Origin of the sequence: Cohnella terricola, assembly GCF_007786475.1 — a bacterium.
GTDB classification, from domain to species: Bacteria; Bacillota; Bacilli; order Paenibacillales; family Paenibacillaceae; genus Cohnella; species Cohnella terricola.
This window is the reverse complement of record NZ_VNJJ01000009.1, coordinates 127050-182985: the sequence shown is the minus strand read 5'-3', so window position 1 is coordinate 182985 and position 55936 is coordinate 127050. Positions and strand designations below refer to the sequence as shown.

54 protein-coding genes, 1 pseudogene and 2 riboswitches are annotated in these 55936 nt (G+C 50.1%); of the genes and pseudogenes, 10 read left to right on the top strand and 45 right to left on the bottom strand.

Features of this window, described 5'->3' with window-relative positions; all coding sequences use genetic code 11:
- Positions 1 to 193 (top strand): hypothetical protein (locus FPZ45_RS25555; protein ID WP_222430786.1); only part of this gene is annotated, 193 nt, incomplete at its 5' end.
- A gap of 310 nt (positions 194 to 503) precedes the next feature.
- On the opposite strand, the gene FPZ45_RS16835 is transcribed toward FPZ45_RS25555, so the two are convergent.
- The 21 genes and pseudogenes from FPZ45_RS16835 to metA form a co-directional block, all read right to left on the bottom strand.
- Complete coding sequence (locus tag FPZ45_RS16835; RefSeq protein WP_144704324.1) at positions 504 to 1004, bottom strand: DUF2062 domain-containing protein; 501 nt, start codon at positions 1002 to 1004, stop codon at positions 504 to 506.
- A gap of 44 nt (positions 1005 to 1048) precedes the next feature.
- Complete coding sequence (locus FPZ45_RS16830; protein ID WP_144704321.1) at positions 1049 to 2008, bottom strand: 4-hydroxy-3-methylbut-2-enyl diphosphate reductase; 960 nt, start codon at positions 2006 to 2008, stop codon at positions 1049 to 1051.
- 160 nt (positions 2009 to 2168) lie between these two features.
- Positions 2169 to 3689, bottom strand: coding sequence for a sensor histidine kinase (locus FPZ45_RS16825; RefSeq protein ID WP_144704318.1), 1521 nt, complete (start codon positions 3687 to 3689; stop codon positions 2169 to 2171).
- 3 nt (positions 3690 to 3692) lie between these two features.
- Positions 3693 to 4379 (bottom strand): response regulator transcription factor, encoded by a 687-nt coding sequence (locus FPZ45_RS16820; RefSeq protein WP_186438434.1) that lies wholly within the window; start codon positions 4377 to 4379, stop codon positions 3693 to 3695.
- A gap of 74 nt (positions 4380 to 4453) precedes the next feature.
- Positions 4454 to 5965, bottom strand: a complete 1512-nt coding sequence (locus FPZ45_RS16815) for a S1C family serine protease (RefSeq protein WP_144704315.1) — start codon at positions 5963 to 5965, stop codon at positions 4454 to 4456.
- A 165-nt stretch (positions 5966 to 6130) separates the two neighbouring features.
- Positions 6131 to 6547 (bottom strand): YugN family protein, encoded by a 417-nt coding sequence (locus FPZ45_RS16810; RefSeq protein ID WP_144704312.1) that lies wholly within the window; start codon positions 6545 to 6547, stop codon positions 6131 to 6133.
- A gap of 48 nt (positions 6548 to 6595) precedes the next feature.
- On the bottom strand, positions 6596 to 7261 hold the full coding sequence (locus FPZ45_RS16805; RefSeq protein WP_144704309.1) for a response regulator: 666 nt from the start codon (positions 7259 to 7261) through the stop codon (positions 6596 to 6598).
- The gene (locus tag FPZ45_RS16800) at positions 7258 to 8331 is read right to left on the bottom strand and encodes a sensor histidine kinase (protein WP_144704306.1); all 1074 of its coding nucleotides are present in this window, start codon (positions 8329 to 8331) and stop codon (positions 7258 to 7260) included. The genes FPZ45_RS16805 and FPZ45_RS16800 overlap by 4 nt, the downstream gene beginning before the upstream one ends.
- Before the next feature lie 3 nt (positions 8332 to 8334).
- Entirely contained in the window at positions 8335 to 9345 is a 1011-nt protein-coding gene (gene liaF, locus FPZ45_RS16795) for a cell wall-active antibiotics response protein LiaF (RefSeq protein ID WP_186438433.1), read from the bottom strand.
- 189 nt (positions 9346 to 9534) lie between these two features.
- On the bottom strand, positions 9535 to 10824 hold the full coding sequence (locus FPZ45_RS16790; protein WP_144704301.1) for a nucleobase:cation symporter-2 family protein: 1290 nt from the start codon (positions 10822 to 10824) through the stop codon (positions 9535 to 9537).
- A 50-nt stretch (positions 10825 to 10874) separates the two neighbouring features.
- Positions 10875 to 11447 carry a xanthine phosphoribosyltransferase gene (locus FPZ45_RS16785; protein WP_144704298.1) on the bottom strand — a complete coding sequence of 191 codons (573 nt, stop codon included), beginning with the start codon at positions 11445 to 11447 and terminating at the stop codon, positions 10875 to 10877.
- Positions 11448 to 11614: 167 nt separating this feature from the next.
- A riboswitch (purine riboswitch) is annotated at positions 11615 to 11718 on the bottom strand.
- Positions 11719 to 11801: 83 nt separating this feature from the next.
- The gene (locus FPZ45_RS16780) at positions 11802 to 13205 is read right to left on the bottom strand and encodes a methyl-accepting chemotaxis protein (RefSeq protein ID WP_144704295.1); all 1404 of its coding nucleotides are present in this window, start codon (positions 13203 to 13205) and stop codon (positions 11802 to 11804) included.
- Between the two features lie 157 nt (positions 13206 to 13362).
- On the bottom strand, positions 13363 to 13494 hold the full coding sequence (locus tag FPZ45_RS25895; RefSeq protein ID WP_281284910.1) for a hypothetical protein: 132 nt from the start codon (positions 13492 to 13494) through the stop codon (positions 13363 to 13365).
- A gap of 46 nt (positions 13495 to 13540) precedes the next feature.
- Positions 13541 to 14062, bottom strand: a complete 522-nt coding sequence (locus FPZ45_RS16775; protein WP_144704292.1) for an RNA polymerase sigma factor — start codon at positions 14060 to 14062, stop codon at positions 13541 to 13543.
- Between the two features lie 233 nt (positions 14063 to 14295).
- Positions 14296 to 14602 (bottom strand): annotated as a pseudogene (locus FPZ45_RS16770) (transposase); the annotation flags it as partial.
- Positions 14603 to 14932: 330 nt separating this feature from the next.
- Positions 14933 to 16873, bottom strand: a complete 1941-nt coding sequence (thrS, locus tag FPZ45_RS16765) for a threonine--tRNA ligase (RefSeq protein ID WP_144704289.1) — start codon at positions 16871 to 16873, stop codon at positions 14933 to 14935.
- Between the two features lie 384 nt (positions 16874 to 17257).
- The gene (gene ytxC / locus FPZ45_RS16760; RefSeq protein ID WP_144704286.1) at positions 17258 to 18133 is read right to left on the bottom strand and encodes a putative sporulation protein YtxC; all 876 of its coding nucleotides are present in this window, start codon (positions 18131 to 18133) and stop codon (positions 17258 to 17260) included.
- 176 nt (positions 18134 to 18309) lie between these two features.
- On the bottom strand, positions 18310 to 19446 hold the full coding sequence (mqnC, locus tag FPZ45_RS16755) for a cyclic dehypoxanthinyl futalosine synthase (RefSeq protein WP_144704283.1): 1137 nt from the start codon (positions 19444 to 19446) through the stop codon (positions 18310 to 18312).
- A 142-nt stretch (positions 19447 to 19588) separates the two neighbouring features.
- Positions 19589 to 20758 (bottom strand): MalY/PatB family protein, encoded by a 1170-nt coding sequence (locus FPZ45_RS16750; protein ID WP_144704280.1) that lies wholly within the window; start codon positions 20756 to 20758, stop codon positions 19589 to 19591.
- A gap of 20 nt (positions 20759 to 20778) precedes the next feature.
- Entirely contained in the window at positions 20779 to 21936 is a 1158-nt protein-coding gene (locus FPZ45_RS16745) for a PLP-dependent transferase (RefSeq protein WP_144704277.1), read from the bottom strand.
- A gap of 17 nt (positions 21937 to 21953) precedes the next feature.
- Complete coding sequence (gene metA, locus FPZ45_RS16740; protein ID WP_144704274.1) at positions 21954 to 22886, bottom strand: homoserine O-acetyltransferase MetA; 933 nt, start codon at positions 22884 to 22886, stop codon at positions 21954 to 21956.
- 102 nt (positions 22887 to 22988) lie between these two features.
- A riboswitch (SAM riboswitch) is annotated at positions 22989 to 23101 on the bottom strand.
- Positions 23102 to 23457: 356 nt separating this feature from the next.
- Here metA and corA point away from each other — a divergent pair.
- Positions 23458 to 24393, top strand: coding sequence for a magnesium/cobalt transporter CorA (gene corA, locus FPZ45_RS16735; protein WP_144704271.1), 936 nt, complete (start codon positions 23458 to 23460; stop codon positions 24391 to 24393).
- 61 nt (positions 24394 to 24454) lie between these two features.
- Here corA and FPZ45_RS16730 read toward each other — a convergent pair whose 3' ends face one another.
- Entirely contained in the window at positions 24455 to 25453 is a 999-nt protein-coding gene (locus FPZ45_RS16730) for an HRDC domain-containing protein (protein WP_186438432.1), read from the bottom strand.
- A gap of 222 nt (positions 25454 to 25675) precedes the next feature.
- On the opposite strand from FPZ45_RS16730, the gene FPZ45_RS16725 reads away from it, so the two are divergent.
- Entirely contained in the window at positions 25676 to 25972 is a 297-nt protein-coding gene (locus FPZ45_RS16725; protein WP_144704265.1) for a DUF3055 domain-containing protein, read from the top strand.
- Positions 25973 to 26028: 56 nt separating this feature from the next.
- A complete protein-coding gene (locus FPZ45_RS16720; RefSeq protein WP_144704262.1) occupies positions 26029 to 26304 on the top strand; it encodes a hypothetical protein in 276 nt (91 codons plus the stop codon).
- A gap of 2 nt (positions 26305 to 26306) precedes the next feature.
- Here the strand turns inward: FPZ45_RS16720 and uxaC are convergent, their stop codons facing one another.
- The 3 genes from uxaC to pdxR all read right to left on the bottom strand — a co-directional run bounded on the left by uxaC (position 26307) and on the right by pdxR (position 29984).
- Positions 26307 to 27713: a glucuronate isomerase gene (gene uxaC, locus FPZ45_RS16715; RefSeq protein WP_144704259.1), complete on the bottom strand. Its 1407-nt coding sequence runs from the start codon at positions 27711 to 27713 to the stop codon at positions 26307 to 26309.
- A 137-nt stretch (positions 27714 to 27850) separates the two neighbouring features.
- Complete coding sequence (locus tag FPZ45_RS16710) at positions 27851 to 28468, bottom strand: thioredoxin family protein (RefSeq protein WP_144704256.1); 618 nt, start codon at positions 28466 to 28468, stop codon at positions 27851 to 27853.
- Positions 28469 to 28565: 97 nt separating this feature from the next.
- Positions 28566 to 29984, bottom strand: coding sequence for a MocR-like pyridoxine biosynthesis transcription factor PdxR (gene pdxR, locus FPZ45_RS16705; protein ID WP_144704253.1), 1419 nt, complete (start codon positions 29982 to 29984; stop codon positions 28566 to 28568).
- 118 nt (positions 29985 to 30102) lie between these two features.
- Between pdxR and FPZ45_RS16700 the strand changes: the two genes are divergently transcribed.
- Positions 30103 to 31026 (top strand): DMT family transporter, encoded by a 924-nt coding sequence (locus tag FPZ45_RS16700; protein WP_144704250.1) that lies wholly within the window; start codon positions 30103 to 30105, stop codon positions 31024 to 31026.
- A gap of 198 nt (positions 31027 to 31224) precedes the next feature.
- Positions 31225 to 32388 carry an IS256 family transposase gene (locus tag FPZ45_RS16695; protein ID WP_144704351.1) on the top strand — a complete coding sequence of 388 codons (1164 nt, stop codon included), beginning with the start codon at positions 31225 to 31227 and terminating at the stop codon, positions 32386 to 32388.
- Positions 32389 to 32688: 300 nt separating this feature from the next.
- Here the strand turns inward: FPZ45_RS16695 and FPZ45_RS16690 are convergent, their stop codons facing one another.
- Together FPZ45_RS16690 and FPZ45_RS16685 are read right to left on the bottom strand one after the other, a co-directional pair.
- Positions 32689 to 34647, bottom strand: a complete 1959-nt coding sequence (locus FPZ45_RS16690) for a UvrD-helicase domain-containing protein (protein ID WP_144704247.1) — start codon at positions 34645 to 34647, stop codon at positions 32689 to 32691.
- Positions 34632 to 36734, bottom strand: a complete 2103-nt coding sequence (locus tag FPZ45_RS16685; protein ID WP_144704244.1) for an AAA family ATPase — start codon at positions 36732 to 36734, stop codon at positions 34632 to 34634. The genes FPZ45_RS16690 and FPZ45_RS16685 overlap by 16 nt, the downstream gene beginning before the upstream one ends.
- A 131-nt stretch (positions 36735 to 36865) precedes the next feature.
- Here FPZ45_RS16685 and FPZ45_RS16680 point away from each other — a divergent pair, with 131 nt between their 5' ends.
- Positions 36866 to 37183 (top strand): DMT family transporter, encoded by a 318-nt coding sequence (locus FPZ45_RS16680; protein ID WP_342780067.1) that lies wholly within the window; start codon positions 36866 to 36868, stop codon positions 37181 to 37183.
- A 54-nt stretch (positions 37184 to 37237) separates the two neighbouring features.
- Here the strand turns inward: FPZ45_RS16680 and FPZ45_RS16675 are convergent, their stop codons facing one another.
- The 4 genes from FPZ45_RS16675 to FPZ45_RS16660 form a co-directional block, all read right to left on the bottom strand.
- Entirely contained in the window at positions 37238 to 38125 is an 888-nt protein-coding gene (locus FPZ45_RS16675; protein ID WP_246120479.1) for a 5'-3' exonuclease, read from the bottom strand.
- A gap of 90 nt (positions 38126 to 38215) precedes the next feature.
- Entirely contained in the window at positions 38216 to 38869 is a 654-nt protein-coding gene (locus FPZ45_RS16670) for a hypothetical protein (protein ID WP_144704238.1), read from the bottom strand.
- 185 nt (positions 38870 to 39054) lie between these two features.
- The gene (locus FPZ45_RS16665; RefSeq protein WP_144704235.1) at positions 39055 to 39723 is read right to left on the bottom strand and encodes a hypothetical protein; all 669 of its coding nucleotides are present in this window, start codon (positions 39721 to 39723) and stop codon (positions 39055 to 39057) included.
- A 245-nt stretch (positions 39724 to 39968) separates the two neighbouring features.
- The gene (locus FPZ45_RS16660) at positions 39969 to 41114 is read right to left on the bottom strand and encodes a glycerate kinase (protein ID WP_144704233.1); all 1146 of its coding nucleotides are present in this window, start codon (positions 41112 to 41114) and stop codon (positions 39969 to 39971) included.
- A gap of 148 nt (positions 41115 to 41262) precedes the next feature.
- Here FPZ45_RS16660 and FPZ45_RS16655 point away from each other — a divergent pair, with 148 nt between their 5' ends.
- The gene (locus tag FPZ45_RS16655) at positions 41263 to 42360 is read left to right on the top strand and encodes a CdaR family transcriptional regulator (protein ID WP_144704230.1); all 1098 of its coding nucleotides are present in this window, start codon (positions 41263 to 41265) and stop codon (positions 42358 to 42360) included.
- 1 nt (position 42361) lies between these two features.
- Here the strand turns inward: FPZ45_RS16655 and FPZ45_RS16650 are convergent, their stop codons facing one another.
- The 13 genes from FPZ45_RS16650 to FPZ45_RS16590 form a co-directional block, all read right to left on the bottom strand.
- Positions 42362 to 43552 (bottom strand): aminotransferase class I/II-fold pyridoxal phosphate-dependent enzyme, encoded by a 1191-nt coding sequence (locus tag FPZ45_RS16650; protein ID WP_246120478.1) that lies wholly within the window; start codon positions 43550 to 43552, stop codon positions 42362 to 42364.
- Positions 43549 to 44907: an RluA family pseudouridine synthase gene (locus tag FPZ45_RS16645; RefSeq protein WP_186438430.1), complete on the bottom strand. Its 1359-nt coding sequence runs from the start codon at positions 44905 to 44907 to the stop codon at positions 43549 to 43551. The genes FPZ45_RS16650 and FPZ45_RS16645 overlap by 4 nt, the downstream gene beginning before the upstream one ends.
- 8 nt (positions 44908 to 44915) lie before the next feature.
- Positions 44916 to 45491, bottom strand: a complete 576-nt coding sequence (locus FPZ45_RS16640; RefSeq protein ID WP_144704227.1) for a cob(I)yrinic acid a,c-diamide adenosyltransferase — start codon at positions 45489 to 45491, stop codon at positions 44916 to 44918.
- Positions 45488 to 46069 carry a bifunctional adenosylcobinamide kinase/adenosylcobinamide-phosphate guanylyltransferase gene (locus FPZ45_RS16635; RefSeq protein ID WP_144704224.1) on the bottom strand — a complete coding sequence of 194 codons (582 nt, stop codon included), beginning with the start codon at positions 46067 to 46069 and terminating at the stop codon, positions 45488 to 45490. The genes FPZ45_RS16640 and FPZ45_RS16635 overlap by 4 nt, the downstream gene beginning before the upstream one ends.
- 93 nt (positions 46070 to 46162) lie before the next feature.
- Positions 46163 to 46405, bottom strand: a complete 243-nt coding sequence (locus tag FPZ45_RS16630; protein ID WP_246120477.1) for an aspartyl-phosphate phosphatase Spo0E family protein — start codon at positions 46403 to 46405, stop codon at positions 46163 to 46165.
- 107 nt (positions 46406 to 46512) lie between these two features.
- Positions 46513 to 47742 carry an aminotransferase class I/II-fold pyridoxal phosphate-dependent enzyme gene (locus FPZ45_RS16625; RefSeq protein WP_186438429.1) on the bottom strand — a complete coding sequence of 410 codons (1230 nt, stop codon included), beginning with the start codon at positions 47740 to 47742 and terminating at the stop codon, positions 46513 to 46515.
- A gap of 31 nt (positions 47743 to 47773) precedes the next feature.
- The gene (locus tag FPZ45_RS16620; protein WP_144704336.1) at positions 47774 to 48265 is read right to left on the bottom strand and encodes an Lrp/AsnC family transcriptional regulator; all 492 of its coding nucleotides are present in this window, start codon (positions 48263 to 48265) and stop codon (positions 47774 to 47776) included.
- Positions 48266 to 48405: 140 nt separating this feature from the next.
- Positions 48406 to 48771 carry a spore coat protein gene (locus tag FPZ45_RS16615; protein WP_144704221.1) on the bottom strand — a complete coding sequence of 122 codons (366 nt, stop codon included), beginning with the start codon at positions 48769 to 48771 and terminating at the stop codon, positions 48406 to 48408.
- 16 nt (positions 48772 to 48787) lie between these two features.
- Positions 48788 to 49000 carry a hypothetical protein gene (locus tag FPZ45_RS16610; protein WP_425457011.1) on the bottom strand — a complete coding sequence of 71 codons (213 nt, stop codon included), beginning with the start codon at positions 48998 to 49000 and terminating at the stop codon, positions 48788 to 48790.
- A 132-nt stretch (positions 49001 to 49132) separates the two neighbouring features.
- The gene (gene cysK, locus FPZ45_RS16605; RefSeq protein ID WP_144704215.1) at positions 49133 to 50050 is read right to left on the bottom strand and encodes a cysteine synthase A; all 918 of its coding nucleotides are present in this window, start codon (positions 50048 to 50050) and stop codon (positions 49133 to 49135) included.
- Positions 50047 to 50598 (bottom strand): hypothetical protein, encoded by a 552-nt coding sequence (locus FPZ45_RS16600; protein WP_144704212.1) that lies wholly within the window; start codon positions 50596 to 50598, stop codon positions 50047 to 50049. The genes cysK and FPZ45_RS16600 overlap by 4 nt, the downstream gene beginning before the upstream one ends.
- Positions 50599 to 50709: 111 nt before the next feature.
- Positions 50710 to 51105, bottom strand: a complete 396-nt coding sequence (locus FPZ45_RS16595; protein WP_425457010.1) for a DUF350 domain-containing protein — start codon at positions 51103 to 51105, stop codon at positions 50710 to 50712.
- A 40-nt stretch (positions 51106 to 51145) separates the two neighbouring features.
- The gene (locus tag FPZ45_RS16590; protein WP_144704206.1) at positions 51146 to 53506 is read right to left on the bottom strand and encodes an endonuclease MutS2; all 2361 of its coding nucleotides are present in this window, start codon (positions 53504 to 53506) and stop codon (positions 51146 to 51148) included.
- A 115-nt stretch (positions 53507 to 53621) separates the two neighbouring features.
- On the opposite strand from FPZ45_RS16590, the gene FPZ45_RS16585 reads away from it, so the two are divergent.
- Together FPZ45_RS16585 and FPZ45_RS16580 are read left to right on the top strand one after the other, a co-directional pair.
- Positions 53622 to 53978 carry a phage holin family protein gene (locus FPZ45_RS16585; protein ID WP_144704203.1) on the top strand — a complete coding sequence of 119 codons (357 nt, stop codon included), beginning with the start codon at positions 53622 to 53624 and terminating at the stop codon, positions 53976 to 53978.
- Between the two features lie 210 nt (positions 53979 to 54188).
- A complete protein-coding gene (locus FPZ45_RS16580) occupies positions 54189 to 54563 on the top strand; it encodes a cytochrome C oxidase subunit II (RefSeq protein WP_144704200.1) in 375 nt (124 codons plus the stop codon).
- Positions 54564 to 55086: 523 nt separating this feature from the next.
- Here FPZ45_RS16580 and FPZ45_RS16575 read toward each other — a convergent pair.
- Positions 55087 to 55936, bottom strand: an 850-nt coding sequence (locus tag FPZ45_RS16575) for a coiled-coil domain-containing protein (RefSeq protein WP_186438428.1), incomplete at its 5' end; no start/stop codon positions are given.

Below are 55936 nucleotides of genomic sequence, written 5' to 3'. Positions count from 1 at the left end.
CGACGGAGAACGCATTCCACCAATCAATATGTCCCGCCATTTCAAGTTAAATCTCTTGAATGACGTTAGGATAATGGGTTTTCGAGGGTCTTTCTTTATGTCCACTTTTTCGATGCAAGGTCAGATGTTTTTCATCGTACTTGCACCCCACCAGCTCCCCACAAGGCAGAAGTACGATGTTTTTCACCACTAATCAACCAGTAGGCGAACAAAAAGTAGCGGCGCACTCCTCTTAGCGATGTTTTTCATCGTACTTACACCCCACCAGCTCCCCACAAGGCAGAAGTAGGATGTTTTTCACCACTAATCAACCATTAGGCGAACAAAAAGTAGCTGCTCACTCCTCTTAGCGATGTTTTTCATCGTACTTGCACCCCACCAGCTCCCCACAAGGCAGAAGTACGATGTTTTTCACCACTAATCAACCCGATGGCTCAAAAAGACCATGAAGACAAGTCTCTTCATGGTCCTAGCCTAATATGAGATTCAATTGCTAGAAGGAGCTACTCGATCGAAGATGTGACTTCCATCTTGACGCGATTGAGCCTCCTCTTCTCTTTGCGTTTCGACTTATACATGTCTAGACTAATTTTAATCGGAAAATAACATAGAAGTCCGAGAACGGCTCCGTCAACCATCCCCCCGACGATTAATTTCAAGTTCGTCAGCAGCAGATGATTAACCCATTCCGGCACGACTGGCAGATTTATGCTGAGATGCTTGGGAAGAATCCAGCCGCCCACCTTGGAGTTCGGGTACATCATCGGAATATAGATGATCTTGCCGACGACGAACCCGATCAGAGCGGCCGGCATGTTCCCCCTCAGCAAGTAGCATAAAGGAAAGATCAGAACGAAGGCGAATCCCAGAGTGGGAAGCGTGAACATCTCCACGGCAATCCCGATCGCAAATCCCATCGCAACGATGGACGCCCCGCCCTTCGCACGAAGCAGCAACATATATTTATATTTCAACCAACGACGTAATTGTTTAAGTCGATGCATAAGATGCTCCTTCCATAGGGTGAAGCTCATGAGCCATTCCGCTCTTAGTTGCTTGCTCCCGCCGATTTCATCTTGACGTTAGGAAGTAATTTATTCGGATTAACCGTTCTTGTAATCGGCCATGTCGAAGGATCATTCGAATCGAATTGTTCCAAATACGAGATGACTTCTTTCGTTAAGGCCGTCGGCGTGGATGCCCCTGACGTCACGGCAACCCGCTCGAGACCTTGCAGCCATTCCTGGCGAATCTCGGAGACGTCCGCAACGCGGTATGCGGGTACGTTCGCGATTTCCTGGGACACTTGTGCCAAACGATTGGAATTGTTACTGCGGGGATCTCCGACAACAATGCAAAGCTGGGCCTCTCCGGCCTGATTAGCCACCGCTTCTTGGCGAACCTGGGTAGCCAGGCAAATCTCGTTATGAATTTCCGCGGTCGGGAATCTGGCTAATAACAAAGACATCAGATGTTTAATGTCCCATTGGGACATTGTCGTTTGGTTCGTAATAATAATACGTTCGGTCGCAAGACTCAACTTCTCGATATCCTCTTCCCGTTCGATCAAGTGCACGTGGCCGGGAGCGATTCCGATCGCGCCTTCGGGCTCGGGATGCTTTTTCTTTCCGATATATACGACCTCGTAACCTTCGTCGACTTTCTCGCGAATGAGATCGTGGGTTTTGGTGACATCCGGACATGTCGCGTCGACGACGGTTAACCCTTTCTCCCTGGCTCTTGCGCGAACTTCCGGAGAAACCCCGTGAGCCGTGAAAATGACGGTACCTCGCTCGATCTGCTCTAAAATATCCAATCGGTTGGGGCCATCAAGCGTAATAATGCCTTCTTCTTTGAAAGCCTCAGTAACATGGCTGTTATGAACGATCATTCCCAATATATGAATCGGCCTGGGTAACTCCAGATTGCGCGCCGTCTGAATGGCCAATACCATCGCATCCACCACGCCGTAGCAGTATCCTCTTGGCGATATTTTAACGACTTCCATTCCCCACGCCTGCTTTCTCGCCCATTGTCTTTTTGTACGGAGTTCGATGGGCGCACCGACTCTATTTCTATTATAACTTATTAATGAAACCGGGGAAAGGAGCGTCAAACATAGGAAAACGGCAAAGCCTCGCGCGCTGATCACGCTCCGGCCTTGCCGTTTATGACGGAAGCTGCCACTCCTGCTTTTCCTGCTTTAGAATCGGAAGCCACAGCGTGAACACCGTGCCTTCTCCCAACTTCGAGCGTACTTCGAACCGGGCGTGGTGCATGTCGGCGATCCATTTGGCGATCGAAAGTCCCAGCCCGGTTCCCGACGTTTCGCCGCGGGATACGTCCACGCGATAGAATCGTTCGAAGATATGAGGCACTTCTTCGGCACCGATTCCGATTCCGGTGTCGGCAACCGCCAGCCCGACGTATCCGTCGGATAACGCGGCATACAGTCGAACGATACCCGTTGGCGTATACTTAAACCCATTCTCGATCAAGATAAAGAGCAATTGAAGCAAATAATCGCGATTTCCTTTTGCTTCGACTCCGTCAAGCGCGTCCAGAGGCCCTACCGCCCATTCCGCTTTCCGGGGCAGGAAGGAGGCTCGACGAGCGGCTTCTTCGGCGAGCGGTCGCAGCGCGACGTTTTCCATTTCCATCGCATAACCCGCATCCGCTCTCGCAAGCGACAACAGATCGTTAACGAGTCCGCTCATCCGGCGCGCTTCGTCCGCGATATCCCGAATCGATTCAAGGGACATTTCCCGCCTGTCCCCATCGGTTAGCACCAAACCGGCCTTATCTTGCTCGACACTCCCGCCGCTGGGCAACTGCGCCGCCCCTTCGCTCAGCCAAATTTTCTCAAGTAAATCCACATTGCCCCTTATCGTAGTCAGCGGCGTACGCAACTCATGGGACGCGTCGGAAACGAACCTTTTTTGCGCCGCGTTGGAATCTTCCAGATTCTTATAGGCCCGCTCGACTCCGGAGATCATCGCGTTCAGCGTATCCGTTAACCTGCCAATTTCATCATTGGGCTTTTCTCTAGGAATTCTCAGGCTTAGCTCCGATCCACTCTGAATACGTTCCGCCGCTTCCGTGACGCGATTAATCGGCATTAACGCCTTGCGCGACAGGAACATGCCGAGGAAGAAAGCCGCAATCAGCCCCGCCGCTCCCGAGAACCAAAGAATTGTGCGCAATTGCGAGAGCAGATGAGTCTCCCGCCCCGTCCAGGCCCCGATCTGCAGCAAACCGACGACACTGCCTTTATACGATAGCGGCCTCTCGAGAATAAGAAACGGAAAGCCGTTTACTTCCTGCGAAACATAACGATTTTTGCCGAGAGTTAATTCATTTTGTTTCGGATAATGGAATTCAAGCTCTCCTCGATCGGGTTTCTGGGTCATATTCAAGGTTCTTTCGTCTATCACGCCCGATACCGTCTGCGTGTAATTCACGATCTGGATATAAATCGAATTCAAATCGATCGAAGTCCGCACCGTACCGGTGAGCCTGATCGTCGGCGTAAAGTTTACCTGAGTGTCCCGATCGATCCGCCTAAGCTGATCTTTCAAGTCCGACATCGTATTGTTCTGCACGACGCCGTATATGATGATGCCGAAAGCGATCAACGCCACCGCCAGCAATCCTGAATACCATAACGTTAGCCGAAGCCGGATAGACATGCTTTAGCTTTCTCCTTTCAGGACGTAACCGGCGCCTCTCACAGTCTGGATCAATCTCTTCTCTCCGTTATCTTCAAGCTTCTGACGAAGCATCGCAACGTAGACCTCGAGGACGTTGGATTCCCCACTGTAATCGTACCCCCAGATTCTTTCCATGATGAGATCCCTGGAAAGCACCCGTTTCGGGTTCTGCATGAACAGATGGAGCAGATCGAATTCTTTTGCCGTCAGATCAATTCGCCGGTCGCCGCGTATGATCTCGCGTCCGTCGACGTCCATAAGCAAGTCCTCGAAACGATATTGCCCCCCTTCTTCGGACTTGTCCGGCCGTCTGCGCAGCAACGCTCTTACCCGCGCCATCAGTTCCTCAAGCGCGAACGGCTTGACCAAATAATCGTCGGCGCCCAGATCGAGCCCTCTGACCCTGTCCATCACGTCGTCTTTAGCCGTGAGCAGAAGAATCGGCGAAGAAATGCCGGCCTCGCGCAACCTTCTGCACACTTCCCAGCCGTCCATTTTCGGCATCATCACGTCCAGAATGATCAGATCCGCTTGCCGCTGGCTGAGCACCCGCAAGCCATCCGCCCCATCTGAAGCCGTCGTAATCTCATAACCTTCGAAAGCCAGGCTGCGGCGAAGCAAAGCCGTGATTTTCTCGTCGTCGTCAATAACTGCGATATGGGGTCTCAAAGGGAACGTCCTCCTCATGCAACGAGAGCGGGACACCATCTAAGGCCTCCCGCTCCATGTTTATATCCAAAGATTTACTGCTGAATATTAAATTCGTTCTTATCGCCGATTTCAACCGTGACCTCGATCTGTTTCTCTCCGCGGAGAACGTCCAGCTTCACCTTGTCGCCGACGTTTTTCTTCTGAATCGCGGCGATCAGATCTTTCATTGTCTTATAGTCTTTGCCTTCCATGCCCGTAATGACGTCGTATTGCCGCAAATCCGCTTTGTAAGCCGGGGAGCCGAACAGAACCTCGCGAACGAACGAGCCTTTTACGTTTTTGTCGAGACCTAACCGTTGTGCAATGTCGTCCGTTACGTCCATCAGCGTCGCGCCGATGAACGGAGCCGGCCTCTGAGGAATTTTCGTGTTATTCTTCAAGTTCTCGAGAACGTCCGTGATCGTGCTTGTCGGAATCGCGAACCCGATTCCTTGCGCTTGCGTGCTGACGGCGGTATTAATGCCAATGACTTCGCCGTTCAGATTCAAGAGCGGACCGCCGGAGTTGCCGGGATTAATCGAAGCGTCCGTCTGCAGCAGATGCTGATATTTCCGCGTGCTGTTGCCGTCCGGTATGGTGATCTCGCGCTCGTTGGAGCTGAGGACGCCGACCGTGATCGTATGCTCGAATCCGACCGGGTTGCCGATGGCGACAACCCAATCACCCATGTTCATGCTGCTAGAGTCGCCGAGCTTCAGCGTCGGGAAGTCGTTGCCTTCGATTTTCAATACTGCCAGATCCAGTTCGGAGCTCGAACCGAGCAGCTTAGCGGTATAAGGTTGATCGTGTCCTTCCACCGTAACTTTAATTTCCGAAGCGCCCCCAATGACATGCTGGTTCGTTAGGATATATCCCGTCGAATCGAAAATAAATCCCGAACCCATGCCACTCTCTTGCAGATCTCCCTGACCGTTCTTGCTTCCGTTGTCGCCGTTCCTGCCATAATTGTCGCCGAAGAACTGACGGAAGAAGTCGTCTTCCCAGGTACCGCCGTTCTGCTGTACGACGGCATAAGTCTCGATCTTGACGACCGCAGGAGAAGCTTGCTCGAATATTTTGGCGATGTTGTTCGGCCGTACGACGTCCGCGCTGTTGTTAACGGGATTGTTGACGGGCTTGGCCGAAACGTCCTGCGTTTTGGGCGTTCCGCCGAATATATCGGATGAGAACCAATTTTGCCTATCGGCCGTGAACATTAAACCGCCGACGACGAGAACCCCGACCATAAACGAGGCGAAGATCGCCATAAACGACGTCCGGCGCGGCGGTTTGCCGCCCCAATCGTTTCGCACCGTGCCGCCGGATACCGTAAACGGCCGATATTCCTTCGCCACCGGGGTCACGTCTACGATATTCGTCGGCTGCTCCCCCGACCGATCTCCCTCGCCGTATGGATTAGATCCGTTGTTGGAGCTCGCACCGCCAAACGGCCCGAATGTATAAGGCTCGGAATCCTTGCGCACTTCGGCGTAAGGATCGCTCTCCTTCTTCTCTCCATATGTGAAACCCTGCGACTGTTCCGGTTTTTTGTTTTCGTCTTCCATTGAAATAACCTCCTCGCGCAGCTGGGAAGCTGTCGCCGTTCTGAACTTCATATCCGTATATTAATCCCGTTTCCTTAAAACTATCTTAAACTTAAATGAGAACGAAGTAAAAGCCTACGCCCAAAATGCCAAAATAAAAACGGCACCTGCGTGCCGCTTTGCTCCTTACGGGTTCGAATAGATCGTCTCGATCTCGTTCAGCTTTCTCTTTGCTCGTTCGATCCAGGCGGACTCGATTCCGTCATCCGGATCGACCGGATCGGAAAATTGATTCAACAGTCCACCCAGCGTACTCGCCTGCGCTTCCTCATCCAACCCTTCTTGATATAGATGTTTTAATACGTAGGGCTCACCGAACTTGATTTCGGTATCCATTGGTTCAGCTTCGCCGTCCAGTTTCCCAGCCGTCACTACGAACGGCAAGCGAAGCCACACTTTATGATCGTCATCCAACGCGCAATCGAAGGAACCTCGGTCGTATTCCCAATTGCCGCCTAGCACAAACCCCCGATTGGAGAGCAATTCGCGGGATACTCCGTAATCGTGTATTTGCGAGGTCAGGGAAGAAGAAAGAACGCGCATGCCAGGGAACCCCCTTTTTATTTCATAGCGTTTCCCTCGCTGCCCAAATTATCCTTCTTTGACCCAACCTTTGCGATGCGCGTAAATGGCCAATTGCGTACGGTCTTCAAGCTCGCACTTCATCAACAGGTTGCTGACGTGCGTTTTGACCGTTTTAATGCTAATGTGCAGTTCGTCGCTGATGTCCTTATTGTTTTTCCCTTCGGCAATGAGAAGCAGCACCTCGCGCTCCCGCTCAGTCAATCCTTCCACTTCTTGGCTTACCGACCGTTTGCGAAGCCCTCTTGTCAGCGCTTGGGAGACGTCTCCGCTCATGACCGGCATATTTCTGACCGCGCCTTGCATCGCATAGATAAGTTCGTCTGCCGACACGGTTTTCAGGACGTAACTGACCGCGCCCGCTTCGATCGCTTCCACGACTTTCTCATCCTCAAGGAAGCTTGTCAGAATAATTATCCTCAGCTCGGGGTAGTGGCTTAGAAGCTCGCGCGTCGTCTCGACCCCGTTCATCTCGGGCATCATCAGATCCATCAGGACGATCTGAGGCATCTTCCCGTCGTATCCTCCGCGAGCGAGTGTCTCAATCGCGTCTTTGCCCCCTCCGGCTTCGCCGATGACTTCGAACCTCGAATCGAGCATGAGGTACGTGCGCAAACCCATACGAACCATTTCGTGGTCGTCCACGATCAGCACTTTCCATGCGGTATCCGTCATTCCTTATCCGCTCCCACATTCTTTTTTACCTTCTGCGCCAACGTTGGCTCGGAATCGGCCGCAAACTTGGGGAACCATACCCGAACCCTTGTCCCCGAACCCGGTTTCGTCACGATCTCCGCTTCCCCGCCCAGCTTCTGGGCTCTTTCCTTCATCGTCGACAGCCCGTAACCGCCGGGCCGAACTTGTCCGCTTCTGAACCCCGTTCCGTTATCTTCAATAGATAAGGAAATTTGGCGATCGGTCTCTCCGAGGAACAGACGCACGCTTTGCGCATCTGCATGCTTAACGACGTTAGCCATCGCTTCTTGAATAATGAGGAATAGCTGATGCTCTTTCGCCTCCGATATCCGATCGCCAATCTGGATGTCGAGCGTTCCTTGCAGCCCGTTCTGGCGGCAATAATCCGGAAACCATCGTCCGAGCGCTTCCTCGAGCGTCTTGCCCTGCAGCTCCATCGGCCTCAATTGAGCGATCAAACCGCGCATCTGCTTCTGAGCTGTCGACGACATGGCGATCAATTGTTCCATGACTTTCTGCGCATGTTCCGAATCTTTCTCCAGCAACTTGGGGAGCGAAGACGCCGACATGTGCAATGCGAACAATTGTTGGCTGACCGTATCGTGAAGGTCTCTAGCGAGCCGTTTTCTCTCTTCCAGCACAGCGGCCTCTTGCGAGGACATTTCTTCGAGCACTTCTTTCTCTCCAAGCTGTTGAAGCAGTTTGAGGCGATCCTCTAGCTTCGCCATCATGACGTTCATTTCGTGATAGACGCCGGAGAACGCGTCTCCCTCCACTTCGGACAGCCGGTATTCCCAATTTCCCGCGGATGCTTGTTTCATCGCGAGCTCCAGCTGATCGATCTTGCGCTGCGTCCGTTGTCCGGACGAATAGGTAACGGCCATCTGGACGACCGTAAGGATGCCCATCCAAGATAGCCATGTTTCGATATTCGGCGCATTATCGGTAAAAGACGCCAAGCCGTAATAGAGGATGAGCATCGCCACCATCGTGGCCAAGCCCGAATAGATCGCGGATGCCCATTTGCTCGTACGAACCCGCTGAACCATCGCCTAACCTACTTTCGTCACGCGGACGTCGCCGATGAAGCTGCTCACGATCAGAACGACGCGTTTGTCGGCGTCGCCGAAGAACGGCGTTTCCACGGTCATTTGGTTAAACAATCCCCCGCGTTTCTGATCCAGCACTTTCACGTCCCCGATCAGAGAACTCGACACGACCTGAAGACCAACGCTCAGATCGTTGGGAACGAACACTTTCACGTCTCCGATGAAAGACGAGACGTATACACGCGTTTCGCCGACGGAGATTTGCGCTTTCGTCAAGTCAAGCGTCGTGTCGCCGATGAAGTGGGAGATACTCATCGGGCGCAATTCCCAATAATCATTGCCGAGATGGACGTCGCCGATAAATCGGCTATGATTATTTTTCCAGCTCTGGCTCCAATCCTGCGATTTCCACCATTCTCGGTGCTGATGACTCGTCTTCCAACCGCCGTATTCATCCCCCCTGGGCGGGGGAGTCGTTTCATTCCGATAAGAATCGCGATAAGGATCGGTCGGCCCTGGCGGCGTCTTTTTGCCCAAATCGATCGGATTCCGCCTCTCGAATTCATCTAACTCGGGTGGCGCAGGAGGAGGTCCCGGCGGCTCCGGCGGAGCGCTCGGATGCACGGAATTCCACTCTTCATCCGGCTGATGATGGTGACGCCTTCTTCTCCTGGAGGGGCGGTTCCCCTTGAAAATGAGATTGATGCCGAACAGAATAATCGCAACGGGCACTATAAATCGGACAAAGTCGGAAATCTCCCAATGCAAGAGGCCTAAGTTTCTCCCTAGAAAGTAACAACCGACGAGCACTGTCACCGAATTCCAGCAAAATCCGCCTCCATGCTGCAGCACCAAGCCCTGCAAGCCGAAAACGATCAAAAATACCGGCCAATACGTCCTGATCAGATCGCCGATATCCATCGTGATCAACCCGATTTGATTCAATAAAAACACGACTCCGATGAGCGTGATAAACAGTCCCCACAACAAGCGGTGAACGGTCGATGAATGCATAGCCCTGTCCTCCATCACATACATACTAACTTCTTCGACTTCTTCTGTTCCCAGTATAACGAATCGCCCCCATGTACAACAGCGGCGTGGGTTGTAAAATGATATCGGTCTGCAGACCGATGCGAAAGCGCAAAAAAAATCCCGCGCTTAGGCGGGATTCATGGATGAAAGGCCGATTTTCGATGCGGATTAAGAATCCGACTTCTCAAGAGGAACCGGCTCGCTCTTCTCGGACAGGAGCAAATTCAGCGCAATCGCGGTCAAAGATCCGGTCACGATGCCATTCTGAAGCAGCATTTTGGCGAAATCCGGCAGCAGGTCGAACATCTGCGGAACCGTTGCCGAGCCCAATCCGACTGCGATGCTGCTGGCGACGATAATTAGGTTCCTCTCTTTGCGCAAGTCCACTTCCGAGAGGATCGAGATCCCCGATGCCGCAACCGAGCCGAACATGACGATCATCGCCCCGCCGAGCACGGCGCTCGGAATGACCGTCGTTAATGCCGCAAGCTTAGGCAGCAGTCCCAGAACGACCATTATGCCGCCGGCCGCGAATATCACGTTCCTCGTCTTCACCCGAGTCAGCGAGATCAGTCCGACATTTTGGGAGAATGCCGTATATGGAAAAGCGTTAAAAATGCCTCCGAGCATAATCGCGAGCCCTTCGGACCGAAGCCCGTTCACGATTCGCTTCGGTTCGACTTTCTCGTCGATCGCTTTCCCGACCGCCAAATAAACGCCCGTAGACTCGACCATACTGACGATATTGACGAGGATCATCGTAACTACGGCGGTGATGCTAATCTGTGGTGTTCCAAAATAGAACGGCTGAGCGATGCTGACCAAAGACGCTTCCTCGACGGTCGAGAAATCCACGACGCCGAGCGCGTAACCTGCGATCGTGCCAACCGCTAGCCCGATCAGTACGGAGATCGCGCGGACAAATCCGGTGGCGAGTCGATTAACCGCCAAAATGACGACAAGCGTGCCGAATGCGAGCAACAGATTGCGCGGCTCGCCGAAATCTGGCTGCCCTTGCCCTCCGGCCACGTTATTCATCGCGACAGGGATCAAGGACAAGCCGATGATCGTGACGACGGAGCCCGTAACGATCTTCGGAAAAAACTTCAGCAGCTTTCCATACAACGGAGCGACCGCTAGAACAAAAATACCCGAAATAATAATCGCGCCGTACACGGTCGCCAGATTGGAAGCCATGCCGATCGCGATAATCGGGCCTACCGCCGTAAACGTGCATCCGAGAACGACCGGCAGCTTGCTACCGAAATATTTGGTGCCCATCGTTTGCAGCAGCGTTGCGATACCGCACGTAAACAAATCCGCCGCAATCAAGTAAGCCATCTGCGCTTCGGTCAGCTTCAGAGCCGCTCCGACGATAAGCGGAACGATGACGGCCCCGGCATACATGGCAAGTACATGTTGAAACCCTAGCGCGACTACCTTTTTCTTATTTAACATATTAATCTGATTTCCCCTCGAACGATCGAATGAATGCCTATGTCTCGTAATTAGTCTTCAAAATGAATCTCGCCGGGCGACATTGCACGAATTCTCGCCAAAGAATGAATGCGGACTCCCAATTGTTCCAGCAGTCCTCGGCCTTCTTGAAACGTCTTCTCGATCACACAACCGACGCCGACAAGCTCCGCGCCCGCTTCCTTGACGATTTGGACAAGCCCGACCAATGCGGCGCCCGTTGCTAGGAAATCGTCTACGATCAGCACTTTATCGCCAGGGCCGATATATTTACGGGAGACGCTGACTTGATAGGTTTCCTGCCGCGTAAAGGAATGCACTGGCGCGGAGTACACTTCCTCGGCCAGCGTGACGGCTTTCTTTTTCTTCGCATAGACGAAAGGAACACCGAGCGCGATCCCCGTGGCCATGGCGAATTGAATGCCGCTGGCTTCGATCGTCAACACTTTCGTAATCGGTTCGCCCGCGAATTTTCTACCGAATTCCCGACCGATCTCTAGCGCAAGCTCCGTGTCCACCTGATGGTTCAGAAACGAATCAACCTTTAACACCGTATCGGACAGGATCAATCCCTCTTGCCTTATGCGTTCTTCAAGCAATTTCATCTCTAACAACCGCTCCTTCCCAAAATAAAAAAAGGACAAACTTCCTGAGATGAGTTTCTCAAGATAAGCTTGTCCTTAAGGCTAATATCTCCCATATCGCGTTCACGTCGACCATTGCGTTCTCAAGCAACACCTTCCTTAATAGAAGGCGCAGCTACAACATACAACAGTACGTCGCTCACACTCATAGTCGGACAATTGCAATGGTTATCCGGTAGAAACTTTTGGGCCGTATTCCCAAGATTATATGAGTACGATTTTCCGAGCTTTATTCAAAGCATACCAGAGTATGTTACACGCCTTTACCATTCGTTTCAAGAAGAAAAATTTTACAGCAGGCAAGAACGATCAGTCTCAGGAAACCGCGATGTCGATGCCGATTACTCCGCGAGGCGTATCATCATCCCCTTGCAAAGGCATCGATACCGTCACGCACGGCTTTTTTGTAATCGCGGAAATATAAGGTTCCGACACGAACGTTTCTCCGACCATCGCCTTCCTCCACCACTCCCGCCCCCTTGCGTTCAGCAATCCTGCCGTCGGCTCGGAGTAGACGAAGGAACCGTCGATTCGATTGGACCATACAGCCTCCATCCCGTCCGTGCGGCGAAGCCATTCGCCAAGCGTTTGTCGATGGTACATTTCTTCCATGTGGGCAAGCGCGGGATGTTCGGACAGAAACGTTCTCATCCATTCGGTCCAACGCAGCGTATCCACGTCTACGCCTTCAAGGCTGCGTCCTCCGGCGCTCTGGATCGCTGCGGCCAATTCGTTGGCCGATTCCTTCAGTTGCTCGGAAACCCGTCCCAGGTTGCCGATTTCAACCCGCTGCCGATCATTGCTCGCCAACGTCTCGTCAACGGCCGCCAACGTTACGCCGACGGAGCTCACGGCATCCTCTAACATCGCATTCATGGCCGTCGTTCTTTCCGCCTGCTCGGCGGCGAAAGCCGAAGTTTTACCGACATGATCATCTACGCCAAGAAAAGAATTAAAAATAACGTCCATCCGCTCTCGCGTTTTGTTCATTTCTTCTAGCCCAAGCTTTACGGACTGTTTTTCCTTTTCGACGGAACCGACTACCTGGCGTATACCTGACTCGATATCCTGCACGATGCCCGTCGAACGCTTAATCGCCTGACCGCTCTGCTCCGCCAGCTTTTTGATTTCTTGGGCAACGATCGAGAAGCCTCTCCCATGCTCCCCCGCATGCGCGGCTTCGATCGCGGCATTAAGAGCGAGCAACGAGGTTTGGGCGACGATTTCCTGAATCCATTCGTTAATTTCGCCGATTTTGGAAGCTTGGGCGATCAGATCGTGCACCCGTTCTTCCATCGTGCCATGATTCACGATCAAATCGTTCATCACTACGTCCGTATGGTTCAAGGAACGGCATACTTCGATCACGATTTCCTTCGTCTTTCCGCTCTGCTCGCTCAGTTCCTCCGTGACTCCCTGAATATGCCGAGAAGCCGCAGACACTTCCCGAAGCGAGACGAGCGCTTCTTCCAGCCGGCGCATCGCCGTCCTGCCGTTTTGCCTGAGCGTCCCTTCCCGCTCCGCCGAACGGTCCGCAATCGCTTCAAGCTGTCCCATGCTCGAATCCACTTCCGATACCGCGGCTTGAAGCCGATCCGTTACGACGACGGCCTCTTCCATCATTTGACCGATCGCTTGCATGTCTGAAGGAACAGCACTCATTGATGTGTCATATTTTCTTCCATAAAATTCTCCTAATGACCATTTCCATTGTGCCATATCCGTCTCCCCTTCTCTTTCTTTTTATATTATGTAACATTTTATAACATTATAGTTTGAAATTCGACAAAAATAAAGGGACCCCTAAGGGTCCCTTCTAAATTAAATGTCATATTTGCCATATCTGTTCCGAATACCTGACACGAATCTGACGAAATTAACGCTTGCTCGGAGTCGATTTCCCATGCGTGGATTTGCCTGCCGCTCCATTCCCGGCATTCGTTTCCGTAGCAAACTCCTCTTGATAAGCGTTTGCATTGCCAGGCTTTTGTTTCTTATTTTTGGCCACTGTCTCCCTCACCTCCATCCCATAGCATGGACGGAGAGTATGGGGATTATGTATGGCGGTCGCCTTCTTTGACTTGTGTCTTCAGTCTCGCTTTTCCACGATGGATTCTGGCTTTGACGGTGCCAACGGGCAAATGCAACGCCGTAGCGATCTCGGCATCTTTTAATCCATAATAAAACTTGTATAGCAGCAGCGTTCTTGTAACAGGATCCAACTGTCCGAGTAAATCCGACAGTTCCATCATCGATTCCGGTTCGAAGACGACTGACGCGTCGGGGATCTCATTCTCCAGATCGTCGTAATATTTCTCATGACGTCTGGATCGATTCGCGTTCGATGCTAGATTGGAGGCAATCGCTTTAGCCCAAGGAATCAGCTTGTCCTTGTTTCTTAGCGTGGAGCTTTTCTCCAGTATGCGCACCCAAGCTTCTTGCACGACGTCCCCGGCATCGTTCTTATGCCACAGCTTGTGGCGAACGACTTTAAGCATCTGGGAATAAAGCTCGTCCAGCAGTTCGTCTTCTGACCTGAACGCTTCCGGAAAATTTGAATCGCGGAGGAAGTTCATGGATTCAGCCACTCCTAAAAAGATGCTTAATTGAAGTATTTTCATTCTATCATAAACACGATAAAAAGAGAATAATTACCATATAGTAGGAATATATCGACATATCGTTTTTACACTTTCAAAAAAAGGGGCTGTCCCAAAAGTGATCGGAAATCACTTTTAGAAACAGCACAACCTAAGAAATCTATGTGAAAAGTAAAATTGAGGATGGAGCAGGGTCTATATCTGCTTTCTTTCATCCGCTCTGAACGAAACCGGTTAATGGTGCGGAAATCTGGCCGTTGTCTACCAGCGATCCACATAAACATGACGTTCTCGCGGACGGCTTTGGCGATTTGGCGAGAAGGCGTAGACGAGAACTTTGGTGAGCATCTTTGGGTGATAGCTATCTCGGCCACCGCCAGGGTAAGCAGAGGCAAAGATGCTGTCGCTCAGACGGTTCACAGCGGCATTAACGACACGAACGAGGTGGTTTTGAGGAATGTCATCCTCGAGGTCCATTGGCAGGCAAAGTTGGTCCATGGTATATTGAATGTACAAAGAAATCGTTCCTTTCGTAAATGGTTGGGTGGTACCTCCATTTTACCAGAGAGCGATTTCTTTTTGAGTATTTGATGCATTTATTAACAGTAATCGATGAGAAAAGAGGGGCATGTATCTCCTGTAGGAGCGGAGCGTTGGCCTTTGCCGTCGTGAATTTTCCTCGTTACGAGGTTACCAATTCAAAAATTCACGACGGCAACAGACACCGGAAGGAGATACATGCCCCGCTAAAACTACAATCGATAACGAAATGAAAGAAGGGTATCCCTCAGTCATTTAAAATGACTTGTGGGACACCCCCCACCTTTGCATTGCTGTAATCACCGGTTAGTCGACGCGTTTTGACGCGATCTCTCCGGTAATGCGAGCAACGAATTCCTCTACCGATTCAGAGCCCAAATCCCCTTCGCCCCGGCGGCGAACCGATACGGTGCCGTTCGTCGATTCGTTCTCTCCGATGACGAGCATGTACGGTATTTTCTCGAGCTGCGCCTCGCGAATTTTGTAACCGAGTTTCTCGTTTCGCAGATCAGCTTCGACTCGAACGCCAGCTTGCAGAAGTTTCTCTTCCACTTGTTTGACGTAAGGCTCGTAGACCGGGTTAACCGGAATCAGCTTCGCTTGAACCGGGCACAGCCATACGGGCAGCGCGCCGGCGAAGTTCTCAAGCAAGAACGCGGTCATGCGCTCCATCGTGCTGATGATGCCCCGGTGAATAACGACGGGGCGATGTTTTTTGCCGTCGTCCCCGACGTATTCCAGTTGGAAACGTTCGGGAAGAAGAACGTCGAGCTGCGCGGTGGATAGCGTCTCTTCCTTGCCGAGCGCGGTTTTGATCTGAACGTCAAGCTTCGGACCGTAGAACGCGGCTTCGCCTTCCGCTTCGAAGAACGGCAAGCCGAGCTCTTCCACGACTTCGCGCAGCATGCGTTGCGAAGTCTCCCACATTTCGTCGTCCGGCCAATATTTCTCGGTATCCTTAGGATCCCGGTACGATAAGCGGAAACGGTATTCTTTAATGCCGAAATCCTCGTACACTTGGCGAATTAGATTGACGACGCGAGTGAATTCCTCCTTGATCTGATCCGGTCGACAGAAAATATGGGCGTCGTTCAGCGTCATCGCGCGAACCCGATGAAGGCCGGTCAATGCTCCGGACATTTCGTAACGGTGCATCGTGCCGAGTTCGGCGATCCGTATCGGGAGATCGCGATAGCTGCGCATGTCGCTCTTATAAATCATCATATGGTGCGGGCAGTTCATCGGACGGAGTACGAGCTCTTCGTTGTCGAGCTCCATCTTAGGGAACATATCCTCTTGATAGTGCTCCCAGTGTCCGGAAATTTTGTACAAATCAACGTTCGCGAGAACAGGCGTATATACGTGAGTATAGCCCAGTCTTTCTTCGAGGTCGACGATGTATCGCTCCAGCGTCCGGCGAACTTTGGCTCCATGCGGAAGCCAGAGCGGGAGTCCCTGACCGACTTCGCGGGAGAAGGTGAACATTTTCAATTCGCGGCCAAGCTTGCGGTGATCCCGTTTTTTCGCCTCTTCCAAGAAATGAAGGTGCTCATCCAATTCGGATTTCTTCGCGAAAGCCGTGCCATAAATCCGTTGCAGCATTTTATTTTTACTGTCTCCGCGCCAATAGGCGCCGGCTACGCTAAGCAGCTTAAACGACTTGATACGCCCCGTCGAAGGAAGATGGGGACCGCGGCAAAGATCGAAAAACTCGCCTTGATCGTAGATCGTAATCGCCACGCCTTCCGGCAGATCGCGAATAAGTTCAAGCTTCAGCGGATCTTCAATCTCCCCGAAAATCTGCAGCGCTTCTTCGCGGCTGACTTCTCTTCTGACGATCGGCAAGTTTTCTTTGACGATCTTCTCCATTTCCTTCTCGATCAGCGCCAGATCTTCGGGCGTAATGGATTGTTCCATATCGATATCGTAATAGAAGCCGTCTTCGATGACCGGCCCGATACCCAACTTCACCTTGTCCGCTCCATAGACGCGCTTGATCGCCTGTGCCATCAAATGCGCCGTGCTGTGCCGCATCACCTCGAGCCCTTCCGCATTGTCGAGTGTTACGATCTCCAAAGCGGCGTCCTTCTCGATCGGTGTGTTCAGATCCACCTGTTTGCCGTCTACTTTACCGATGACCGCGACTTTCCGAAGTCCCGGGCTGATCGACTGGGCGATCTCTTCGATCGTTACGCCCGCATCGTACGAGCGAACCGCTCCGTCCGGAAGTTTGATTTGAATCGACATTTCCATAGCCTCCTTAACTATTTTGGGAAACAAAAAAACACCTCATCCCAAAAGGGACGGGTGCTCTGTGCGGCCCGTGGTTCCACCCTCCATTAATCGGCGATACGTTATCATCCGATCCTCTGGCATGAATATAACGGTCATGACCCGGCCGGGAATACTAACGCCGCCGGTATAACCGACCGCGAATTCATCCCTGCAGCTCGAAAGGGGTAAACGCCAGGAGGTTGCGGAAGGAACTTGCAGCCGAGGTTCCTCTCTCTGTGCCGTCCAGCTCTAGCGCCGTTTGTCTTTCTCATCGCTTCTGAATGTGGTGTGATATCGATCATTATAACGACAGGGGGGCCGATCAGTCAAGGGCGAAGCGACAGCTCGCCGGCACCGTCAATGGGCCGGCAAGCCTGGGTTAAGCTCTGCCCGCTCCCCGAAAATCCCGATGATCGTTCGGATGACCTGAGAATCGGGTTCGGAGGTATGAATATACAATTGACGCGGCGAAGCGGCAAGCAAGCGGCTGACGACAAGGCTCTCCTCCTGCTCATCCGGCATCCCGTCGGTACCGGCTTTGGTCTGATCGGCGTCATGATCGAGCGGTCGCATTTCTTCATCGAGCAACCGGAACGCGTGGCCTCCGGAGTGAAGCACATGGACGGTAGACGTTCTGATTTCCTGCCACTCGACCATCGATTTAAGCAGCGCCATAAAATCTTGATATTGCTTTTCCATCAGCCGTTCCTCGATCGCCGTCTCCGCTGCCTCCTGTACTTCCGCCCGGTAATCTCTAAGCCGGAATTGCACAAAACCGTCCAAGTGAAGCTGTTTATGCTCTTCTAAGTATTGTGAAAAACGGGCTGCCAGCTTCAGCAATCTACGTTCCCTGCCCCGCCCCATCCATCCTTCGCCCATATCCGGCTCTCCGTCTAACAGCGCAACGGCCTCCGCGATCAGGATGTCCGTCTCCATCTCGTCTTGAAGGCCGAAACGATATTGAAACAGCTTCCGCAGCAACGTAGGCTCCTGCTCCGATAACGTATATTCCGCAAGTATTCGCCCTACTCGATCGCAGTAGCTCTTTTTGCCTTCCGAACCCGGCCCTAAAGGAAATTGACAGCGAATGACGCCGTCTTCCTGGCTGAGCTCCAATTGCACGCTGTCCACCGGATTCTCCGTGCCGACCATTGCCCGATTCAACATACCGGCCAATCGTTCCAAGGAAGAGTGATCGTTACCGTAGGATACGACGAACTCCATCTTTTTCATTTCCCCGCCTCCACCCTACATGCTTGTTACTTACTATATGGTGGCCCAAAAAGGGATATACGATGGGCATTCGCTTATGGTACATTTTTGATGTTCCGTTCGTCCGAAAACGGCAAAAGGCCAGCCAAAGGCGAGGAAATCGCCTATAGCCGGCCTTTTTATCATGTTGCCGCAACTTAATTTTGCATAATGTAATCCTTCGAGACGCTTTCGTTCTCTTCGTACACTTTAAGAATATCGTATTTCGTATTGCGCTGGGCAGGAATTTTGCCTGCCTCACGAATGAGCTTCAAGATAAGTTCGATATTGACCTTGTGGGTCGTTCCCGCGGCCGATACGACGTTCTCCTCGATCATCGTGCTCCCGAAATCGTTACAGCCGTATTGCAGGGACAGCTTGCCGACTTCCGGTCCCATCGTTACCCAAGAGGATTGGAAATTATCGATGTTGTCGAGGGCGATCCGGCTAATTGCAAGCGTCTTTAAGTAATCCTCTGGCGTGGATTTCTCGCGTTTCAGGTTTGTATTGTCTGGCTGGAACGTCCATGGAATGAACGCCAAAAATCCGGGAGACGGATAATTGTTGTTCAAGCATTCATCTTGAGCTTCTCTGACGCGAAGCAGGTGCAGAGCCCGCTCCTCGTACGTTTCTCCGAAGCCGATAACCATCGTAGCCGTCGTGTTCATGCCGATCTTGTGCGCGGTTGTCATGACGTCCATCCAGTCGCGCCAAGAGCCTTTCATACGGCTGATTTTTTTACGGGTACGGTCGTCCAAAATTTCCGCGCCGCCGCCGGGCAGGGAATCGAGGCCCGCTTCATGCAATTGGCGAATGACGTCCTCAAGCGGAATGTCCCCGGCCACGACCTGCATTTTGCGAATTTCAGCCGGCGAGAACGAATGCATTGTAATTTCGGGAAAACGCTGCTTGATGGCGCGCAGCAAATCCAGGTAGTAGCTGAAAGGCAAGTCCGGATTCGTGCCGCCCTGCATCAAAATCTCGGTTCCGCCAACGTCGATCGTCTCCTGTATTTTCTGGAAGATCAATTCGTCGGGCAGAACGTAGCCTTCATTGGAACCGGGAGCCCGATAAAACGCGCAAAATCTGCAGTATACGTCGCATACGTTCGTATAGTTGATGTTGCGTCCAACGACAAAAGTCGTAATCGGCTCCGGATGCTTGTTCAGCATGATCCGGTTCGCCGTATGTCCCATTTTCTCTATTTCATCGCTTTCGTATAGAGCGACGATATCCTCTATTTGCAGCCGTTTGCCTTGCAAAGCCCCATCCAATATTCGGTCCACTTTACTCATCCACGGACCCTCCTTCTTGCTGGACTTTAGTCCTCATTACTCGCTTCATCCATCGTAACACAAAAATACCGCGATCGTCACCTAAGAGGCGACAAGACCGCGGCGGTGATGATTCGGTTTCCCATAAAACAGCATCGTTACATTACGCGCGAACGGCTTTCGCGAATTTATCCAATGCTTCCAGCAGCAGCGAACGCGGACAGGCGATGTTGACCCGTAAGTAACCGGCGCCCTGCTTGCCGAAGACGGAGCCTTCGCTAAAGGCTACGCCCGCCTTGTTGAACATCAATTGCTTCAACTCCTGAGGCTGATTCGAGATGGCCGAGCAATCCATCCATACCAAGTAAGTGCCTTCAGGTTTAATGATTTTAACTTCCGGAAGCCGCTCTCTCATGAACTCGAGCAGCGCCTGCAAATTGCCTTCCAGATAGACGAGCAATTGATCCAGCCACTCGTCACCAAACGTGTAGCTGACTTCTGTCGCCGTTAATCCGAAATAGGTCTCCATGTGAATGGATAACGTTTTGAGCAACTCGTTATATTTGCGGCGAATGTCCGCGTTAGGAATAATAACGGCCGCAGATTGCAGGCCTGCCAGGTTAAACGTTTTGCTCGGCGCGATGCAAGTGACGGAATTTTGTGCCCAAGTATCCGACAAGGATGCATAAGGAGTATGCTTATGTCCCGAAAATACAAGATCGTGGTGGATTTCGTCAGCCACGACGAGAACGCCGTATTTCGCGCAGATTTCTCCGACTTTTTCCAGCTCTTCTCGGGTCCAGACGCGTCCTCCCGGATTGTGCGGCGAGCAGAGAAGCAGCATTTTCGCGCCGTCCCGCGCCTGTCTCTCCAACAATTCGTAGTCCATCGTGTAGCGGCCGTCTTGCAAGATTAAGGGATTGTCCACGATCGTTCTTCCGTTCATCTTAATGACGTCGTAGAACGGATAATATACGGGCGATTGAAGAATAATTCCGTCTCCGGGTTCCGTAAATGCTTGTACCATCACGCTGAGCGCCGGAACGACTCCGGGACTGGAAGAGATCCATTCCTGCTGAATCGTCCAGCCGTGACGCCGGGACAACCATCCGACAATTGCATCGTAATAGGATTGCGGTCGCGCCGTATAACCGTATATGCCTTTCTCGGCCCTGCGGGTAACGGCTTCCACGACTTCCCGGGGCGCTTCAAAGTCCATATCCGCGACCCATAACGGTAATATATCCTTGCTACCGAAAAGCTTCTCCGATTGATCCCATTTATAAGAAGCCGTTCCGGTCCTATCGATTCTTCGGTCGAAATCGTATTTCATTTCAATGCTCCTCCGATTCATTATCCGCCGATTTCCCGCTCCGCCGCTTCGATCGCTTGTTTGAGGTCGCTCAGAAGATCGTCGGCGTGCTCAAGCCCAACGGAAAACCGCAGCAGCCTGTCGTCTACGCCAACTGCCCGACGAATTTCTTCCGGAATATCTGCATGGGTCTGAATAGCCGGATAAGTCATCAGCGATTCCACGCCTCCCAAGCTTTCCGCGAACGCGATCAGTTGAATGTGGCGCAAGATCGGTTCGATCGTGCGGGCGTCCTTCATTCTGAATGAGAATATTCCCGTGTTGCCCGACGACTGCGCGTTCTGAATAGCATGCCCCGGATGATCGGGAAGAGCCGGATAATAAACCTCTTCTACGGAAGGATGCTCTTTTAACCATTTCGCAAGTTTCGTAGCGTTCGCTTGGTGGCGTTCCATGCGGAGCGCCAGCGTCTTCATGCCCCGCATCAGCAGCCAGGAGTCCTGCGGACCGAGCACGGCGCCGATCGAGTTATGCAGAAACGCGACGTCAGCCGAAAGCTTCTCGCCTTTGGTCACGATCAATCCGGCAAGAACATCGTTATGCCCGCCCAAGTATTTGGTTGCGCTATGAACGACGATATCTGCTCCCAGTTCTATCGGACGTTGAAAGAAAGGCGTCAGGAGCGTGTTGTCCACGATCGTGAGCAGCCCTTTTTGCTTCGCCCAAGCCGCCACTTTGGCGATGTCGGTCACCATCATTAGAGGGTTCGTCGGCGTCTCGATCAGGATCGCTTTCGTATTCGGCTTCCGGTGCGACTCCAGGGCATCCAGATCGTTCGTATCGAGATAGGTTGCCGTCACGCCGAAGCGCGACATCACTTGCTCCAGCAAGCGGTAAGTACCGCCGTAAAGATCGAGCGAGACAAGCAAATGGTCATCTTGGCTGAACAAGGAGAAAACGATTTGCAGGGCGGCCATGCCGGTACTTGTCGCGAAACCGGCATCGCCGCTCTCCAGATCCGCCGCAGCGGCTTCAAGTACAGCCCGCGTCGGGTTCTTGGAACGGGAGTAGTCGAACCCCGTGCTTTGTCCTAAACGTGGATGGCGGAATGCGGTCGAGTGATAGATGGGAAAACTGACCGCTCCGGTTTGCGGATCATTCTGCGACCCGATCTGGGCCAGACGACTCTCGATCTTCATGTCGGTGAATTGCCTCCCTAACGCAACGTGTTTTGATTTGCCTTGCCAAGCTCGTAAGGTGTAGCTTGGTAGACATAATAGTTCAGCCAATTGGAGAATAACAGATTCGCGTGCGCGCGCCATGTCGATACCGGGAACTTCTCGGGATCGTCGTTCGGGAAATAATTTATCGGAACGTTAATGCGCAGTCCTTTCGCCTTATCGCGATCATATTCCCACTTCAAAGATTGTGAATCGTATTCGGAATGTCCTGTCACGAATATCTGTTTGCCGTCGGCAGTCGCCGCGATGTAGACGCCCGCATCCTCGGACTCCGATAAAATTTCTAAGCCAGGATGATTCGCGACGTCTTCCCGGCGCACTTCCGTATGCCGAGATTGCGGCACGTAAAACATTTCGTCGAACCCTCTGAGAAGCGGAACGTTAGGTTTGGATACGCCGTGAGAGAACACGCCGAACATTTTGTCATCCAGCGGGTATTTCGGCACTCCGAAATGGTGATACAAGCCCGCTTGCGCTCCCCAACATATATGGAAGGTCGACGTCACGTTGTTGACCGTCCAATCCATGATCTCCTTCAATTCGTCCCAATAATTCACTTCCTCGAATGGAAGATGCTCGACTGGGGCTCCGGTAATAATCATCCCGTCGTATTGCTCGTCTTTGATATCGTCGAACGTTTTATAGAAGCTAGCCAAATGTTCAGCGGAAGTGTTCTTGGACAGGTGCGTTTTCGGATGCAACAGTACCGCTTCCAGTTGCAGCGGCGTATTGCCGATAAGACGAAGCAACTGGGTTTCGGTCGTTTCCTTCGTCGGCATCAGATTCAGGATCGCTATGCGCAATGGGCGAATATCCTGATGGTATGCAACGCTTTCGTCCATTACGAAAATATTTTCTCCCGCAAGAACTTCTTTCGCCGGCAAGTTGTCTGGCACTTTGATCGGCATCGTACTCTCCCCCTCTATCGCATAAAATCGTATTTCGGCGACCTAAATAAAAACGACCCCAAATGAGATTAGGGTCGTGTATCCGATACGTTACGCGCGCCCCTCTCATCTGTCAGAAACAAAACGTTTCCGCAAGAATTAGCACCGTGCGTCTAAGCGATACGCCGGTTGCCGGGCTTCATAGGGCTAGTCCCTCCGCCTGCTCTTGATAAGATGGCCATTTCTATTCGATTGTCGGGAAAACTATCCTTAATGTACCCGAAAATCAAGGGGCAGTCAAGGTACCGATCCTTGTTCGTTTCTGCTTAATTTCTCCTTGAAAGGTCTGGGGGATGGGGATTATACTTAACACGTCAACAGCAATTATCGGCAATTCGGATTGGACAAAAAAGGGGGGAAGCCGGACATGGAAGGCGATAAACCGAAGCCCGTCGGAAATCGCATATGGAACGCAGGAGCGTATTCCGCATCGGGAAAGCATTCTTTGTCCGGACTCCTCGGCTAAGAACGCTTATTCGGCGGGGCGGCTTCTGCATGAACGTAATTGGACATGCAAAAGGAGCGAATCCCAATGAAAATCAGATTGGTTAACAATGGCGTATTTACGCCGATCGAGGATATTAACGAAACGCTTTTGCCGCCTAAGGAAGGCTTCTACTGGATCGATGCGGATGTAGACGACCTCGTCGTTCTGCAGCCTTTGTTCGAGCTTCACGACTTGGCCGTAGAGGATTGCCTTACGGAGGAAGAGCAGCGTCCCAAGCTGGAAATTTACGAAAACCAATATTTCGTCGTCATTAACAGCATCCGTTTCGACGACGAGGAAATTTTCCTGCGCGCCCTGAATATGTTTCTCGGCCGCCATTACCTGATTACAGTCACCCGCCAGAAAATCAACGAGCTTCGCAGCGTCAAGCCGATTCTGTGGGAACAGGAAGTCGACACGGCGGATCGGTTCCTGTACCATCTCGTCGATATTGTCATCGATAATTACCTTTCGGTCGGAGACCGAATCGAAGCGCGGATCGAAAGCCTTGAAGAAGATATCCTCATGCATACGAAGAAATCCCACTTGACCGAAATCATCGGCCTTCGAAGCGAAATTCTGTGGCTGAAAAAAGCGCTCGGCCCGCAGCGCGATCTGATCGCGACGCTTAATAAGAAGGATCTTCGTCTCATCGATAACGATCTGCAGAAGTACTTCGGCGACATCCACGAGAACGCGGTCAAAATCTACGAAACGTTCGAGACCTATCGCGATCTCATGGGCAACTTACGAGAAGCTTACCAGTCCAGCCTGGCCAACCGTGCGAACGAAATCATGCGCGTATTTACCGCGCTGACGACGATCTTCATGCCTTTGACGTTCATCACGGGGATCTACGGAATGAACTTCGATTACATTCCCGGCATGCACTACAGCAAAGGCTCGGTCGTATTGCTAGCCTTTATGTTCCTTATCGGCGCAGGAATGTTTTACTTCTTCCGAAAGAAGGATTGGTTATGAGCGGTAATCCCTGAGGGAGGTTATGGCGTTTACGCCAGAGCCTCCCTCTTCTCGTTGCCGCCTAGACTGCCTTCATAACGACCCTTCTATGGCGGATGCGCATCATGCGGAGTTTCTCGTAATTCTTCTCCAGATCTTCATCGCTGAAGCCTGTCTCTCCGTATACTTTGCGCAGCAGAGGTTTCAAATAGCGGTCCCCCAATTCCCCGATCGCCCGTTCGATACGCAGCGCTTCTTCGGAAGCCATCTCGGACAATTCCTTCTCGACGACCGGGAGCACATCGTAACCTTCCTCGTCCAATCGCTCAATCCTCTCAAGCAACTTGCGTCTCGGACAATTCAACTCGTTCTCCAATTCGACGAGCGTGCGGCCTTCGCGAATCGCTTGCAGAAGGGTGCGTTTCTCCTTCACACCGGCCAGCGCTTTGCCGTATTTCTCTTCCTTGATTCGGAACAGCCAAGCCGACCATTGCGTTTCGCTAACCGCCAGCGGCACCCATTCCTGCAGCGGATAAGTGTGGCTTCTTGCCGTTCCGGCGAGCAGCTCCACGATCTCGCTGCCGTACTTCTCCGTCTTTACTTTCCCGAAGCCGGGAATTTCCGCCAATTCGTCTAGCGTCTGCGGCAGAAATACGGCCAGCAGTTGCAATTCCCGATTCGTCGCGATTAAATACGCCGCTCTCTTCTCTTCCGTGGCCTTCGTCCTTCTCCAGGCTCTAAGCGCCGCGGCCGCCTCTTCGGCTTCCTGCGAATCCGCGTAGCACTGCATGAGCTGAGGAAGCGCCGGACTGCGCTCCCAGAACGGCGTTTCCTCAAGCATTCCGTCGAGCAACGGCTTGAAGCCTTCTCTCATCTTGCCGGCGACGCCATGGCGAAATGCCGCAAGCAGTTCCTCCCAGCTCATCCCCTCGTACCATACGTCCTCTACTTCGGATGCCGCAAGTCGAAGCGCGCGCCATCCGGCCGTCCATACGCCCTGAAGCTCGCCGATGAACACATGCGCCCTTTCCTCTTCCTGTCCCGTTATTCGTTCGAATTGATTCAAAAAAACGATCTGCATTCCGATTCCTCCTTGGCCGCTTCTACGGCGTATTCTTAAGCGTTCAAGCGCAATGCCGGTTCGGAAAACGCAAAAAAGCACCCCTCGCCGGTCGGCGATGAGGTGCTTCCTCAATCGAGCTAACATGAACATTCTCAGATTATCAAAATTATCCAGGTTAGGCAAGACTTCTTTGATCCGATATAATAAAACAAGCACCGCGACGTTAGGAGGACTTCATCGATGAACTTAAAAGATTTTGATTTTCTGTCGGATTCGACGGAAGAGACATCAACCCGCTACGTCACGTTCGTGACCCCGAACTTAAAGCGTTTCGATCTCGCCATCTTAACGACGAACCGGTTCTACGGCAAGAAGTTAGTCACCGATTTGATGCACGGACGCAGTGCCATCCTCGGCCCGGACGACCTGGAGGAAGAAGGCGTGCTGGAATCGGTGTTCCGGATTAACGAAGAAGAGGCCGCCGATCTTGCCCAATTTCTGACGCTGGTGCTGGGCGCGGTCAATTTTACCGACTAATTGCGGAAAGAGACGGACATGCTAACGAAATCAACTTGGCGTCAGGAGGTTTCAGCATGTTTCCGTTTCGTTCGGAGAAAAAGCGACATAAGGGCGATCTCGCCACAGTCGAATCGCAGCGCAACGACTTGATCCCCGAGGAATTTCCCGAAGGTCCTTACGGCGCCCCCATCCTTACGCAATCGCTAGGCAAAACGACGCCATGGCAGAGCGATCAGCGGGCTTCCAGCGCGTTCGGCTACGAAAATTTAGAACTGCACGAAGGTATGGACCGCGGCTATCCGGGAGACCGGGGAGTTCATGATAAAGACGGCGAAGTCGGAAACAGTTAGCCTTAGAAACCAAAATAATTTTTAGCATTCTTGTAGCAAATATCGTCCACCAAGCCTCCGAGTAGCTCCATATCATTCGGAGCCTCGCCCTGCTCGACCCACTCTCCGAGCATGTTGCACAAAATTCTGCGGAAGTATTCATGCCTCGGGAAGCTAAGGAAGCTGCGCGAGTCGGTCAGCATGCCTACGAAACGGGCAAGCAGCCCCATATTCGCCAGAACGTTCATCTGTCTCAGCATGCCATCCTTCGTGTCGTTGAACCACCATGCCGAACCGAGTTGAATTTTTCCGGGAATTCCGCCGCCTTGGAAGCTTCCCATCACCGTCCCGAGAACTTCGTAATCCTTCGGATTCAGCGAATAAAGGATCGTCCTCGGCAGACCGGCTTTGGCGTCGATGGCGTCAAGCAACTTCGTCAGCGGATAGGCAAGCTCTCCGTCGTGAATCGAATCGAAGCCCGTATCCGGCCCTAGGCGAGCGAACATTTTGGCGTTGTTGTTGCGGGAAGCGTGAATATGCAGCTGCATCGTCCATCCAAGCTTGCTGTATTTCTCACCCAGATGCGTCAGCGTGTACGTTTTGTATTTCCGCTCATCCTCAAGCGTCAGAGTCTCGTCTCTTAACGCCTTCGCGTAGATGGCGGAAGCTTCTTCGAAGGTCGTATCGGCATACATGACTTGATCAAGAGCATGATCCGATACTTTGCAGCCTACTTTCGCGAAGAAGTCGATCCGGCTGTCCAGCGCGGCCAGGAAACCTTCGAACGTTTCGACCTGGATGCCGGACACCTGCTCCAATTTGCGAACCCAAGGCAGGAACGTCTCCCGGCGGATTTCCAGTCCTTTGTCCGGACGGAACGACGGGAGCACGAGACAGTCGAATTCCTGAAGCTCTTTGATTCCCTCGTGGTATTCCAGCGAATCGGTAGGGTCGTCGGTCGTGCAGATGACCTTCACTTGCTGCTCCCGGATTAATTGTCTGACGGAGAAGCCCTCCGATCTCAGAATCGCATTCGCCTTCTCCCAGATGACCGGGGCGTTCTTCTCGTTAATCGTCTCTTCGATGCCGAAATATCTTCTCAGTTCCAGATGAGACCAGTGATATAGCGGATTGCCGAGCGTCGAGGGAACCGTTCTCGCCCAAGCGAGGAAACGGTCATAATCTTCTACTCCCGGTCCCCCGGTGACTAGATTTTCTTCCACTCCGTTCGCCCGCATCGCACGCCATTTATAGTGGTCGCCGTACAACCAGATCTCGGCGAGATTCCCAAATCGTTTATCTTCATAAATCTCTTGCGGATTCAAGTGGCAGTGATAGTCGATGATCGGCTGCTTGGATGCATAGTCGTGGTAGAGCCGTTTCGCCGTCTCGTTCTGCAGTAGAAAGTGTTCGTCCATAAACGTCTTCACTCGGTGATCCCGCTCCTTGTAGTGAAATTTGACCAAATCGCCGACGTGTCCGCCTTCGATTCCGCACCTCTACTGTAGCATGATCGACCTCTCGTCCGCTTGACCGTCGGTTCGCAATTCGCTCCTCTATTTGATTGTCAGTCAACTTGACCGAACGACGCAAGCAGTTCCTTTAATTCTTGGATCATGACCTTTTGATATTGCAATCCGTTATGATAGAGACCCCCAATTTCACGGTATGTCCCGTTTAATTTCTCTTGATAGTCGGAAGCTTCTTTATCTGGATTTTCTCTTTTAAACCGATCCATGACCTCCTGAATATAGGCAGGCCGCGCGCCCCATCTTCCCAAAACGATTCCGGAACTCGACTCTACCCATATCGCGATCGGTTGGGCGCGCCCCCCGTCCGTCAGAAACAGATCCATCGTTTCCATATGATCCTCCATAATTAATACCTCGGTCGGAATTCCGGCTTCCTCCATCGTACGAAACAATACGGGAACGTTCCATATCACGTCCGGACACCAATCCGTGCACAGAATCAAGCAGACCAGGTTAAAATGTTCTCCCAAGCCCGAGAAAAACTTTCTATCCTCTTCGTTCGGCCAAGTAAAATGTTCGTAATTGGCGATCATTCTTTCCTTCGTATTTGGGATCAGACTGAGCTCCATCGTCCTAACCCGCATGCCCTCGATAAACTGTCGAGGCGAAATTCCTTTGCCTATCTTATGTTTTAAGTTGATTTGTTTTTCCATCTATCTTCACCCTCTTTTCCTTTTAATCGCAAATATAAAGGAAAACTGACCATTCTTAAATGGTCAGTTTATCGACATATCCGCAAGTCAGATGAGATCAAATCAAAATATCGGACCAAGCTTCTTTTAGCAATCGAATGCCTTTATCCATGTCCGATTCGCTTAAGCCAGCAAAGCCCAAATAAATCCTGGGATATCCTGCGTCATTCGGCTTCATCCACATTTGTCTAAAGTCATACACCCGAACGCCCTTATCCGCTGCCAGCATAAGCAGATCATTGGCCCCGAGTTCCGTTCTTACGGTGATTTGAATATGCAGCCCAGCGCTATGCCCCGTAATTTCCACCTTATCTCCGAACATCGCCCGTATGCATTCGATGATTTGATCGTGTTTTCTCCTATATTTATTCCGCATTCTGCGAATATGGCGATACCAATGCCCTTGTTCTATGAAGGCCTGCATAGCCCATTGCTCAATACGGGACGGACAGGATAAACCTGAGCTCATTTTCGTTAGCTTGCTCATGAAGCTCTGGGGCAAAACCATATAATTCATGCGAAGCGCAGGCGTAAACGCTTTGGAGAACGTTCCGATATAGATCACCCTGCCGTGCCGATCGATGCTTTGCAACGAGGGAATCGGCTTGCCGAAATAACGGAATTCACCGTCATAATCGTCTTCGATAATGTACGCATGACCCTTGTTCGCCCAATGAAGCAAACGCTCCCGTTCGACATAAGGCATGACTCTCCCCGTAGGGAATTGATGCGACGGCGTTACGTAGACCATATGAGCTTTGCTGTCTTCTAACGATTGGATTTGAAAGCTTTCGCTGTCGACAGGGATCGGGATGAGGCGATAGCCATGCGACAGAAGCTGATCTCTTACTTGTTTAAAGCCCGGTTCTTCGTAGGCCACGTGATCAATACCGTCTATTAATTTAGCAAGCAGATCCATGCTGGAAGAGATTCCCGTGCCGATAACGATTTGTTCCGGCGAACACGCTACCCCTCGAGAACTCCTTAAATAATCGGCCAAGGCTCTGCGTAATCCGATTTCTCCCATCATATCCCCGGACTTGCCGATGCTTCGCGAATAATCTTCCAGGGCAAGATTGAGCATTCTCTTCCAGGTTCGGATCGGGAACATATCATGATCCACCGATCCCGGATGGAAATCAATCGCGTACTCTCTCAACATCGGCTGTTCGGGAGATTGCAGGGTGCCTGCATCGGATGGCATGTCGATTCCCGGAGAACAAGCTGAGCCCATATTAACCGAGTAGTATCCTGATCGCGGTTTGCTATATACGAATCCTTCTGCGGATAACATTTGGTAAGCCGTTTCTATCGGTGTTTTGCTGATATTTAGCTGTAACTGGAGCGCTTTTACGGAAGGAAGTCTCGTATTGCCCAGGATGCTCCCGCACGTTATTCGCTCCCGAATCTGTTTGTATATCCGTAAATAAAGAGGAGACTCGGATTCCTCCCTAATCGATAGCAAAATATCAAACATCAAAAGCACCGCCCAACTGTCCTTTGAAATGTATCAAAACTGACCATTTATCCATGGTCAGATTCGTTATATCTTCAATCATAACCACAAAAAGATGGCAATGGAAGGAAGGAATTTGATGTCACGTTCGATTGTATTCGTATTGATGCTGCTGAGTCTGATTTGGGGAGGTTCCTATTTTTTTATCAAAGTGCTGCTTGCGGACTTCGGTCCTTGGACGATAGCTTTTTTGAGGTCTTCGCTCGGCTTGGCGACGATAACGATGGTTATGCTAATGTTCAAGAAAACTTTCGGATTCAGAACGATTCCGTGGATTCCCATGATCGTTATGGCTTTGATCAATACGGCGATCCCCTGGGCTTTGATCGGATTTAGCGAGACTCGATTAACCAGCAGTATGGCCTCCGTGTTAAACGCGACGACTCCGTTATGGGCATTGGCGCTCGGCCTCTTATTTTTCAAGAAGAAGGCTAACTCGAGTCAGTGGTTCGGAATGGTCGCTGCCGTGATCGGAATTGTTATTTTGCTCGACATAAACCCCGTTTCCATCGTATCCGTGGAGATCACGGGATTTGTCTGCATGATTGTCGCCTCCTTGTTTTATGCGATCGGGGCGCATCTATCCAAACGTCTTTCCAATCGTTATTCGATGTATCAAATCACGTTTTGTACTTTGCTTACTTGCATGGCGGGAAGCGGCATAACTGCTTTTTCAACCGAGCATATCCCCTTTTCCAGGCTGCTTTCGTTTCCGAACTCCATCGCCGTGTTGGGATTGGGGATGTTCGGTTCGGGTATCGCCTATATTCTGTTTTATTACTTGATCCAAAAAGGAACCCCCGAGATCGCGACGATGGTGACGTATCTGATCCCCGTAAGCGGCATGATATGGGGAGCGATCCTGCTTCAAGAGAAGATCGGATGGAGCTTGCTGGCGGGATTGGCGCTCATCCTATGCGGCGTCTTCCTTTCGAGTACCGGAAGAAGGTTTGAAGTACGGGCATTTAAGCCGTTTATCGAGGAGAAAGCGGAGATAAAATAAAAAAGGATCATCCGTTGGCGCATTTAACGTTGCGCCACGAATGATCCCGCGGATTAGAATATAAGAAAGCTTTAGACCTTATGTACTATAGAATGCATAAGCTAATAGATCTCGTTGAGGGTCTGTAAAATATTCTGTGTAAACTCTCAAATCAATAAATTACACTAAGAGAAAGGATGATTTGAGAGGATGACACAAATGGCCCGGTTTAACAAGGATCAGGTGAAAGCATTTGTACGAGACAACAATCTGAAGACGATGGATGATGTACAATCTGCGTTGAAAGAGTTGTTTGCGGAAACGCTGCAATCCATGCTCGAGGCTGAACTCGATACGGAGCTTGGTTATGAGAAGCACGACGTTAAAAGTAAAACGACTAGCAACAGTCGTAATGGTAAGACCAAGAAGACTGTAATCAGCGAATATGGTGAACTCGACATTCTAGTGCCCCGTGATCGTAACGGCGAGTTCGAGCCTGTCATTGTCAAGAAGCATCAGTCTAGTGTGACCGGTATCGAAGACCAGATCATTGCGATGTACGCCAAGGGTGTTACCACGCGAGATATTCAAGATCACATGAACCGGATATATGGCATTGATGTATCGCCGACGATGATCTCGAATGTCACGAATAAAATCGTGCCACTCATCAAGGAATGGCAGAATCGACCCTTGCAAGCTGTGTATGCGGTCGTGTTCCTTGATGCTATTCACTACAAGGTGAAGCAGGACGGTGCTATCGTGAACAAAGCAGCCTACATGGTTATCGGCATTGATCTGGACGGAAACAAAGATGTACTGGGCATGTGGATCGGTGAAAACGAGTCTGCGAAGTTCTGGCTCAGCGTCCTGAATGACCTTAAGAATCGCGGTGTGCAAGACATCCTCATCACCTGCGTCGACAACCTAACGGGTTTCTCACAAGCAATCTCTGCTTGCTATCCGAAGACTGAAATCCAAAAATGTATCATCCACCAGATCCGTAATTCGACGCGTTATGTCTCCTACAAGGACCTGAAGAAAGTCACAGCAGATCTGAAGCCAATATACAAAGCCACAACAGAAGAAGCTGCTTTAGTGGAGCTGGACCGCTTTGAAGAAGCCTGGGGCAACAAGTACCCACTCATTATTCGCTCCTGGAGAAATAACTGGGATGAGTTAGCGACGTTCTTCAAATTCCCTCCAGAGATGCGTAAACTCATTTACACGACAAACATGATTGAGAGCTACCATCGCCAGCTGCGTAAAGTCACCAAGGGGAAAAGCATCTTCCCAACAGATGAGGCACTCCTTAAGATGCTGTACCTGGCCACCATGGACGTACTACGAAAGTGGACTGGCAGAGTGCAGAACTGGGGTTAAATTCTCCTACAATTATCCGTCTTTTATCCCGAAAGAATTGGTCAGCATTTACCGTGAGGGTGTAATCTCCCCTCGGGGAGATTCATATAAGAGAGTTTACACAAAATTATTGACAGACCCCTCGTTGATCCCAGTTGCAGTAGTCAGCACATATCCACGATTGATAACTATTGCCTTTGTTTACATTGAAGCAATGCAAAAAACGGTTCAACGACCCCGTTTTTTATTGAAACATCAATTACCACAGGCACATCAACAAGTCCCAGTAAGTTTGGCCATGTGCAGGATCCACATTTCAGGTCACTTAGCTTGAATTGTTTCATTAATAACCTCAAACCCAAACCGCTCCATTTTCGATGAAAATTCTGTTATAAACCCTTGTATTTTATCCTCACATAGATAAACATCTAATTTCTCTTTTGCTCGTGAACACCCAACATAAAACAACTTATACGCAAGTATGCTTCCTTCTAGCTTATTAACAACTGAAATACACTTTTTAAAATTCGTTACATTAGAGCTTTGGCGGTACCTTTGAAAACTATCTTTTACTAATGGAAAGTTATGCAAGTCCTCATTTTCAGTTAAAACGTAAATTATGTCACCGATTAATTGATCCAACAATTCCTTCTTTTCTTTAAAGACGTCTGTTTTAATACCTGATAAACTATCTCCGATTATTTCAGAGTATTTTGTCTTTAATGCATTTATTTGATTCACAATTCCTTTTAGAGTTTTATAATCAAAAATATCCTTTGCCAACAATTCTAAAAACAGATACATTTGCACATTCAGTGATGATGAATCGGCTAATTTTAATGCAATTACATCGTGACCTTCACCTTTTACTGCGTGCTGAGTAGAAACTGACGGCTGCTTACATTCCTGATAACAGTTATTAAATTCAGCATATTTTATTTCCAATATTTTCCTTTCAAAATCTTCATTCTCCGATATTGCATGTCTTAACTCATCAATATATCCATCTTCAATTAGTTCGATCTCAGCTAAAAAAGAAAATAGTTCATTTATATTCATATCTTCCTTGATCTTTTGACTCAATGCTCTTAAATAGCTGTTAATTTTCACCTTATCTTCATGCTTGTGAATATCCCATAAAGCTTTATTTGAGTACTTATATTGAGATACTCTTCTAATTAGTTGACTATGTCTGCCTGTATCAAAGAAACCAATAATATCAGTAATAAATATCAATATGGCCATTAATTCGTCTGGATTTTCAGAGGTCATATCAGTTATTATTTGTTTCGAATTATACTTATCATAGAATGCATACCTTTCCTCAAAAGCATTATAAAGATTTATTGCATTTATCTGTTCAAATAGCTCTTGATTTCGTAAAACTAACTGTAATGCTCCTTCTTGAGTATTTGCCTCATTTAAGGTTTTAATTATATGCACCTTTGGTTTCTCAATACCGCCTATTACCGCAATCTGCTTATACTTCTCATCAAAATACAAGTTGTTCAAGACATTTACAATGTGTTCCTGTGATCGCCAATTGTTTTTTAAAATGTTATCCTTATAAAAATCTTTTTCAATAATATGCTGGAAGTCATTTACCGTCTCACTATAAATTTGTTGCATTTCATCTCCCATTAATACTAGCTTTGTTGAGGTACTAATTAATGAGTAATAAAATAGTTCAAGGATCTCATGTTTAGTATCCTGATATTCATCAATAAAGACGTGGGAATATGCTTGTGTAATTACATTCCGAATCTTTGAAAATCGCTTGAATATTTCTCTAGAGAATCTGAGAAGATCATCGTGCGATAGTCCCCCATATAGGTGAGAAGTGAATTGTGTTTCGTTGTAATAAATGCTTCTTATGTTTGCTATTACAGTTTGCAAATTTACTATCTCGTCTTCTTCAATATCTTTTTTATTTTTATATTTTCTTATTTTTTCTATATCTTTCTCTTTTGAGCTACTTAAAATCCTCACGATCTCGGAGCCAAATACTTCAACGTATAAATCAACTACTTCCCGCTTCTCAAAAAACGTAGACAAGAAATTGGATATGAATGAATGTATTGTACTGACTTCAACTTGCTCATCATCTATCCTATTAAGCAACTGTTCTGCTGCTCTATTTGTAAATGTTATACATAATATTTTTTTATTTGAGTGCCGTATAAGCTGTTTAATACTCTTTGAAATCGAAGTGGTTTTACCACTTCCAGCTGGAGCATTAACTACTGTAAAAGGATTTGTAAATGTCATTTTTGCAGCCAAATTAATCCCTCCAGTATGTATTGTGGTACTGCTTTCAGGATATGATCTGAGGCAATTAGTGCAAACATAAAGTCTGTTTTATTTTGTAATTTATCAATCCGATCTCTAATTGATGTCTGAGATGACTGAGGCCCTGATAAATGCAGATTATAAGAAGCAATATATGTATTAAAATCTTCTTTACTGATTTTCTCAAACACTGTTTTTTTTGAAAGCAATTTACTTAAAATCGCATCTTCTAAAGTACGCGCAAGACCATCTTTTTGTGTTTGAAACTTTAGACATACTAATTGGCTATTATTATAAACACCTTGATTATCAACTTGGCTTTTAAATATTCTTCTAATCACATTCTCACCGGTGATATACTCAATTGTCTTATTTGATGTTTTCCTTTTGAGTATTTCCGTCACTAGCTTTCCAGGATCTTCATCCAAATCTGAGCTCTCATACTTATAATCAATATCCGTATAGATTAAAGTTCGTATTTTCAAGAAGTCGATTAATTTTAAGTAATTATGAGCAAATGCACCACCAACCTGAATATATGAAATATACTCAGATGATAACTTTAAAAACTGTGAATCCTTTGAAAGGAGATATTTTAACAACAATCTTTCCGCATCTCCTTCAAATAATACCAACTTGTCTGCGAATATCATTTCCACCATATTAAATTGGAAAAACTTCAAATAGAAGTCTTTTTCGTTTTTATGCAATCCTGCAATGAAACTATATAGATCGAATACTTTTGTTTCCAAGTGGTTAATTGGCCTCAATACACGTATCCCGAATATGTCAACTGACTTCGCCATTTCACTTGAGTGAGTTGTTATCATCATTTGAAAATTCGTTGATCCATTTGGTTCATTTGATAATCTCTTAGGTGAAGTCGCAGCAACTTCAGGCAAGCCGGATAAATTATCACTTTTTGAAGCACTTACATCACGACGCACATTAGCTTGCGTTTGGACTGAATCATATATATTGAGCCTATTTAAATATTGAATGAACACATTTTGCATCTGAGGATGAAGATGCGCTTCTGGCTCCTCAAAAACTAGTAAATTTACTTTTTGTTTATCAAGTTTCTCTTTAAATAATTGTGTCTCCAATAACAAATAAATAAGATTGCTATATCCCAATCCTTGTTTCTGCTCCTTTATCCTTCCTCCTCCATCTTGTTCAAAATAAATCTTAGTGAATTCCAATAGTACTTTTTCAATATCTTTACTTTCAAGTAAGAAATCTATCCCCAATCTTCCAGTGTTCCCACCATTCGTTTTTGAGAAGTCTTCAAGTGTCTGCTTGATAGCATCTATAGTAATGTCATCGAGCTTTTCAGATAAATTATTAGTTCTCAATAGCTCGTTAATTCCATCAATCAATTGGCCAATGCTAGTGTTCCAATTTTCATGATTCTTTACTGTCTTGAGTAGATGTTTACTAAGATGGTTTTGCTTTTCTTCAGATGTATCCGAAAGTTTTCGAAGCGCATAAACACAATGATAATTAAATAGTTTGTAGAAATCCTCTTTATTATTTATTAACACTCGTTCTTCTGCAGATTCATTGCAATAATAAATAAAAGTTTCTAATGTAGAGAAGTGTTCTACAATATCTCTCTTCTTTTCTATAGTTTCTAATACATCACGATCTCTTGATTTTTTATATTTATATTCTATACAAAAATAATAATTTCTTTTAGACTCTACTAGATCCGATAAAAAACCATTAAATAAAGTTAATGAATCGTCATGGTCGTAACTAACAGTAATAAAAATTTGAATGCTGTTCAGTTCTTTAATTACTAATTGTAATCGTTCAAGTTTACCTTCATTATCTAAACTTTGATCGTTGTAGATCCCCATTATCTTTAATAAGTCATTACTTCGAGCAGTATGATTTAAATCATCTATTGTAATTGAGTCCTTACGACTAGTTAATAAATTGGACATCAGCTCCACAACGGAGGTTTTTCCTGCATTATTAGAGCCAGCGATTGCAGTAAGCATCTTATTTAGAAAAATATCTTCGTTTATGAACTTGCGATAATTTTGAACATTGATTTTCTCTAGTGCAAACATCGACAGTCCCCCCCAAAATTATGGTGCAAAATACCTAATTAATACTTCTACACGTTCCAACATTTACCTCCCGATGGAAAAGTTATTTTGAACAAAAAAGTCCATTGCTATGCAATGAACATCCAATGTGAATCCCCTTTTCCAGGCTGCTTTCGCTTCCGAACTCCATCGCCATGTTGGGATTGGGGATGTTCGGTTCGGGTATCGCCTATATTCTGTTTTATTACTTGATCCAAAAAGGAACCCCCGAGATTGCGACGATGGTGACGTATCTGATCCCCGTAAGCGGCATGATATGGGGAGCGATCCTGCTTCAAGAGAAGATCAGATGGAGCTTGCTGATGGGATTGGCGCTCATCCTTTGCGGCGTCTTCCTTTCGAGCACCGGAAGAAGGTTTGAAGTACGGGCATTTAAGCCGTTTACCGAGGAGAAAGCGGAGATAAAATAAAAAAGGATCATCCGTTGGCGCATTTAACATTGCGCCACGAATGATCCCGCGGATTTATGAGACCGAAAGAACCAATTTACTCATGTCTTTCACCAAACTATTAAATTCAAGCCGTTCGAACAAAGACGCGATCTTCGAATGGTCCGGCCGCCATAAGCACTCTTCCGGCGAGCAGGAGACCGGCGCCTCGCAATAGATCGTCGCGAGCTCGCGGCATAAATGGAGCATCTCGATATCCGCTTCGATCTTCGCGCGGACGCCCTTCGGCAATGCGTGAAGGTTGTCCAATATACCGTCGATCGAATCGTATTCGACGAGCAGCTTCGTCGCCGTTTTCTCGCCAATGCCTTTGACGCCCGGGTAGTTGTCGGAAGTATCGCCGATCAAGCCCTTCAGATCGATAAACTGCTTCGGCGTCAGCTGCTTCTCCTCTAGCAACGCCTCCGAGTCGTATACGGCGTAATTGGACGGTCCCTTCTTCATGATGACGACTTTCACCCGCTCGTCGACCAGTTGAAGCATGTCGTGGTCTCCGGTCAGCACGTACACGTCCATGTGGGCGCCAAGCTGCTTGGATAATGTGCCGATGCAATCGTCCGCTTCGTATCCGATCATGCCAATATTCGGGATGTTCAATCCGTCGACGACTTCTTTCACCAGATCGAATTGCGGGACGAGGTCCGCCGGAGCCTCCGGCCTGTTCCCCTTGTAGTCCGCAAACTTGTCGGTGCGGAACGTCTTGCTCCCCATATCCCAGCAGCAGACGATATGCGTCGGTTCGAACGTTCTGCATGCGTCGAACAAATATTTGACGAAGCCGAAGACGGCATTGGTCGGCAGACCCGCCTTCGTCTTGCGAATGTATCCTCCATAAGCGTTCGCGTAAAATCCCCGGAACAGCAGCGCCATTCCGTCTACTAGCAGAACTTTCGGTTCGGTCATAATAGGCTTTCCTCCATTCATTTCGATGTTAGCTTACTCTGCCTATTTGTACAAGCTTCTTCGAAAATCTTTGGCATATTATATTTTCCTTTAATAATAAGTATTTATTTCACTACAAATATCAAATGGGGTACAATCTATAATTTCCTTTTTTGAATTAACTCTCACAACAATAAAGTTCTTCAGATTAATCTCCCGAATCTCGATAATCAATTCCCTATCTGGAAATATACTGATTAACTCATTTATTTCATTACTTGATAACCTATCTTCAGATTCTTTTGTTAAATAGATATAGGTAATTTGGTATGGACTTAAATTTGAACTTTTATTGCTTTTCTCAAAGTCCAATTGATATTTCAATTTACTTTTTGTGATGATTTCTCTAATTTCGATCACGCTATTGTTTTGTTTATTTTCTGCAAGCTTGTTTTCATATTTTTCAGACAATTGATAGTACGCATTTATTATTACGGGGGTGAGCAAAACTAGAATAGTTACTATGAAGACTACACTCCAAATAGATAACCTCTTCATGAGTTTGAATTGTTTTATTATGAGTATTAAAAATGCTATTAAGAAAATAATAAATAAAATAAAGTACCTTATAGCTTTGTCTGTATGCCGTTCTGCAATTAGACCGGAGTTTGATGAATTTAGTAAAAAAAATATAAATAACCAAACCATAATGAAACCACACGCGACGCTGGAAATAAAATACAAAGCGTGCTTTTTACTCTTCATGTGCTCCTCCGAATATAGATTGATTCTACATATTTAGTCAGAATTTTATTCCTTTTTCATATTAGTCGCCTTGCAACAGTTGCTTGAGCTTATCAACGAAATCACTGCGAAGACAGGAAAGACGCTTTCGACTCTGATCGTTTGCCGATTTCATGCTGCGAAAAGTTGAGTTATTACCTTCATATTCATGAATTCTCCTCTACAACAATGTTGTTTAGTTTGCAAGTACCTTCGGGATCACAGAATGTTATTTTTTTATTCTCATTAAATGTAATTGCTATGTAATTGTCTCGGCTTGCTTCACGTATCGTTAATCGTGTATTTTGTAGAGGTAAATTATGTACTAAATTTAATACCTCTGACTTACTGATTTTCTCATTTGATTGTTTTTCTAGAAAAATATAAGTGGTTTCGGATGAATGTAAATTTGAATATAAATTACTTTCATCAAAATCCATTTCGTATGGCAATTTTTTCTCAGCAATTAGATTCATAATATGAATAACATTCTGATTTACTTTCTTTTTAGCTGATTTAATCTGTATCGCTTCTGAAATAGAATGAGAATAATTAATGATGGTCGGAGTAAAAAATATTAAAAGAATGGCTAGAAAAATACTACCGGACAGAAGTTTTTCATTAATTTTTAATAATGTCCTAAATACAAATACATAAATACCAAGCAAAATAATAAATAGTAATCCCGATAATGCTGCTGCAGATACATCTTTCTCGAACACATAAAATCTATCATTACTGTTATCCCACAAAGCTAGAAGCATAACGAAAAAACTACCTATCATGCAATATAAAACGGTTAGACCTAAAATAAAAAAAAGACATTTTTTCATCATTCTCCTACTTTCTGAACTGATTTTTAACGACCTGATTCTACATATGAAGCGAATACTTTACATTTTTCTCATGTTACTGAATATTATACAAATCGGTTGCGTCGATTGTTGTCGAATTATGTATTTGATGGATATTAATTCTACAAGTGGAACCATAGAAAAAAGTCCACGTTTCTCGTGGACTTCAGTCTGGATAATCGAGAATTAATATGTTTGCTCTTATAAATTCAATACTCAATGCCGTATCATTTCGGAAAGGACTGAGCCTTGAAGAGTAACCGGGCGGCGTTGCGAGATGCAATATCCAGATTCCGTTCAGCTTGAAGCAGGCTCTCTTCCAATGAAGAGGGGCGCGTCACGGTCGATATACATCCGGTAAAATAAGGAAGCAGCGATTGCCAGTTATCCCCCAGACTTCCGGACAGCAATAGCGTCGGTTTCCCTGCCGCGCTTGCCCTACGCGCCACATAGATCGGCAGTTTGCCGTAGAGCGTTTGACCGTCGCTGCTCCCCTCGCCGGTAAGGACCCAGTCAGACGCTTGTATATGTTCATCCAATCCACAGAGCATGCCGACGACTTCCGCACCTGGGCGGATTTGGGCGCCGATCGACATTAACGCGAATCCGATTCCTCCTGCAGCTCCAGCCCCAGACGAGTCCCGCTTCTGAATGCGCATCGCGCTTTCCAGCAAATCCGCATATTTTCCCATGGCTTCGTCCAACATTTCTACCGTCTCGGAATCGGCGCCTTTTTGCGGGCCATACACATGGGTTGCCCCCTGAGGGCCAAGCAAAGGGTTGGTCACATCGCTCGCGGCGATGAGCGTACACTCCGCCAATCTAGGGTCCAACCCCGATAGATCGATATGATTCAGAGCGGCTAAATCCCGTCCGAATCCGCGCAACTCTTCGCCTGACCCGCTATAGAATCGCGCGCCAAGAGCGGATAACATGCCCATTCCGCCATCATTGGTCGAACTGCCGCCTAACCCGATGTATAACCTCCGGTATCCCATGTCCAATACGACACGGATCGCATCGCCAAGACCTCTAGAAGTCGTATTTAGCGGATCACGCGCCTCCTGCGCCAACATGGGAAGTCCGAACAAGCTTGCGACTTCGATGATGGCGCATCGTTCAGAATTCTGACTGATGTCGCCGAAGCAGGTCTGAATCGGCAAGCCTAGGGGGCCGCTAACCGTCATCTCGATGATTCGGCCCGAAGCCGCTCTCACGATGGCATCTACGGTACCCTCCCCTCCATCCGCCATAGGTATGGACACGATATCGGCATCCGGCAATTCTTCCTTCATTGCTCGTTCTATAATGCTGCATACCCTTGCTGCAGTCAGGCTTCCTTTGTAAGAATCAGGTGCCAACACAATTTTCATGCGGAATGACCTCTTTTCTTTGTTGACTTCAGCTTACAACGTTTCACCTTCATTATCTTTAGTTAAAATGAACAACTACAGGCTTTATTTGATGATATTACTTAGTTAATATGTACATAACATCAAAATACCGAAATGGAGTGTGCACATGCTTACGCCGGAATTTGCCGAGTGGATCGTAGCCGAAACGATGCAGCGCGTAAATCGTAACATCAACATTTTCGACGCTTCCGGGAAAGTGCTGGCCAGCGGAGACAAATCGCGCATCGGCCAGTTTCACAAAGCGGCATATGAAGCGATTCAACAAAAAAAAACGTACTCCGTGGGACAAGAGATAACGAAACAGTGGAAGGGCGTCCAAGCAGGCATTAATATGCCGATCGAATACAGAGGCGCGGTGGTGGGAGCGGTCGGCATTTCCGGCGACCCCGAAGAGGTGATATCCTTCGTACAGCTGGTTAAAATGGCCGTCGAGCTCATGCTGCAGCAAGAGCAAGACCGCCTCGAGAAAGATTGGAAGCAACTGATCGTGAATCGGATATCCGATGATTTGCTATCAGAGGGTACCAAAAGTGCGGATATGTTTAATCGCCGGTTGCAGCCGATTCCCTTTGCTCTGCGCCCTCCTTACCAGGTTGCGATCATCGCCTTGCCGTCCTCACCGGCAAACGATGAGATTGATCCTTATTTTTTTCATGAACTTAAGACCCGTTTCTTGCTAACCGCACTCGTCAGTCTGCATCATTCGGGTCACTACGTGCTCATCTTCTCAGGCCAGTCTTCCAAGAAGATCAAGCAGCTTCTCGAAGGATTTCCTTGGCCGGCCGCAGAGGAAAACCGTTTGGCCATCGGCGTCGGAACGCAGGTTACGGCATTGGATCAGCTTCCGGATAGTTATAGGGAAAGCCAGACGGCTCTGGATTGGAATAAAAGCATCGGGGGTAGGGTGTCCTATTACGAGGATCTATCATGGAAAGCCATCATTCGAGAAATTACACCCGGTTCACGGCGTCGTATTACCGATCAATTCGCAGCTGATCTGACGCCCAAAATACGGGAGACGTTATCCGTTTATTTGGATTGCGATTTAAACGTTGCCGCTTCGTCCAAACAGCTCGGCATTCACCGGAACACCATGCTCTATCGTCTGGAGCAAATTCATTCCGAAACCGGGTGTAATCCTCAAATCTTTCATGATGCGCTTAAGCTTCAACTTGCCATGTGGATTATTCCTTCAAACGAATGATCTATTTCGACGGTTGTGAACTGCGAATAAACTCGCCAATGCGTTTCGCCGCTTCGCGCAATACGTCTTCCTGCTCTACGAGCGCCAATCTGACATATCCTTCCCCACGCGCTCCGAACGCGTTGCCAGGAATCGACGCGACTCCCGTGGACGTTAACAGCGATTGGGAGAACGCCCGGGACGACCATCCGTCCGGAACGCGAGCCCACAGAAACATTGTCGCTTTAGGCAACGGTACATTCCAGCCCTGCTCGCGCAGTTCGCGGACGAACACGTTCCTTCGGCGCTCATATAAGCCCGCGATCGGACGCGGAGCGGACATGTCCATCTCCAGTGCCGCGATCCCGGCTTCTTGCGCGCCCAGGAATACGCCGAAATCGATATTGTTCTTCAATGCCCGCAAGGAAGCGATCGCGTCCTTGTTGCCGGCCGCGAAGCCAAGGCGCGTTCCCGCCAAGTGGTACGACTTGGATAGGGAATGGAATTCCATCGCGACGTCGGATGCGCCCGGAATTTCCAATACGCTCGGAGGACGCAAGCCATCGAACGCCATCTCGCTGTAGGCGTTGTCGTGAACGAGCAGAATGCCGCGTTTGCGAGCGGTATAGACCGCTTTCTCGAAGAATCCTAAGTCGGCCGTGGCGGACAGTGGGTTGCTCGGGTAATTCAGAATCATGAATTTGATTTTATGCCATATGGCTTCGGGGACGGCATCGAAATCCGGCAAATATCCGTTTTCCTCCAGCAGAGGAAGCGGTACCGCCTCAACTCCGGCGACCGCGAGTCCCGCGCCGTAGACCGGATAACCCGGGTCGGGCAGCAGCGCCATGTCTCCCGGATCCGTAATCGCGAGCGGCAGATGGGCAAGCCCGTCTTGCGTGCCCATCAGCGACAGCAGTTCCGTCTGCGGATCGAGCTCGACGCCGAAACGATGGAAGAACCACCTGGCGACGGTCTCTCGGAAAGCCTGCGTACCTTCCGTTCCCGGATAGCGGTATGCATCCGCTCGCATGCTGGCAGCCGCCAGAGCAGCCCGTAGCTCCTCTTCCGGCGGGCGATCGGGACTGCCGATGTCCAGGTTGATGACGGATAACCCTTTGGCCCGCGCTTCGCTCTTCCATCCGGCCACTTCCGCGAAGATCGCGGACCCCAGCCGGTCAAGCCGTTGCGATCTTAGCATCGGCCTGTTCATGGCTTAACCCACGCCGGACCGAAATCCTGCTCCCGGAAACCGAGCGTAACTTTGCTCCCGTCCGAGACGATCGGCCGCTTTATCAACATCCCGTTGGAGGATAACAGCCGGATTTTCTCTTCGTCGGTCATCGCAGGAAGCTTGTCTTTTAAGCCCATCTCCCGATAAACCTCGCCCGAGACGTTATAAAATTTGCCGATCGGCAATCCACTCAGCGCGATCAGCTTGGACAGCTCCTCGGGCGTAGGCGGCGTTTCGCGGATATCTTGCAAATCCAATTCGTATTCGTGCTGCTTCAATGCCTTGATCGCTCCCTTGCAGGTGCTGCAGGTCGGCAGATGATAGACTTTTAGCGGTGCGGCCACATCGATGGTCTCCTTTATCTCTTCGTTCCCAAGCTTCTCCAATTCCTGTTCCAACCGCCGCATGTCTTCCGGCAAAGCGGCTTCCAGCAGCATCTCGATTCCCGTTACCGGATGCCGGAAACCAAGCCTGTAGGCATGCAGCGCCTGACGGTCGATCGTTCCGGCCAATCGCCGGGCAAGATCGGACTCGTTCCATTTCTCGACCGCATAGTAACCGTCTCCGATAATCGGACATCCGATAAACGTCATATGAACCCGTATCTGATGCGTTCTCCCCGTTCCGAGCCGAATGTCGATCGCGCTGGCCTGATCCGAGTAAAGCTCCGATACCCGGTAATACGTCAACGAAGGCGCTCCGTCCTCGCGAACGACGCGGCGATGCGGATCTTCCGTCTGCCGGCCGATCGGAGCGTTAATCTCGCCTTCCGTTTCCGGAGGCCGTCCATAGACGTAAGTCCGGTATTCTTTCCGGACCGTGCCTTCCATCATCTGGGCGGACAGCTGCTGCTGGGCTAGAGGATGCTTGGCGACCACGACGAGTCCCGACGTATGCTCGTCCAGACGATGCACCGGGCGGAAACGGATCTTCTCCCCTTTTTCCTGCCAATAATGCATCACGCCGTTGGCAAGGGTGTTCAAATAGTGCCCGGTCGTCGGATGCACGATAAGGCCCGCCGGCTTGTTCAACACGAGCAAATGATCGTCCTCGAAGACGATGTCGAGGTCCATCGGTTGAGGCAATATCGTCTCCGAGCTTTCCGCTTCCATGCGCAGGCTGATCACGTCGCCCTCGGAGATCGTATGGTTCGGCCATACTTTCTGCCCGTTAACGGATAGCCCTTCCTCCGACGTCTTCAGTCGAACCATCAGCCTTCGCGAAATGCCGATTCGTTTGCGCAGCACATCTCTTAATCTGCGGCCTTCATCCGACGCTTCGGCGACGAATTCGATCGGCGCGTAATAGTCGGTTATGCCGTTATTCTCCGTCATTCTTTCCGCTACCTCCGGCGAAATACTTTCGCGCTTCTCTCGTATTCCGCGTCCGTCAAGCCGAGACGGGCGTTCGCCGCCCTAGCGGCAGCGAAGAAAAAGTCCGAAAGCCTGTTCAAGTACTTGCGCGGCTCGTCCGGACACGGCTGCTCCGCGGCAAGCGATACGACTATGCGTTCGGCTCGCCGGCACACGGTTCGGCAGACATGAAGCAACGAAGCCGGCTCGCTGCCTCCCGGCAAAATAAATTTCTCGATTGGCGGCGTCTGGGCATCGTATGCGTCGATCCAGCCTTCGAGCCTTGCCGTCATCTCCGCCGTAACCTTCATCTTTTCTGGATCGGGAGAAGCATAGCAGAGATCGGAGCCGCAATCGAACAATTCATGCTGAACGAGCGTCAGATGCTCCAGCAAGTCGGTCCAGTCGACCGCCGTATCTTTGGCGAGCACGGATATCGCCTGCCCGACGAAGCTGTTCAGTTCGTCTATCGTTCCATACGCTTCCACGCGGAGATCGTCTTTCCGAACGCGCGCGCCGATGACCGACGTTTGTCCTTCGTCGCCGGTTCTCGTATAAATTTTCATATCTCGTCGTCCCTTCGTTTCAATCGGTATCCTTTCACTTCCGTCGCCATTCCGGCCGTCATCCGGTAGAACGTAGCCCCGGACGCCATCAGCTTGCGATTAGCCGCGGCCAGTCGATAGACAAAATCCCGTTCGATCGGAGGCATATCCAAGCCAGCCGAAGGCTCCTCCGTCACGATGATGATTTTCCCTTCGAAACTGCAGATCGCTTCCAGCGTTTCCCGCCACCGGGCGTCCACCCATTTCTCCATATCGGTACCTCGGTCGGCCTTCGGATTGTACATGAGACGAAGCCATCCCGATAGGCTATCGACGACGATCACGCGGCGCTCGGCGCGAAAGATATTGGATTCCATATTAATCGCGTGCAGCTTATGAGCGAGGGACTCGTCCGCCTCCGATGAAGTCCACAGAAACTTACCGTCACGCTCCTTCGCTGCCCGCGAATGATCGGTACTATTCGGAAACGGGAACGGAGGACAGCTTAATCGAATCCCCTCGCTGCCCGCGGATAACGCAAGCTCTACAGCGAAATCCGATTTACCGCTGCCGATTGCGCCGGTAACGACCCACAGCATCCCCCGTCCTCCTTACCCGTTGTTTATATTTACTATAGCACAAACGCTTTTTCACCAAAAAGAAAAAAGAGGCCGGTGAGATGTTCACCGGTCCTACTCCCGACATAAGCGAATGTATTTCATATACTCGTTGATCTTCATATCCAATTGCCTGCTTAATTGAATAACCGAATCGGCGACCAAGGAATGCTCTTTCAGAAACGTATCCGTCATGGCTTTTCGCAAATCGTCGATTTCTTCCGCTAGTTCCGCAGCTCTGCGCGGATAATGAGAAATAATGGGTGTATCGGCTTGTAAAGACGACATCGATGTGGATTTATGTTCTGCCGCAGCCATGAAACTCCCCCTTCTCAAGACGAAATATATTCTAGGCGGGCCGAAAATCATGGTTATTATAGCAAAACATAATCAACTTGGATATGACTTTTGTAAATAATTCATTTTTATTCCAAACTTCTAAGAAATAGGTGGATCCTCTCCAGCGCCTCAGTCAATTGCGAAACCGAGGTCGCGTAGCAGCAACGCAGGAACCCTTCGCCGCCTTTGCCGAAGACGTGACCTGGCACCGCGGCGACTTTTCCTTCGAGCAGCAGACGCTCGGCGAACTGTTCCGATGTCAAACCGGTCGAACGAACGGAAGGAAACGCGTAGAACGCTCCTTGCGGCTCATGGCATTCCAATCCCATGTCCCTAAACCCTTGAACGACGAGGCGGCGTCTTTGGTTGTACGATTCCATCATGCGGTCTTTTTCTTCCATGCCGCCTTTGGTCAAAGCCTCCAAAGCGGCAACCTGCCCCATCGTCGGCGCGCTCATAATCGTGTATTGATGGATTTTGAGCATGGCGCTGATGAGATCCGGATGTCCGCAAGCATATCCCATTCTCCAGCCCGTCATCGCGAACGCCTTGGAAAAACCGCTGACCAAGATCGTCCGGTCCTTCATGCCGGGCAACGACGCAAAACTGGTATGGGATCCATTAAATGTGAGCTCTGCGTAAATCTCGTCCGAGATCACGATCAGATCGTTCTCTTCGACGATTTTGGCGATCGGCAGCATCTCTTCGTACGTCATAATCGCGCCCGTCGGGTTGCTCGGGTAACAAAGCACGAGAATTTTCGAGCGAGGCGTGATGGCAGCTTTTAAGCTTTCCGGCGTCAGCTTGAATTGATGCTCCGCGAACGTCTCGATCCCTACGGCAACTCCGCCGCTTAACGAAGTAATCGGCGAATAGGAAATATAACACGGCTCCGGCACGAGAATCTCGTCGCCCGGCTCGATCAGCGCGCGAAGCGCCAGATCGATGCCTTCGCTACCGCCTACCGTTACCATCATTTCCTTACCCGGATCGTAGCTCAAATGAAACTCGTTGGATAAGTACTGCGCTATCGCCTCGCGAAGTTCCGGCAATCCTGCGTTCGGCGTATACTGCGTATGGCCCCTCTCAAGGGAGTAGACGGCCGCGTCCCGTACCCGCCAAGGGGTTACGAAATCGGGTTCGCCGACTCCCAGCGAGATAATGTCCTTGTCTTTGCTGGCGTTGACCAAATCAAAGAAACGCCGGATTCCCGAAGGCGGAATCGCCCGGGCGCGCGATGCAAGATAGCGTTGCATTCCGCCGTTTCCCGTCGGATCGGCCATTTTGATTGTCGGCTTTTCCTCTTCTTTAATCATCGTGGCATTCTTCCTTTACGGTGAACTGCGGTTATGGTGAAACGAGCAATCGGTGATCGTCTTCGAATTGTTCGAAAATGATGCCGTCTTGTTTGTACTTCTTAAGAATAAAGAACGTCTTGGTCGAAATGACCGATTCGATGGTGGATAGCTTGTTGGAAACGAACGAAGCGACTTCTTTCAGGTTTTTGCCTTCGATCTCGACAAGCAGATCGAACGCGCCCGACATTAAGTAAACCGACTTCACTTCGGGGTATAGATAAATGCGTTCCGCGATATTTTCGAATCCGCGGCCTCTCTCGGGCGTGCAATTTACTTCGATTAGAGCCGTTACTTTCTCTTCGTCGACCTTGCTCCAATTCACGACCGTCGCATACTTGACGATCACGTGATCCTGCTCCATCTCCGCAATCGCGGCGGATACGTCCTCTTCTGTCGCTCCCAGCATCGTGGCGATCGTAGCGGCGGTTAAGCGGGCGTCTTCCTTGAGCAGATCCAAGATGCTTAGCTTAAATTCGTTCATCATGATCCCTCCTGAATTACTCTTCATCATACATCAAAAACAGGCTAAGTGGAAAGTGAAATCGGCGCCAGTCGAACCGGATGCCGGACACGCCAAAAACCCCGCGCCGGCTTGAAGCCGGTCGGGGTCGTGCTTTCGAATTATTGATAGGCGGGCATCTGATTGCCGGTTGAGGAGGCGTTCATAGCCATTTGACCCTGCGCCGATTGCGCTTGCTGCACGAATTGCGCGGTTTGCTGCTGGATCTGCTGGTATTGTTTGAGATGTTTGTCGAGTTCCGGTTTAATGACCGGAGACGAGGCGTTATACATATTATTTTGCTGCATGGCCATATACAGCTCGCCTTGCAGCTTTAACGTATCGTCCATCAGCTCCGTGAACATTTTCCGAATTTCCGGACATACCGACTCCGTGGCAGCCGTCGCATATTCGCGAGTAACCCGTTTCAGATCGGAGAGCACCGTGTAGGCCATATCCGCTTCCGGTAAAACCGTATTGTTATACATCTGTGGCAGCCTCCTTCTATGCTTGGGGTTGGGCGGGAGCGATCGATTGATGCTGCTGAAGCGCGCTCAGCAGCGTGTTGTAATGCTGCGTATGCACATCGATCATATGCGAGCAGGCTTGCTTCACTTGCGCGTTCGTAATCGTAGCGGCGGCGACGGCGCATTGTTTGATCAACAAATCTTCGTTGGACATCGAATCGGCACAGTATTCCAGTTCTTTGGCGGTCATAGCTTGCACGGATTTTATTCCTCCCAGACAATGAATTGGACATCAGTTCTTATAGTGCGACGTTCGCCTCCTGGTTATGCACACAAAAAAACGCTTGCCGAAAAGGGCAAGCGCGCGAACAAAATTCACCGATCAGAATATATCCATGCTTAAATAACGTTCTCCTGTATCCGGGGCGATGCATAAGACCCGCTTACCTTCTCCGAACTTACGAGCGACCTGCAGAGCGGCCCATACGGAAGCGCCTGAAGAAGGCCCAACGAGCAATCCTTCAAGACGGGCAAGCCTCCGGGTCGTTTCCAGGGCGTCATCGTCCTTGACCTGAATGATCTCGTCATAGACGGACGTATTCAGAATGGACGGTACGAAGCCGGGGCTCGTTCCGACCAGTTTGTGGGGCCCCGGCTGCCCACCGGACAGCACGGGCGAACCCGCAGGCTCCACGACGGCAATATGCAGATTCGGGAGCTTTTCCTTTAGTACTTCGCCCGTTCCGGTAATCGTACCTCCGGTTCCCGCCGTTGCAACGAACGCATCCAAGCGACCTCCGGTTTGTTCAATAATCTCCAGAGCGGTCGTCGAACGGTGAATATCCGGATTCGCCGGATTTTCGAATTGGTTCGGCATATAGCTGCCCGGATTATCCTTAAGAATGCCCCGGGCTCGGGCGATGGCACCGGGCATCCGTTCCGCGGCAGGCGTTAATACAACCTCGGCCCCATACGCCCGGAGAAGGGATATCCTTTCCGCGGTCATATTATCCGGCATCACGAGAATGAGCCGATATCCCTTGGCCGCCGCACACATCGCAAGTCCGATTCCCGTATTTCCGCTTGTTGGCTCCACGATCAGGCTTCCCGGGCCGATCAGTCCGCGCCGCTCAGCGTCCATCAGCAGTCCCGAAGCTGCCCGATCCTTAACGCTGCCGCTCGGATTCAGCTTTTCCAACTTTACGTATACCTCGGCATGACCCGGCCCGGCCATTCTTTGCAGCTGAACGGCCGGCGTATTTCCGATCAATTCGATTACGGATTGCACCATTCTGGTCATACGTCGGGCTCCGATTCTCCTCGAAGCGTGGAATCCTGGCTTAAACGTCTCACCATGCGCTGACGGTGGGCGTCCCCTAGGAAAGATTGTACCGTGAAGCATGAAGGACAGACGTACATCGCAAGCTTGATCGGAGCTTCCACCAACGCTTCGCCTACGGCTTCATGAACGCGTGGTTGAAACTCCTCCTTCGAGATGACGCGTTCGCCCGTTTCCACCATATATTCCCGACAAAGCGGACACTCCGGCACAAGCTCCTGGTCGTTAAGAAGCTGTTCCACCGTCTCCTCGAATCTTTCCAATTCTTCGCTGGACTCCAGTGCCTCGTCGTCCATCCAGCCGAGATCCTCGTCATCGATCGAGATGACCGGCGCGTCTTCATCTTCGAATTCCGGTTCTTCCTCCTCTTCCTCATCATCCCCCAGACTTAACGTCAACGTTCGATAGCCGTCCAGCTCATTGTCGCATACCGGACAGAACTTATCGGGCTCTTGCCCCTCTTCTTGCGGAATCTCGCTTTGACACCACGGACAGATTACAACGGACATGTCGGTTCAAGCCTCCCTCATCATATAAAATACGCCGATCGCGACAAACAAAACCGCAAGGGCTAATAGCGTTCCCCATAAATACTTCATGTTGATTCCTCCGACCTTCGATTAGTGGACGGCGGCGCCGATAATGTAAGACAAGGATACGGACAATACGAGCGCAAGAAAGCCTACCGCCCGATTGTCCTTCCTGATTTCTTCGTCGATCCGGAACACCGGCGTCATAAACTCGAATAGAAAATAGGCGACCAGCAACAGCACGAACCCGATTGCAGCCCATAGCAGACTTTCGTAGATCGTGTCGTTGGCTTCGATGGAAAACCGGAATATATTGCAGATCCCAAATATTTTGCCTCCGGTCGCCATGGCCGCGGACAAGTTCCCTTTGCGAATCTCCGCCCATCCGTCGTACTTCGACACCCATTCGAAACAAGACAAGAAAAAGATCAACGCCAGTATGCCTACCGAAAAATAAGCCAACACCGCCGGAAAAGGATGAGACATGATCGAATCGACTACGCCATGCACGCCCGAGACCTCCCGTTTAGTGAAGCTCGGCTACGGATACGCCCGCGCCGCCTTCCCCGAATTGGCCTAACCGATAGCTCTTCACATGTTTATGGCGGCGCAGAAAATCCTGAACCCCCGTTCGCAGCGTTCCCGTTCCTTTGCCGTGGATAATGTATACTTGACCCAAATTCGCAAGAAACGCCTCGTCGAGAAATCGGTCCACTTCCGGAATCGCCTCGTCGAGCGCCATCCCCCTTAAATCCAGTTCTGTCCGAATGTTCTCGTCGCGCGATCTTTTGACGACCGTGGCCTGAACCGGCGTTTTGCTCGCGGCAGCTTGACGGACGGGCTCCAGATCGGCCAATGCGACTTTCATTTTCATAATCCCGAGCTGAACGAACGCTTCGCCGCTCCCAGTGAGTTCGACGACATGGCCCTTCTGGCCGCCTAGACTATGAACTTTGACCTCGTCGCCCGCTTCGATCTTCGCGGATTTGGCTCCCGCTCCCCTGACCGGTCTGGCGACCGGTTCGGGAACGGCTTCTTCAAGCTTGCGCCTGGATTCGATCAGCTTATGTTCTTTAACCGAGGCCCCTTCTTCCATCGCCAAACGCCGCAAGTCGGAGATGATCTCTTCCGCCTCCCGCTTCGCTTTGGCGATCTGCTGCCGCGCTTCTTCGCGGGCGGTTTCAAGCAGCTTCGCTTTTTGCTCCTGGAATTTGAACCGCTCATCCTGAAAGTCCTTCTGCAGCTTTTCGGTTTCCGCGCGCAGCCGTTCGGCCAACTGACGTTCCGAGCGGGCTTGCAGCCGGTCTTGCTCCAACGAGGCGATCATCGAATCAACCTTTAGCTCATCCTCGCTTACCTCGCCTCGGGCATGGTCGATAATGCTCTTCGGCAAGCCCAGCCGTTCTGCGATCGCGAACGCGTTGCTTCGTCCGGGAACGCCAACCAGCAATCTGTAAGTCGGACGCAATGTCGCAACGTCGAATTCCATACTTGCGTTGATGATCCCTTCGCGATTATAAGCGTAAGCTTTAAGCTCGCTATAATGCGTCGTCGCGATCAATCGGCAGCCGAGCTTCTGCAAATGCTCGAGAATTGCGATCGCAAGCGCAGAGCCTTCCGCCGGATCCGTCCCCGCACCCAGTTCGTCCAGCAGCACCAGGCTTTTGCTTGTCACCTGGCCGAGCATGGAGATCAGATTCGTCATGTGGCTCGAGAACGTGCTCAAGCTTTGCTCGATACTTTGCTCGTCGCCAATATCCGCATAGATTCCGTCGAAGACGCAGAGTCGGCTTCCTTCTTCCGCAGGAACGAACAACCCGGACATCGCCATCAGGCTCAGCAGGCCGATCGTTTTCAAAGAGACGGTTTTACCGCCGGTATTCGGTCCCGTCACGATAATCGACGTATAACCTTCTCCTAGTTCGATATCGATCGGAACCGCTTGTTTCATATCCAGAAGCGGATGGCGCGCCCTGCGCAGAAGAAGACGACCTTCGTCGTTCATCTCCGGAAGGGTAGCGTAAAACGCATGCGCGAGGGAGGCTTTGGCAAAAATAAAATCGATCATGCCGATAATTTCCGCGTCTCCGGCGAGCAGATCGGCCCGTTCTCCGACTTGCGCCGTAAGCTTGCGCAGAATCCGCTCGACTTCGTTCTGCTCCTTGATTTTCAGTTCGCGCAGCTTGTTGTTCATCTGAACGACCGCTTCCGGTTCGATAAAGAGCGTTGCGCCGCTTCCGGATTGGTCGTGAACGATTCCTCCGAAGTGGGAGCGGTATTCCTGTTTAACCGGGATTACGTAACGGTCGTTCCGCATCGTGATCAGCGTTTCCTGCAACATTTTCTGCACCGAGCTCGACCGGATCAGGCTTTCGAGTTTCTCGCGGGCGCGTCCTTCGTTCAGGCGGATATCCCTACGCACCGAAGCGAGCTCGGGACTAGCCGCATCCAGCACTTCTCCCTGATCGTCGATGCATCTGCGGATATCGTCCTCGACCTGCTTATAATCGGTTAACGGTTCGCATAAATCCTCAAGAAGCGGCAGCTCGGTTTCTTCTCCTGCAACCGCGATATGACGTCTGAGTCTCCGCGAGCCCATTATGAATTGGGCAACCTCCATCAATTCGGGAGGCTGCAGCATGCCCTGCAGCTTCGCCCTCTGCAAGGATGGCCGAATATCGGTAATTCCGCCGAACGGCGGAGCGCCCTTGAGATTCCCGACCCGCACCGCTTCGTCGGTAGCCGCTAGGCGGCGTTCGACGATCGGCAATTCCCGGACGGGCAGAAGCTTCTCCGCCTCTTCCTTGCCCAGGCTTGTCGCGGCAAGACCCGTTAGCCGGCGGATAATTTTGTCGTATTCAAGCGTATGTAAAGCCTTGTCGTTCACGGCTAATGTCAACTCCTTCGCCTATATTATAGCCGAATCGGTTAATCTTGCGAAACCTTCCACTCATACGGTTTAAAACTCGGGATAAACTACAGCAAAGGAGGTTGAAAAAAAGATGAACATTCTCGGCACGATCGTTCGTTTTATCGTCTCCGCCATCGTACTCTTGGTGGTCGGTTGGCTCGTTCCTCAATTTCACGTCGGCGGCTTCTGGAGCGCGCTCATGCTCGCGATCGTTATCGCCGTTCTGGGCTGGATTATCGAAGGCATCTTCGGTAAAAAAGTAACCCCGTTCGGCAGAGGTATTGTCGGCTTTCTGAGCAGCGCTCTCGTGATCTGGCTAGCCCAGTTCGTTGTCGGCCGCGTCGAAGTCACAGTGATCGGCGCGCTTCTGGCCGCTTTGGTGATCGGGATTATCGACCTTTTCATTCCCGTCGCGACCCCGTACGAAGCTGCAAGAAAAAGAGCATAGCCCCGAGCCGAACAGCCTCCTTGCCTGCGGGCAAGGAGGCTGTTTCACGTAGGTGTAGTCGCTCGATATTGTCATTATGCTACATTGTCATGACTCTGCCATGGATTGGGTATTTTAGGCGATCATCCGTATGTTACAATGTGGGCAGGCAGAAACGGAAATAGAGATAAGACGACGTCTGCCACTTTATGAGGTACGGAGGGAATTCGCATGCAAAAAAACATTATTTATTTTCTCGTAATCGCGGCATTGGCACTAACGCTATCCGCTTGCGGAGGCAAAAATACGGATTCGGACAAAAACTCTCAAGCTACGGAAGAAGCCGCTTCGCAAGAAGTCGTGATTAAGGCCAGCAGTTGGGAATTCGATCAAACGGAATACGCGCTTCCGAAAGACACGCCAGTTAAGCTGACGGTCGAGAATATCAGCGGGGCGCACGGCATAGAAATCATCGGCCAAGACATTCAAATCAGAGGCGGCAAATCAAAAGTCGTGAATCTGCCGGCAGGCACTTACGAGTTCAAATGCAACATCATGTGCGGAACCGGCCACAGCAAAATGGTAGCCAAACTCGTCGTTAGCTAATCGGAACAGGCATCCCAAAAGCAGTTCTCTATAATTAAGAAAGCGCAAATTTGAAGGGGAGATTCCCCTACAACTTGCGCTTTTGTTTCATTTTCCGACCCTCTCTTGAGCATTAGCAGGGTCCGGTAGGGTCTGGCAGACCCTTACAGCCGTCGAACTCCTGTTCAAGTGCCCTCTAAGGGTTTGGCAGACCCTTACAGCCGTCGAATTCCTGTTCAAGCGCCCTCTAAGGGTCTGGCAGACCCTTACAGCCATCGAATCCCTGTTCAAGTGCCCTCTAAGGGTCTGGCAGACCCTTAGAGCCGCTGAATTCCTGTTTATGTGCCCTCTAAGGGTCTGGCGGACCCTTACAGCCATCGAATCCCTGTTCAAGCGCCCTCTAAGGGTCTGGCAGACCCTTAGAGCCGTCGAATCCCTCTCCAAGTGCCCTGTAAGGGTCTGGAAGACCCTTACAGCCGTCGAATTCCTGTTCAAGTCCCCTGTAAGGGTCTTGCAGACCCTTAGCGCCGTCGAATTCCGCTGCTTATTCTTGTTCCAACATGTCGATCCACTCGTTATACTCGCTCTGAAGCTTCTTGTATTCGTCGTTAAGTGTCGAGTGCTCTCGTTTAAGCTGATTGAGTTCCTCTTGCAGCCGCTCGCTCGCCGCCGCTTGCTCAAGCAACTCCTCCATCGGGATCGACGTTTCCGGCTCATAAGCCGGAGTCGCCGCGGCTTCGGCCAATGCGGCTTCCAGCTCTTGCTCCGCTCGCTTGGCCGCTTCTCTCGCGGCCAGCTCCGCATCGGACAGCTCGGCGAGACGCTCTTCAAGAGCTTCTGCCCGTTTCTCCTCGATACGGCGATTCTCCCGTTCGGATGCAAGACCATCTTCCAGTCTCCGTAGCGATACGCTCCACTCGTTCTCCCAAGCATCCCGCTCACTCAGTTGACGAGCCAATTCCTCTTTTTCCTTCTCCGCTTTTTGCAGCGCCGTTTCGTGCGCGCGCAAGCGCTCCGCCGTCTGCTGCTCCACCTCCTGCAGCATTTCCTGCTGCTCGACCACCGTGCGCCGCTGATCGTCGGCTTGCTTCGCCCAGTGCTCGATATCGCTCTCCAGTTGACCTCTTAATTGCTGCCATTCTTTCTCCTTGGCCTGCAATTGCGTTCGCTCCGTAGCGATCTCTCCCAACTGCGCTTTAACGGCCTCAAGCTCTTCGGAATAGATCGTTTCGATATCTTTGATCTCCGTCGCCGCTTTGGCTCGAACCGCTTCGATTTCAGAGCCGTATTCTCTAACGAGTTTTTCTTCATTCTTGGACAATGCCGCGAGACGCTCTTCAAGAGCTTCTTCCCGTTTCTCCGCGATACGGCGATTCTCCCGTTCGGAAGCAAGA

Coding starts and splice junctions, on each gene's coding strand:
- FPZ45_RS16830 (WP_144704321.1), bottom strand. CDS start 2,008: ATGGAAGTCGTTAAAATATCGCCAAGAGGATACTGCTACGGCGTGGTG.
- FPZ45_RS16595 (WP_425457010.1), bottom strand. CDS start 51,105: ATGTCTCATCCTTTTCCGGCGGTGTTGGCTTATTTTTCGGTAGGCATA.
- FPZ45_RS16725 (WP_144704265.1), top strand. CDS start 25,676: ATGAACTTAAAAGATTTTGATTTTCTGTCGGATTCGACGGAAGAGACA.
- FPZ45_RS16815 (WP_144704315.1), bottom strand. CDS start 5,965: ATGGAAGACGAAAACAAAAAACCGGAACAGTCGCAGGGTTTCACATAT.
- FPZ45_RS16585 (WP_144704203.1), top strand. CDS start 53,622: ATGAACATTCTCGGCACGATCGTTCGTTTTATCGTCTCCGCCATCGTA.
- thrS (WP_144704289.1), bottom strand. CDS start 16,873: ATGTCGATTCAAATCAAACTTCCGGACGGAGCGGTTCGCTCGTACGAT.
- FPZ45_RS16775 (WP_144704292.1), bottom strand. CDS start 14,062: ATGAACTTCCTCCGCGATTCAAATTTTCCGGAAGCGTTCAGGTCAGAA.
- FPZ45_RS16835 (WP_144704324.1), bottom strand. CDS start 1,004: ATGCATCGACTTAAACAATTACGTCGTTGGTTGAAATATAAATATATG.
- mqnC (WP_144704283.1), bottom strand. CDS start 19,446: ATGAGTAAAGTGGACCGAATATTGGATGGGGCTTTGCAAGGCAAACGG.
- FPZ45_RS16670 (WP_144704238.1), bottom strand. CDS start 38,869: ATGAAGAGTAAAAAGCACGCTTTGTATTTTATTTCCAGCGTCGCGTGT.
- FPZ45_RS16810 (WP_144704312.1), bottom strand. CDS start 6,547: ATGCGCGTTCTTTCTTCTTCCCTGACCTCGCAAATACACGATTACGGA.
- FPZ45_RS16625 (WP_186438429.1), bottom strand. CDS start 47,742: ATGATTAAAGAAGAGGAAAAGCCGACAATCAAAATGGCCGATCCGACG.
- FPZ45_RS16695 (WP_144704351.1), top strand. CDS start 31,225: ATGGCCCGGTTTAACAAGGATCAGGTGAAAGCATTTGTACGAGACAAC.
- FPZ45_RS16700 (WP_144704250.1), top strand. CDS start 30,103: ATGTCACGTTCGATTGTATTCGTATTGATGCTGCTGAGTCTGATTTGG.
- FPZ45_RS16645 (WP_186438430.1), bottom strand. CDS start 44,907: ATGACGGAGAATAACGGCATAACCGACTATTACGCGCCGATCGAATTC.
- FPZ45_RS16610 (WP_425457011.1), bottom strand. CDS start 49,000: ATGACCGCCAAAGAACTGGAATACTGTGCCGATTCGATGTCCAACGAA.
- FPZ45_RS16710 (WP_144704256.1), bottom strand. CDS start 28,468: ATGGAAAAACAAATCAACTTAAAACATAAGATAGGCAAAGGAATTTCG.
- FPZ45_RS16750 (WP_144704280.1), bottom strand. CDS start 20,758: ATGAAATACGATTTCGACCGAAGAATCGATAGGACCGGAACGGCTTCT.
- FPZ45_RS16660 (WP_144704233.1), bottom strand. CDS start 41,114: ATGAAAATTGTGTTGGCACCTGATTCTTACAAAGGAAGCCTGACTGCA.
- FPZ45_RS16785 (WP_144704298.1), bottom strand. CDS start 11,447: ATGAAATTGCTTGAAGAACGCATAAGGCAAGAGGGATTGATCCTGTCC.
- FPZ45_RS16620 (WP_144704336.1), bottom strand. CDS start 48,265: ATGAACGAATTTAAGCTAAGCATCTTGGATCTGCTCAAGGAAGACGCC.
- FPZ45_RS16615 (WP_144704221.1), bottom strand. CDS start 48,771: ATGTATAACAATACGGTTTTACCGGAAGCGGATATGGCCTACACGGTG.
- FPZ45_RS16720 (WP_144704262.1), top strand. CDS start 26,029: ATGTTTCCGTTTCGTTCGGAGAAAAAGCGACATAAGGGCGATCTCGCC.
- FPZ45_RS16730 (WP_186438432.1), bottom strand. CDS start 25,453: ATGCAGATCGTTTTTTTGAATCAATTCGAACGAATAACGGGACAGGAA.
- metA (WP_144704274.1), bottom strand. CDS start 22,886: ATGCCGATCAAAGTGCCAGACAACTTGCCGGCGAAAGAAGTTCTTGCG.
- FPZ45_RS16745 (WP_144704277.1), bottom strand. CDS start 21,936: ATGAAGATCGAGAGTCGTCTGGCCCAGATCGGGTCGCAGAATGATCCG.
- FPZ45_RS16635 (WP_144704224.1), bottom strand. CDS start 46,069: ATGCTGTGGGTCGTTACCGGCGCAATCGGCAGCGGTAAATCGGATTTC.
- FPZ45_RS16580 (WP_144704200.1), top strand. CDS start 54,189: ATGCAAAAAAACATTATTTATTTTCTCGTAATCGCGGCATTGGCACTA.
- FPZ45_RS16600 (WP_144704212.1), bottom strand. CDS start 50,598: ATGTCCGTTGTAATCTGTCCGTGGTGTCAAAGCGAGATTCCGCAAGAA.
- FPZ45_RS16790 (WP_144704301.1), bottom strand. CDS start 10,824: ATGTTAAATAAGAAAAAGGTAGTCGCGCTAGGGTTTCAACATGTACTT.
- liaF (WP_186438433.1), bottom strand. CDS start 9,345: ATGCATTCATCGACCGTTCACCGCTTGTTGTGGGGACTGTTTATCACG.
- FPZ45_RS16640 (WP_144704227.1), bottom strand. CDS start 45,491: ATGAAAATTTATACGAGAACCGGCGACGAAGGACAAACGTCGGTCATC.
- FPZ45_RS16825 (WP_144704318.1), bottom strand. CDS start 3,689: ATGTCTATCCGGCTTCGGCTAACGTTATGGTATTCAGGATTGCTGGCG.
- FPZ45_RS16805 (WP_144704309.1), bottom strand. CDS start 7,261: ATGACGGATACCGCATGGAAAGTGCTGATCGTGGACGACCACGAAATG.
- FPZ45_RS16655 (WP_144704230.1), top strand. CDS start 41,263: ATGCTTACGCCGGAATTTGCCGAGTGGATCGTAGCCGAAACGATGCAG.
- FPZ45_RS16780 (WP_144704295.1), bottom strand. CDS start 13,205: ATGGCACAATGGAAATGGTCATTAGGAGAATTTTATGGAAGAAAATAT.
- FPZ45_RS16630 (WP_246120477.1), bottom strand. CDS start 46,405: ATGGCTGCGGCAGAACATAAATCCACATCGATGTCGTCTTTACAAGCC.
- FPZ45_RS16685 (WP_144704244.1), bottom strand. CDS start 36,734: ATGTTTGCACTAGAGAAAATCAATGTTCAAAATTATCGCAAGTTCATA.
- ytxC (WP_144704286.1), bottom strand. CDS start 18,133: ATGAAAAAGATGGAGTTCGTCGTATCCTACGGTAACGATCACTCTTCC.
- FPZ45_RS16650 (WP_246120478.1), bottom strand. CDS start 43,552: ATGAACAGGCCGATGCTAAGATCGCAACGGCTTGACCGGCTGGGGTCC.
- FPZ45_RS16665 (WP_144704235.1), bottom strand. CDS start 39,723: ATGATGAAAAAATGTCTTTTTTTTATTTTAGGTCTAACCGTTTTATAT.
- FPZ45_RS16675 (WP_246120479.1), bottom strand. CDS start 38,125: ATGACCGAACCGAAAGTTCTGCTAGTAGACGGAATGGCGCTGCTGTTC.
- corA (WP_144704271.1), top strand. CDS start 23,458: ATGAAAATCAGATTGGTTAACAATGGCGTATTTACGCCGATCGAGGAT.
- cysK (WP_144704215.1), bottom strand. CDS start 50,050: ATGACCAGAATGGTGCAATCCGTAATCGAATTGATCGGAAATACGCCG.
- FPZ45_RS16800 (WP_144704306.1), bottom strand. CDS start 8,331: ATGGTTCAGCGGGTTCGTACGAGCAAATGGGCATCCGCGATCTATTCG.
- pdxR (WP_144704253.1), bottom strand. CDS start 29,984: ATGTTTGATATTTTGCTATCGATTAGGGAGGAATCCGAGTCTCCTCTT.